Origin of the sequence: Mesorhizobium sp. B4-1-4 (genome assembly GCF_006439395.2) — a bacterium.
GTDB lineage: Bacteria > Pseudomonadota > Alphaproteobacteria > Rhizobiales > Rhizobiaceae > Mesorhizobium.
This window is the reverse complement of the sequence record NZ_CP083950.1, coordinates 1,645,985-1,703,655: the sequence shown is the minus strand read 5'-3', so window position 1 is coordinate 1,703,655 and position 57,671 is coordinate 1,645,985. Positions and strand designations below refer to the sequence as shown.

Genomic DNA, 57,671 nt, shown 5'->3' with positions numbered 1-57,671 from the left:
CCCAGGGCGTGCGCTTCATCACGTAGAACAGCACGGCGAAGACGCTGAGCGCGAAAACCAGAATCCACAGGCGGTTCCAGGTGATGGCCAGTTGTCCAACATCGAACGAGCCCGACATCCAGGAGGGGTTGCCGACCTCCTGGTTTGTCGGCCCGAAGATCGAACGCACGGCCTGCTGCAGGATAAGCGACACGCCCCACGTCGCCAGCAGCGTCTCCAGCGGTCGGCCATAGAGGAAGCGGATGACGCCGCGCTCGATGGCGAAGCCGACGAGAGCGGCGACCAAAAAGGCAAGCGGCAGCGCGATCACCAGCGACCAGTCGAACAGTCCGGGAAAGGATGTGCGGATCACTTGCTGGACGACGAAGGTGGTGTAGGCGCCGAGCATCACCATCTCGCCATGCGCCATGTTGATGACGCCCATGACGCCGAAGGTGATGGCGAGCCCGATCGCGGCGAGCAGCAACACCGAGCCCATCGAAATGCCGTACCAGATGTTCTGGGCGGCATCCCACAACGCAAGCGTCGAATTGATGTTGGCGATCGCCGCCGTCGCCGCTTGCCTGACCGCGTCCGAGGCATTTGCCTCCACCGAGGTCAGCAACGACACCGCGTCGCGGTCGCCGCGCGCGCCGATCAGCGCGATCGCCGCCAGCTTGTCGGCATCCGGGCGGTCGGAGACAAGAACCGACGCGGCGCGGGCTTGTTCGAACAGCGCCTTGACGCTGGCAACGGTCTCATTGGCGATCGCCGTGTCGAGTGGCTCGATATTGGCTGCGTCAGGCGTCTTGAACATGGTGCCGGCCGCGGCCAGGCGCACGGCCGGGTTCTTGGCGCCAAGCGTCAGCGTGCCCAAGGCGTCACGGATAACACGGCGAAGCGTGTTGTTGACCTTGATCTTGGTGATGTCGTCCTTGCCGGCCTCACCTGACGCTTCGCCGCTCAGCGGATCGAAAAGCTCGATGCTTCCGGCGGTTTCCTTGCCGGTGAACACCAGGGAGTCGGCCTTGCGGATGTAAAGATTACCGTCGGCAAGCGCGGCAAGCGGCCGTGCGACTACCGGGTCGGCGGTGGCCGCCAGTTCATGGACGACGGCGCCCGTCTCCGAAAAACCTTTGGCCGTGGCGAATTTGGCGATGGTGGCGCGCAGATCGGCTTCGTCGGCATGCGACGGCGAAAATATCGTCAGCAGCAACAACAGCGTCAGGCCAATCATGCGCATCGCGGTCATCGGAATAGGGTCAATCCCAAGGGTTGATGTTGCTCCCGGACGGACTGGAGGAATAAGTCCGCCCGGGCTGCGGTCTCGGGTCGCGGGCCACTCCGCGACCCGACAGACCGGGAGGATCAGTTCGTGCCCTTGCCGCCGCACTTGCCCGTGGCGACATTGAAGTTGCCGCAGGACAAGGGCGCGCGCCAATCGGAAATCAGGTCCTTGGAGTCAGGGAGGTAATCGGACCATTCATCGCCCATCACCAGGCCAGGTGTGCGCGACACCGTCTCGAACTGCCCGTCGGCCTGGATTTCGCCGATCAGCACCGGCTTGGTGATGTGGTGGTTCGGCATCATGGTCGAATAGCCGCCGGTCAGGTTCGGCACCGATACGCCGACCATGGCGTCGATAACCTTGTCAGGATCGGTGGTACCGGCCTTTTCGACTGCCTTCACCCACATGTTGAAGCCGATATAATGGGCTTCCATCGGGTCGTTGGTGGTGCGCTTGTCGCTCTTGATGAACTTGTGCCAGTCGGCGATGAACTTCTTGTTCTCGGGCGTGTCGACGCTCTCGAAGTAGTTCCACGCCGCGAGATGGCCGACCAGCGGCGCAGTGTCGAGACCGGCCAGTTCTTCCTCGCCGACCGAGAACGCCATGACGGGGATGTCCTCCGCCTTGATGCCCTGGTTGCCGAGCTCCTTGTAGAACGGCACGTTGGCGTCGCCGTTGACGGTCGAAACGACGGCCGTCTTCTTGCCTGCCGAACCGAACTTCTTGATCGCGGAGACCTCGGTCTGCCAATCGGAGAAGCCGAACGGCGTGTAGTTGACCATGATGTCTTCCGCCGCGACGCCCTTGGCCTTCAGATAGGCTTCGAGAATCTTGTTGGTGGTGCGCGGGTAGACATAGTCGGTGCCTTCGAGCACCCAGCGCTTCACCGAGCCGCCGTCCTCGCTCATCAGATAGTCGACGGCGGGAATGGCCTGCTGGTTCGGTGCGGCACCGGTGTAGAACACGTTGCGCTCGCTCTCCTCGCCTTCATACTGGACGGGGTAGAACAGGATGTTGTCGAGCTCGGAGAACACCGGCAGCACCGATTTGCGCGAGACCGAGGTCCAGCAGCCGAACACCGCCGACACCTTGTCCTTGGAAATCAGCTCACGCGCCTTCTCGGCGAACAGTGGCCAGTTGGAAGCCGGATCGACGACGACGGCCTCAAGTTTTTTGCCGAGCAGGCCACCCTTGGCGTTCTGCTCGTCGATGAGCATCAGCATGGCGTCCTTCAGCGTCGTCTCCGAAATCGCCATTGTCCCTGAAAGCGAATGGAGGATGCCGACCTTGATCGTGTCGTCGGCGGCCCTGGCGGGAACCGACATCAACAGGCCAGCGGCCACCACGCTCGCCGAAAACATTTTTGTTATTGTCGAGAAACTACCCCTCATGCTGAAGACTCCCAAGCTGGTTGATTGCACCGCAACAACGCGATGCAACCTACATGCCAACCGCGAATTGGATGTTCGAAAAAGCGAAATAGCCAAACGTTGTCAGCGGCTTATTACATCAGACCAAATAAAACAAAGAGAGCCGATAAAAATTTGAGTGAGGGAAATTTGCGCAGCGCACAAGGCAATTGCCTAATTTTAGCTCAAATTTATCTGATGCCTATATTTTGACCGTTGTGAACGGATCACCGCTGACAAATGTTGCGGCCCGACTGGAAAATGGGGCAAGCTCGACTTCAGACAGGCAACGTCATGGCATCCAGCATTTCACGCATATTCATCGGGATATTACTTCTGGCGGTGGGAACCGGAGCCGCGCGGGCCGACTTCAGCGACGGCAGGATGCCCGACGGCACCTATCACTGCGAAGTCTATCTGCTCGGCATGTTCCTCAACCTGGGCGTCGTCACCATCAAGGGAAATGTCTACACCGGCCCTGTCACCTTCGGCGCCGTCCAACAGGGCTATAACTACCAGATGGACGCAAACGGTGTGATCTCCTGGTTGGGACCGCTCGGCGGCTACACCACCGGTGGCAATTCCTTGTCCCTGACCCAGGCAACCCTGGATGGCCAGAACCCACCCTCCTTCGATATCATCATGAAGCAGCCCGACGGCGCCTTCACCGCCTCGACCTGCACCAGGGGCGGCAGCCAATAGCCCATCCTGGTGACGGCCGTCGCCGCGAGGCGAGCCTTTCTCTCATGTCATCTGGATGTTGCCGAAGCTGGATAGGCAGCTTTGCGCCGTCACATCCACCTCGAGAGGCAGACACATGGCCGATTCCCCGTCCTCATCCTCCCCCGTCATTCGCGATGTCATCGCCGAGCGCGTTTCGCGCCGTACCCTCCTGAAGGGCAGCCTCGCATCTGGCGCCCTGGTCGCCGGCGGCGGCTTTGTCGGTTCGTTGTTTGCCGGCGAAACACATGCCACCGCCGCCCTTTCCACCCTCGGTTTTCCCGAACTGAACCGAGTCTATGGCAAGACCCACGCCGCAGCCGACGGCTATGAAACGACGATCGTCGCACGCTGGGGCGATCCGCTTGTCGCGGGCCTGCCGGATTTCGACGGCAACACGATCGCGGCCGACGAACAGGAAAAGCGCTTCGGCTATAATTGCGACTACATCGCCTTCATGCCGCTGCCCAGGGGTTCGGTGAACTCCGACCACGGCTTGCTTTGCGTCAACAACGAATACATCTCGCCGAATGTGATGTTCCCCGGCATGACCGAGGACGGCGCCGGCAAGGCGATGAGCAAGGAACAGGTCAATCTCGGCCTGGCGGCGATGGGGCATTCGATCGTCGAGGTCATGCTCAAGGACGGCAAGTGGCAAACCATCGACGATAGCCCGCTTAACCGCCGCATCACCGCCAACACCGAAATGACCGTCTCCGGCCCCGTGGCTGGCCATGCGCTGATGAAGACCTCAGCCGATGCAACCGGCACCAAGGTGCTCGGCACCAGCTATAATTGCAGCGGCGGCGTTACCCCATGGGGGACGGTGCTGACCTGCGAGGAGGGCGTTTCCGATCTGTTCGGCGGCGATCCAAAGAAGGCCCCTGCAGCAGGCATTCTCGACCGTTACGGCTTTGACGGCGCCGACATTTACGGCCGCGGCCGCTTTCACGACCGCTTCAACATCGACAAGGAACCGAACGAAACCAACCGCTTCGACTGGGTGGTCGAGATCGACCCCTACGACCCCAAGTCCAAGCCGGTGAAGCGCACGGCCCTTGGCCGCATGTCGCATGAGGCCTCTACGGTCGTCGTCAACAAGGATGGCCGCATCGTCGTCTACATGGGTGACGACGATTATTTCGAATACATGTACCGCTATGTCTCGAACAAGGCTTATGACAAGGCGAACCCGGCTTCGAGCAACGGCCTTCTGGACGATGGCGTGCTTTCGGTCGCTCGTTACGATGCCGATGGCACCATGACATGGCTGCCGCTGATCCATGGCCAGGGCAAGCTCACCGCCGAGAACGGTTTTGCCGACCAGGCCGAGGTGCTGCTGAAAACACGGCTGGCCGCCGATGCGCTTGGCGCGACCCCGATGGATCGGCCGGAGGACATCGAGACCAATCCGGTCACCGGCCGCGTCTACGCCGTCATGACCAAGAACAAGAAACGCGACGAATCCAAGGTCAATCCAGCCAACACGCGGCCCGAAAACCTCTGGGGCCACATCGTCGAACTGATCCCGCCGGGCGGCCGCGGCGCGGATGCCGACCATACCGCCGACAAATACACCTGGGACCTGTTCGTTCTGTGCGGCAATCCCGGGGATGCCAAGGTCGGCGCCACCTTCCATTCCGACACATCGGACAATGGCTGGTTCGTGTGCCCGGACAACATCACCTTCGACCCCGCCGGCCGTCTCTGGGTAGCGACCGACGGCGCCAACGATTTCGACCTGCCCGACGGCGTCTATGGCGTCGACACGGAAGGCCCGGCGCGGGGCCTGCCGAAGCTTTTGTTCACCTGCCCGCATGGCGCGGAAGCGACCGGCCCCTGCTTCACCCCGGATGGCACAACGCTGTTCCTTTCGGTTCAGCATCCATCGGAGGACGCCGAAACGCTCGACAAGGCGCAGTCCCTATGGCCCGATTTCAAGGACGGCCAGCCGCCGCGCCCCTCGGTCATCGCCATCCGCCGCAAGGACGGCCAGCCGGTCGGGGCATAGCCTTCGCAAGCACGAAAAAAGGCGCGGAACCCTCGCGGGTCCCGCGCCAGCAGGCAGTCGGGAGGTGGGACTAGATGCTTCTTGCCGACATCTGGGCGGCGATGTAGTCGGCCTGGCGGATTGCCAGCGACACGATGGTCAGGGTCGGGTTTTCGGCGGCACCCGTGGTGAACTGGCTGCCGTCCGACACGAACAGGTTCTTGATGTCGTGCGTCTGACCATGCTTGTTGACGACGCCGTCGGCAGCTTTCTCGCTCATCCGGTTGGTACCGAGATTGTGGGTCGACGGATAGGGCGGCGTCGGGAAGGTGCGCGTGGCGCCGACCGCATCATAAAGCGCCGAGGCCTGCTTGTAGGCATGGTCGCGCATCGCCGTGTCGTTTGGATGATCGTCGAAATGCACGTCGGCAATCGGCATGCCGTGCTCGTCCTTCTCATCGGCGTGCAACGTGATGCGGTTCTCCTCGCGTGGCATGTCTTCACCGACGATCCACAGGCCCGCCATATGATCGTAATGGTCGAGTGCGGTGGTGAAAGAGCGTCCCCACCCGCCGGGGTTCAGGAAAGCCGCCATGAACGGCAGGCCGAGCGACAGCGTCTCGAATTCGTAGCCGCCGACAAAACCGCGTGACGGATCATGGCGGGCCTCGTCGCGGATGATGCCAGCCATGGTGGTGCCGCGATACATGTGCACCGGCTTGTCGAAGATGGCATACACCGAGCCGGTGGTGTGGCGCATGTAATTCTTGCCCACCTGCCCCGACGAGTTGCCAAGCCCATGCGGGAATTTGGCCGACTCGGAGTTGAGCAGCAGGCGCGGGCTCTCGATCGAATTGCCGGCAACGGCGACGATACGGGCTTTCTGCTCCTTAAGCTTGCCGTCCTTGTCGGCGTAGACGACGCCGGTCACCTTGCCCGAAGGATCGTGGTTGATCTTGATCACCATCGAGTTCGGCCGCACCTCCAGATGGCCTGTCGCCTCGCCCTTTGGGATCTCGGTGTAGAGCGTCGACCATTTGGCGCCCCATTTGCAGCCTTGGAAGCAGAAGCCTGTCTGCTGGCAGGAATTGCGGTCGTCGCGCTCGACCGAGTTGATCGCCATGTTGCCGGTGTGGCATTCCTTGTAGCCGAGCTTGTCGGCGCCGGCCTTGAGCACCTTGAAGTTGTTGTTGCCCGGCAATCTCGGCCAGCCATTGGTGCCCGTCACACCCATCTTGGCTTCGGCCTTGGCGTAATAAGGCTCCATCTCGGCCAGCGTGACCGGCCAGTCCAAGAGGTTTGCGCCTTCCAGCTTGCCGTAGGTCGACAGCGTCTTGAACTCGTGCTCCTGGAAACGCAGCGACGCGCCCGCCCAGTGCGTGGTCGAACCGCCGACCGACTTGACGATCCAGGCCGGAAGGTTCGGGAAATCCTTCGACACCCGCCAGTCACCCGACGTCGTGCGCTTGTCCTTCCAGGCGAGTTGGGCGAACGAATCCCATTCGTCGTTGACGAAATCCTCATATTCGTGACGGGCGCCCGCCTCGAGGATGACCACGTCTATGCCCTTCTGTGCCAGCTCGTTGCCGAGCGTGCCGCCGCCGGCGCCGGAGCCGATGATGACGACCACGCCATCGTTCTTCAGATCAAATGATGCTGCCATGGTTTCCTCCCATGAAATCAATTGGATGCGGTTGGGCGAAGCGGCTCAGAGCCACTCGATGTCATTGAAACCACGCGCGATATAGCCGCCCTTTGAGTAGGATTCGCCCTCGTAGCCGAAGATCGGCCAGAGCTCCTTCTGATTGTAGAGGCTGACCACGAGGCCGCCGCGAACCGCCTGGAAGAAGGGCGAGTTCTCGACGTCCCTGAGCAGCGCCACGCGCTGCTCTTCCCAGCCAAGCCCACGATAGCCGCCGCTGCCGGCCTTCCTGTCGAGATCGGCGATGCCGTTTTCGATGAGTTCCTTGTGGGCCGGATCCTTGCCGGCCATCTCGTCATGGCCCTTCACCGCGACGGCGTAATACCTGTCCGGGACCTGGTCGTGCGGATAGATGTCGCGCGCCACCTGGATCAGCGTCGCCATCGTCTCCGGCTTCAGCGCCGAGGTTTCCAGCCCCCAGGCGTGTTCCGGGCTGATGACGGCACTGCCGGAAATGATGAGCAACGCGCCCGCGCCGCCGCGTTTGAGAAGCTCGCGCCGAGACAGGCCGGGCTTCCTCTCGTAGATCGTAACCATATGTTCCTCCCTGCTTGCTGTTCGCACCCATAGGTGCCGTTGCTGGCGCCGCGCCGGTCCGCGCGGCCTGTTGTCCCTATTGGAAGCGCCCCCCACGCTGCAGCACCTCGACCTTGTAGCCGTCGGGATCCTCGATGAAGAAGAAGCGGGCGATGAGCGATCCGTCTCGCTCGAACTCGACGATCTTTTTCGGGTTGAGGCCAAGTGCACCGAGGCGATCATGTTCGCCGTCGAGATCGGCGACCGAAACCGCGAGGTGACCATAGCCGTCGCCGAGCGTGTAGGGTTCCTGCCGCCCCTTGTTGACGGTCAACTCAACTTCGAAAGGCGCATCGGCATTGCTGAGATAGATCAGCGTGAAGGTCTCGAAATCCAGCCGCTGAGCAACTTCCAACCCGAACGCCTTGTTGTAGAAATCGATGGAGCGGTCCTCTTCGAGAACCCGGATCATCGTGTGGATCGCCTTCGCCAAATCAGACTCCGTAGCTTTCGTGCCTGGAGGTTATTATGCGCTCCGGCGAAGAAAGGTGGTGGCAGCCGATTACCACGCATGGGAGTGGAAAACGGGTAGTGTCCAGCCCGTTCTAAGGACGAAAGTCTGATTGCGGTCATCGGCCGTCCGGCCGAAGATGAAACCGCAGGCAGTGTTCAAAAGGCGCCGACGGCTCAGTCAGCGCCCAAGACCAACAAAAACGGGAGATAACGATGTGCAGAGTCTTTGCCGCGCAGGATCCGGAAGGCTATCGCCAGATCAACCGGTCGATCCGTATCGACGGACATTCGACCAGCATTCAGCTCGAGGTGACGTTCTGGGCCTTGCTCGATGAAATCGCGGAAAGCCAGAACCTGACGACGCCGAAATTCATCTCGAAACTCTACGACGAAGCCATCGAGATCAACGGCGAAATCCCCAACTTTGCCTCCATGCTGCGCACCACCTGCGCGCTCTATCTGCGCGGCCACAAGCCCATGGACGAGCGGATGACGCTGAAGCGGGAAGCGGCTTAGCGCCCTTCCACAGCGATTTCGAGCGCCAGGCGGCTCATGTCGGTGAAAAGCCCCTGGCGTTCGGAATAGTCGGTCAGTTCGCCGGTCTCGATATGGTCGACCACCGTGCAGATCGACAGCGCACGGATCCCGAAATGCCCGGCAATGCGGTAAAGCGCGCTGGTTTCCATATCCACCGCCAAGATTCCGGCGGACCGCGCCTCGGCAAACCGGGCGCGGCCATCCGGATGATGGAAGATGTCGCTGCAGACCGTCGGACCGACATGGAGCGCGATGCCGAGTTCAGCAGCTTTGGCCAAAGCAAGGACAAGCAGCGCCGGATCCGGGCCGGCGGCAGCGCCGTAGAGACCAAAGACCTGACCGCTTTGGGTATTTTCGGGCCGCGCTGATTGCGAAATGACAAGGCTTCGCAGCTCAACCTCGGCAGTCAGGCCGCCGCAGGTACCGGTGCGGATCAAAGTCCGGACGCCATGATAATCCAACAGTTCATGCGCATAGATCAGGAACGACGAAACACCGATGCCCGTCGCCTGGATGCTGACACGCTTGCCTCGATAAAGCCCGGTAAAACCGAGAGCGCCCCGCCTGCGGTTGACGCAACGTGGCCCTTCCAGAAAGGTGTTCGCCATCCATTCGGCGCGCTGCGGGTCGCCCGGCAGCAAGACCGTATCGGCGTAGTCGCCCCTGTCTGCTTCGATGTGTGGCGTCAACAACTGCTCCCCGAGCTCGCCTGCCCCTTCACCCGCAATCATGGCGTTGTCGGGGCGTTGCGCAAGGCGGATTACGGGAGAACGCTATGACTCCAGCATGTCCTTGACGATCGTTGCCAGTTGCTTGAGCGAGAACGGCTTCGGCAGGAAGCCGAAATGCGCCTCCGCCGGCAGGTTCCTGGCGAACGCGTCCTCGGCGTAGCCGGACACGAAGACGAACTTGATGTCCGGCTGGCGCTTGCGCAGTTCGCCCAGCAGGGTCGGCCCGTCCATCTCCGGCATCACCACGTCCGAAACGACGATGTCGACTTTGCCGCCAAGGGCCTCGAACACTTCCAGCGCCTCGACGCCCGAGGATGCCTCATGCACGGTATAGCCGCGCGAGGTCAGCGCCCGCACGCCGCCCATGCGCACGGCGTCCTCGTCCTCGACCAGCAGCACCGTCGCCGAACCGGACAGGTCCTTGACGCTGTCGGCCGATTTGACCGGCGCCGTGGCCGGCGCTTCGCCGGGTTCGGCCACGTTTTTCGTTTCCGCGACGTGACGCGGCAGGAAGATGCGGAAGGTCGATCCCTTGCCGACCTCGGAATCGCAGAAAATGAAGCCGCCGGTCTGCTTGATGATGCCGTAGACCATGGACAGGCCAAGGCCGGTGCCCTTGCCGACCTCCTTGGTGGTGAAGAACGGCTCGAAGATCTTCTTCAGCACATCAGGCGCGATGCCGCTGCCGGTATCCTCGACTTCGACCACCACATAGTCGGCCGCGGTGAGTTCACGGTAGGGGAAGGTCCTGCACTCCTCGGCGGTCACGTTGCGGGTCCGCACCGTGAGATCGCCGCCGGCCGGCATCGCGTCGCGCGCATTGACAGCCAGGTTGACCACCACCTGCTCGAACTGGCCGATATCCACCTTGACCGGCCACAGGTCGCGGCCGTGGTCGATCTTCAGTTTGATGTCGTTGCCGACCAGACGGGCAAGCAGCATTCTGAGATCGGCGAGCACGTCGGTGAGGTTCAACACTTCCGGCCGCAGCGTCTGTTTGCGCGAGAACGCCAGCAACTGCCGCACCAGCGAGGCCGCCCGGTTGGCGTTCTGCTTGATGTTCATGATGTCGGGGAATGATGGATCCGACGGCCGGTGATTGGTCAGGAGCAGGTCCGACGCCATGATGATGGCGGTCAGCACATTGTTGAAATCGTGGGCGATGCCGCCGGCGAGCTGGCCGACCGCCTGCATCTTCTGGCTCTGCGCCATCTGCCCTTCGAGCGCCTTCTGTTCGGTCGTCTCGACGGCGTAGACGATGGCCGATTCCTCGGCCCCCTCGCCGCCGGTGCCGTCGGCGACGGCATTGACGTAGAAACGGATGTGGCGCTCTTCATTCCCGGGCAGCACAGTGTCGATCGGGTCGATGTCGGCCTGCCGCTGCCGGGCCTTTTCGAATGCAGCGGCAAAGGCCGGCCGGTCGCGCTCATGGATCACCGTATCGAGGCGCACGCGGCGATCGACGGCGTCCCGGTCGACGACCGAGGAAAACAGCAACAGGAACGGCGCATTGGTGCGCAGGATGCGCCCGTTGGCATCGACGCCCGCGATCGCCATCGGCGTGGAATTGAAGAAGCGGGTGAAGCGCACTTCCGAAGCGCGCAGATCGGCCGAGGCATCCTCGCCCTGCGTGCGGTTGAGCACGATCGTGCGCGTCGGGCCGCCGACGCCTTCCCGGCTGGCTGAAACGCGATGCATGAAGCGCACGGGCAGCGCCTCGCCCGTCATCGTCGTCAGGTCGAGATCGATGACCGCATTGCGCGTCGTGCCGGGGTCGGCCTTGACCGAGCGCACCAGCGCCATGCCGTCGCCGGCAACGATGTCAGGCAAGGTCACGGCGCCAGGCGTAAAGCTGGCGAGATCGATGCCAAGCCACTCCGCGAGCGTGGCGTTGATGTAGGTGACACGGCCGTCCTGGTCGGCGGAAAAGAAGCCGGCCGGGGCGTGGTCAAGGTGATCGATGGCCTTCTGCAGGTCGAGGAAGAAACGCTCCTGTTCTGCTCGCTCCCGCGAAATATCTGCGAGTTGCCAGGCCAGCATGGGCAGCCGCTGGCCCGGAACGCTGAAGGTGCGGGCGCGGGTCCTGTACCAGCGGGCGCCGGGTTCGGCGCCCGGCCTGATCGATTGCGCCAGCCGGAACTCACCGTCGCCCGGTTGCCCGTCGCGCAGGCCGGATGCCAGCCGGTAAATGGTCATCGAGGCTTCGGGAACATCCGAAAGCAGGCCCTCGACCGTCTTCAGATCGGCGGCCGATGAGGCTCCGGTCATTTCGGCATAGGCACGGTTGGCGTAGACGACGCGGCCCTTGGTGTCCGTCACCAGAAGGCCCTGCGACATCGAATCGACGAAAGCCTTGGACAGTTCATCGCCGGTCGAGCGTGGTGTGATCTGCACGAAGCCGATCGCGGTCGCGAACAGGAAGCCGACGCCGATCATCGCCAGCACGCCGAGCATGCCGAGCAGGAAGGGATCGCCGAGACGCTCGCGGAACAGACCGAAGACGATCGCGGCCCCTGTCAGAACGACGATGAAGATGATCAGCCGGGTCACGGCGCCCGGTCGCGTGTTCTGGTCGACGATCGGTACCGGATAGAAATCGCCGCGCGCTTCCTTGGCCATATGCCCCCTGCTCGTGAAGTCCGATGTTCCGACACCCGCCCCTAGCGGGTTGAATCACATTCTCCTAGTCCGGAAAAGGCCCGGGCGGCAAATGTCAGATAAAAATGATGCCGGCCGGGCGTGGAGCGTTTCGAGCTGTTCACGATGCGCGAAAGGCAACTTGCGGTGGCCAGCCGCAACGGTCTAGTGTCTCGTCACTTTCCAAAAACCGATCAGGGGAAACCAATGCAGTGGCTGGATAGCGTGGCGGGTCCCGGTTATGCCGCGGCACTCCTGTGGACGTTCGCGGCGCTGATCCTGCTGGTCATCGTTCTCATCATCATCAGGCTCGTCCGCAACCTGACCTTCGGCACGTTTGTCGCCGGGGGGCGGAACCGCAAGACGCGGCTCGCCGTCATGGACGCCACCGCCGTCGATAGCCATCGCCGGTTGGTTCTGGTGCGCCGCGACGACATCGAACATCTGCTTCTGATCGGCGGCCCGACCGACGTCGTCGTCGAACGTGACATCCGTCTGGCTGCACCCCGCCGTCCGGCGCTGACCGGGGATAGCGGCCTGCAGCCCGTCCCAGCCGCGGCCCCGGCGGCAAAACCGCGGCCGCCTCAGCCGGCTCCCGCACAGGCACCGGCACGGCCGGCGCCGGCTCCGCAGCCGGTGGCTGCACCGCCGCCGGCCCGCCCGCGCCCCGCCGCTCCGCCGCCGGCCTCTGCGCCCGCACCGAAGGCGGCGGCGCACCCCCACCAGTCGACCAATATCACGCCGCTACCTGCCTATGGCTCCGCCAACGCCAGCGTTGTCAAACACGCGCCGCCGCCGCGGCAGGAAAGCATCGACGACACGCTGATGAAGGAGCTTGAAGTCTCGCTGGACCAGCCTCGCGCCGGCGGCCCGGTGACCAAACCGGCTGCCAAGGCGCCGCAGTCGCTCGACGATGAAATGACCAAGCTTCTGGGCGAACTTTCAAGCCAGAAGAGATGATTGTCGGCCAAGCCGGCCGTCAGCTCGGAATTTGGACCGGGTGGGTAGACGCGCCGGTCAACAAAAATGGCCGGAAAGTCCGGCCATTTTGATAGTTGCCTCGTCGTGAGCTGCGCTTAACGCGGCCCGGAAGCGACGCATCAGTCGTCGCGATAGACCTTTTCGCGGCGCTCGTGCCTTTCCTGCGCTTCAATCGACAAGGTGGCGATCGGACGTGCGTCGAGCCGCTTCAACGCGATCGGCTCGCCTGTTTCCTCGCAATAGCCATAAGTGCCTTCGTCGATGCGCTGTAGCGCCGAATCGATCTTTGAGATGAGTTTTCGCTGACGGTCGCGGGCTCTGAGCTCAATGGCGCGGTCGGTTTCCGAAGAGGCGCGATCGGCAAGATCGGGATGGTTGGCGTTTTCTTGTTGCAGGATTTCGAGAGTTTCACGCGCTTCGCGCAATATGTCGTTTTTCCAGGTGACGAGCTTCAGGCGGAAGTAGGATTTCTGCCGCTCGTTCATGAACGGCTCGTCTTCGGAGGGTACGTAATCGGCGGTAACGATGTCGTTCATTCGACTCACCCAAACAGCCCCAAATTTGGCGCTTATATATTCGCCACCTGACGCCTGCACAAGCGCAATCGGCCACCGGGTCACGCAATTGTTAAAGTGCCCCGACGGCCTTGATCGGAGCAAGATCAAGCTGTTCCGGCGACAGGGCGCGCCCACCCTTTGCCACCTTCCCCGATCGTATTCGTCGTGCCGGAGAACACGAACCATTGTGCGCCGGGCCGTTCTTGTGGCTAATCGCGGTGCGACTTCGGCATTCAGCATCACGGGGGTTGGGTGAGCAGGCTCTATCTGTTACGGCACGCCAAGGCCGGCTGGGCACAGCCCGGCATGCGCGATTTCGATCGCCCGCTCGACGCATCCGGCCGCGCCGATGCCGACTTGATAGGCGCCGCCATGCGGTCTCGCGGCTATGTTCCGGACCTGACATTGTGCTCCAATGCCAGGCGCGCCAGGGAAACGCTCGAAGGCCTAGCCGGCCAGACCGACACCGGCAAGGTCCTGTTTTTCGACACGCTCTACAGCGAAGACGCGGCCGGTTACCTCAGCCTTATCCGGGAGCACGGCGGCCCCTGTTCATTGCTGGTCATCGGCCACAACCCGATGACTGAGGATCTTGCCATGGCGGTTTCGGGCGACGGCGACGAGACGGCACGGGCCATGCTCAATTATGGCTTCCCCACGTCGGGGCTGGCGGTCGTGCGTTTCCTGGATGATCTGACAAAGGCAGCCCAGGAAGCGGGTTATCTCGAAGCGTTTCTGACACCGGCCGATCTTTGACGTCGATCTCCGGTGCCATTCCAAAGCCGGGTTCCAGAGCCTATATCGGACGGACCGAAGCCCGAGAGACCGCATTTTGGCATCATCGCTGACCACCTTCACCGACGAGGCGAGAATTGCCCTCGATACGCTGTCGGGACGCGCCACCGGGCTCTTTTCTCCGTCGCTGCGATTGGGTGTCACGGGCCTTTCGCGCGCCGGCAAGACGGTGTTCATCTCAGCCCTCGTCCACAATCTCATCCACGGCGGGCGCCTGCCGCTGTTCGAGGCCCAGAAATCTGGGCGCATCGCGCGCGCCTTCCTCGAAGAACAGCCCGATGACGCCGTGCCGCGCTTCCAGTACGAGGACCACATCGCCGCGTTGGTCAGCGACCGCGTCTGGCCTGATTCGACGCGCGCCATTTCGGAACTGCGGCTGACGATCGAATATGAATCGGCCTCCGGCTGGAGCCGCATGTTCTCATCAGGCAAACTGTCGATCGACATCGTCGACTATCCCGGCGAATGGCTGCTCGATCTGCCATTACTCGGCAAATCCTTCGCTGATTTTTCGCGCGAAGCTTTTGAAATGGCCACGCTGCCCGTGCGCGAGGATTTGTCGCGGGCCTGGCGGGCGATCGCCGCCGAGATCGACCCGAACGCCGACGCCGACGAGATGACGGCACGCCACCAGGCCGAAAGCTTCGCCGCCTATCTCAAGGCTTGCAAGCTTGACGAGCGGGCGCTTTCGACGTTGCCGCCCGGCCGCTTCCTGATGCCTGGCGATCTCGAAGGCTCACCGGCGCTGACCTTCGCGCCGCTGGCCGGCCTCGACGACAGGCGCCCGCGTCCAGGGTCGCTGCACGCCATGATGGAGAGGCGCTACGAAGCCTACAAGACGCATGTCGTCAAACCTTTCTTCCGCGAGCACATCACGCGTCTCGACGGCCAGATCGTGCTGATAGACGCCATGCAGGCGCTGAACGCCGGCCCCGGCGCGATGGCCGACCTGGAGCGGGCGGTGACCGAGATCCTGGCCTGTTTCCGCCCCGGCCGGGGCAGCTTCCTCACCGACCTCTTTTCACGGCGCATCGATCGCATTCTGGTCGCCGCGACCAAGGCCGATCATCTGCACCATGAAAGCCATGACCGGCTGCAGGCGATCGTGCGGCGGCTGGCCGATCGCGCCGTGGCGCGGGCGAATTTTACCGGCGCCGACGTCGACGTGGTCGCCATGGCGGCGGTGCGCGCGACGCGCGAAGGCTCGGTCAAGCAGGGCCGTGAGACGTTGCCTGTTATCATCGGCACGCCGATAGCCGGCGAGAAGATCAACGGCGAAACATTCGATGGAAAGACGGAAACAGCCATATTTCCCGGTGACTTACCGGAGAAAATTGATGAGGTGTTTGATCTTTCGAGGCCCGACCAAAGGCAGGATTCCGCCGACCCGGCAATCCGCTTCGTCCGGTTCCGCCCGCCAAAGCTCGAATGCACGGCCGAGGGCGTCACGCTGTCCTTGCCGCATATCAGGCTCGACCGTGCCCTGCAGTTCCTGATCGGAGACCATCTGGCATGACCGCGCCCCGCAAGCCGGCGGCATTCCGCATCGAGCCGGAAGCCGAGACGAGACAACAGAGACAAGAGGCGCCAGGCGCGCGCCAGGCGGAACCGCCGCGCAAACCTCGAGCCATGAAAGCCGATGTTGCGCTGGTCATACCGGCGGAGATCGATGTTTTCGGCGAACCCGACATGATTACCGCAGAACCGCCGCCGGCGATCGGCTCCAGAAAACGCTCGCTGCTTGGCAGCATCTTCTTCGGCGCCATGGGCGTGCTGGTTTCGCTGGCGGTCGGCCTGTGGACCGACCAGCTGATCCGCGATCTCTTCGCCCGCGCCGAATGGCTGGGCTGGCTGGCCGCCGGCATGGCTGCTACCGCCGTGCTGGCGCTCGCGGTGATCCTGATCCGAGAATTCCTGGCGATCGCTCGCCTCGTCGAAGTCGAAAAACTGCAAAAGCGGGCGCTCGATGCCATCGCGCGCGACGATCCCAAGGCGGCACGATCGGTGGTCGACGAGCTTTCGGCTTTCGTCGCGGCCAAGCCCGAGACCGCTGCCGGCAGGCGCGCACTGGCCGAGTTGCGCGGCGAAATTATCGACGGCGGCAATCTGGTGCGTCTGGCCGAAGCGGAAATTCTGGGCCCCCTCGATGCCAGGGCGAAGGTGATGATTCTCGAGGCCGCCAAACGCGTCTCTCTGGTGACGGCGGTGAGCCCCCGTGCGCTCGTCGACGTCGCCTACGTCGTGTTCGAGGCCGGACGCCTCATTCGCCGCCTGTCGGAACTCTATGGCGGGCGGCCGGGAACGCTGGGTTTCTTTCGCCTGGCGCGCAGCGTGCTGGCGCATCTGGCGGTCACCGGCTCGATCGCCGTCGGCGACAGTTTTGTCCAGCAGATCGTCGGCCACGGGTTGGCGGCGCGTCTCTCGGCCAAGCTTGGTGAGGGTGTCGTCAACGGCATGATGACGGCGCGCATCGGCATCGCGGCGATGGAGACGGCACGCCCCCTGCCCTTCAGTGCCGCGAAGCGTCCGGGGCTGGGCGATTTCCTGTCGGCATTGACATCATTCGCCGCCAGGAAAGACACCGAAACGACCGGCGCCGGCAAATAGTGTGCCGCTCATCGGGGATGGTAAGCGGATTGCCGTTTCGAAGGCTTGCAGTGACGAAGCATTAACCAATATTCTTCATGGTCGGACTGGTTTCAAACAGCCTCGTTGTTGCCGGGTATCGTCGATGAAAAGCGTAATTCTGTCCAGCGTCCTGCCCCTGGCGGCCGCGATCACAGCAGTCGTCGGCATTGCCTCGGCGGCTTCCGCCGCGGAACCGGACAAGCAGTTCTTCCAGTCGGCAGAAGGCAAGTGGGTCGGCCCGGGCGAGATCGTCGCCGGCAAGTACAAGGGCACCAAATTCAACTGCAGCTTCACCGGTTCCACGCCCGACGGCAAGATGGGCATGACACTCGATGGCGGTTGCCGGGTCGGCATGTTCACACAGCCGATGTCAGCCAAGATCGAGCGCAAGGGCCGCGATTACAAGGGCTCCTTCATGGGCGGTTCTGCCGGTGCTGGCCTCGACATCATCGGCGGTAATGTCGTCGATTCCCGCAAGGTGGTCTTCACCATCAACCGCAACCAGCTTCGCGGCGTGATGCAGGCCCGCATTCCCGACGATAATTCGATGACCGTGACGGTTGCGGTCCGCGTCCAGGACCAGTTGGTGCCGGTCATCGGCATGAGCCTGAAGCGCGTCGACGCCGTCGAAGTCGGCTCAATCGCGCCGAACTGAGCGCTTATCGCGCCTTACTCAATAGCCAAAACAAGGAGGCGGCAGCCCATCACTACCGCCTTTCACAACAGTCGAACCGGGCGTCAGCCCTTGATCGCTGCAGTCACCTCGTCATAGGCCTTGCAGGCGTCGACCTCCGATTGCGGCAAGATGCAACGCGGCGTCCGCCTCAACTTGTGGAACGCGGCTGCAACCTCGCCAGCCCTCCGGATTCGGGCTGTTCGATCCCCGCCGAAGCCCCTATTCTTTGCCCTGGCGACCAGCCTTGGCGCCTTGGTCCCGACCGCACGTGTTGCGGTCCCAACGAACGGAACGACAGGTATGGCGGCAGAGGCATCGGGCGGCGATCTGGTTCAGGTGGTGGCGCTGCTCGCCGCGGGTGTCGTCGCCGTTCCCATCTTCAAGCGCATGGGCCTCGGTTCCATTCTCGGCTATCTCGCAGCCGGTGTGGTGATCGGCCCGTTCGGCCTGCGTATCTTTTCCGAGTCCGGTGCCATTCTCCATGTCGCGGAACTCGGCGTCGTCATGTTCCTGTTCATCATCGGACTGGAAATGCAGCCGTCGCGCCTGTGGGGCCTGCGCCGCGAGATTTTCGGCCTCGGTGCGCTTCAGGTCGGGGTCTGCGCCGTCTTGTTGACCAGCGTGGGAATGGCTGGTGGTTTTCCAGTCTCGCAATCCTTCGTCGCCGGCGCCGGTTTCGTGCTGACCTCGACGGCGATCGTCATGCAGCTTCTCGAGGAGCGCGGCGAAATCGCCTCGCCGAAAGGCCAGCGTATTGTCTCCATCCTGCTTCTGGAAGATCTGACCATCGTGCCACTGCTGGCCCTGATCGCCTTCCTGGCGCCCGGCGGTGCCGACACCAGCCTGTCGGAGCGGCTGACCGAGGTCGGCATCGGCCTTGCGGCGATTGTCGGGCTTGTGCTGGCCGGACGCTATCTGCTCAACCCTTTCTTCCGCATCCTGGCGGATGCCCGTGCCCGTGAGGTGATGACGGCCGCGGCACTTCTGGTCGTGCTCGGATCGGCACTTGCCATGCAGCTCAGCGGCCTATCGATGGCGATGGGCGCGTTCCTGGCTGGCGTTCTTCTGTCCGAATCGACCTTCCGCCATCAGCTCGAAGCCGACATCGAGCCGTTCCGCGGCATCCTGCTCGGCCTTTTCTTCCTTGCGGTCGGCATGTCGCTGGACCTGCATGTGGTGGCGGCGAACTGGAAGCTCATCGCCGTCTATGTCGTCGCCTACATGGTGATGAAGGCTCTCGGCATCTACATCGTCGCCCGCATCCTCAGAACAGGCCATCGTGAAGCGCTCGAACGCGCGGTCTTTATGGCGCAGGGCGGCGAATTCGCCTTCGTCCTCTATTCCGCCGCCGCTGCCGTCGGCATCATCGACAGCCAGGCCAACGCTACCCTGACGGCGATCGTCATTATCTCCATGGTACTTACACCCCTGGCGATCATCGCATTGCGGTACGTCACCCCGCGCGACGAGCAGTCACTCGACGGAGTCGATGTCGCCGACGGCCTGACCGGCAGCGTGCTGGTCATCGGCTTTGGCCGTTTCGGCCAGATCGCCAGCCAGCCGCTGCTGCTGCGCGGTATCGACGTATCGATCATCGACAATGACGTGGAGATGATCCAGGCGGCAGCCGATTTCGGCTTCAAGGTCTATTATGGCGACGGCACCCGGCTGGACATCCTGCATGCCGCCGGTGCCGGCCGGGCACGTGCCGTGCTCATCTGCGTAGACAAACCCGATGCCGCTGTCCGCATCGCGGAACTCGTCAAGGCCGAGTTTCCTTTGCTGACCGTCCTAGCCCGAGCCTTCGATCGGGGCACCGCGCTGCAGCTCATCCGCGTCGGCGTCGACTACCAGCTGCGCGAGACTTTCGAATCGGCACTGGTTTTCGGCGGCTCGGCCCTGGAGTCGCTTGGTGTCGATCCCGAAGAGGTCGCGGATACGATCGAAGACGTCAGGCGCCGCGACGCCGCCCGTTTCGAAACCCAGCTCGCCGAAGGCATTCGCGCCGGACAACGTTTCCTGAGAGGCAATATCGGCACGCCCATTCCCACCCCCCTCACCCAGCCGCGCCGCACCGGCCAGGCCCTCAATGAAGAGACGGCGGGCGTTCTGCACAAATCCGAAACCGCCGATTGAACAGGGAAACAAGCATGGAATTGGATGGCAGAGCCCTGTCGGTCACCAAATTCTGGCGTGATGCCGGCGAGGATGCCTGGTTCGAGAAGAGCGACGCCTTCGACACCGCGTTTCGCGACCAGTTTCTCGACCTGCACTATGCAGCCGCCCGGCGGGAGTGCGATAACTGGTCAAATCACGCCGAAGGCTCGCTGGCCCTGATGATCCTGCTCGACCAGTTTCCGCGCAATTGCTTTCGCGGCACCGGCCACATGTACGCCACCGACCCGCTGGCAAGGCATTTCGCTGAAAAAGCTGTCATTGCCGGCCAGGATCGGCTGCTCGAACCGGAGTTCCGCGTGTTCCTCTACCTGCCGTTCGAACATTCGGAACTGCTCGCCGATCAGAAGAGGTCGGTGGAACTCACCCGGGCCAATGCGCCGGACAATCTCAAATACGCCGAAGAGCACCGCGACATCATCCAGCGCTTCGGCCGCTTTCCGCACCGCAACAGGATACTTGGCCGCGAAACCACGGCAGAGGAAAAGGCATTCCTGGACAAAGGCGGTTTCTCAGGCTGACGCCTGCTACCGCAGCCACCAGTCACGGCCGGATGGCAACCGCTCGATGCCGGCCGCGTCGACGGCGTCCAGGCGCTCCGACACACCTCGCCCACCCACGGCAAGATCCGGCGCGATCTCGACCAGCGGCGCCAGCACGAAGGCGCGCTCCAGCATGCGCGGATGCGGCACTTCCAGCCCGGTTTCGTGGATGACGCGGTCGCCGAACACCAGAATGTCGATATCGATCAGCCGGGGCCCCCAGCGCTCTTCGCGCACGCGCTTCAGTCTGCGCTCGGCATCGAGACAGAGATCCAGCAACGCCCGCGGCGAGAGCCGCGTCGACAGTTCGGCGGCCGCGTTGAGAAAATCCGGCTGGTCGAGCTTGCCCCAGGGCGGCGTGCGGTAGAGCGAGGAGACGGCGGTGACGCGCGTCTCCGCATCGGCGTCGAGAATACGCAGCGCCGCGGCCATCGAGGCCGCCGGGTCCCCCAGATTGCCGCCAAGGCTGAGGTAGACGGTGTTACTCGGGCCAGACAACGGTCACCTCGACGTAATCGAGCACGCCGGGCACCGGCGCGTTTGGCTTGCGCACGGTGATTTCGGCCTTCCTGATCTGGGGAAACCGCTCGGTCAGCGCCTTTGCCACCTCCATTGCCAGGGCCTCGATCAGAAAACGCCGCTCACCGGTGATGATCTTCTCGATCACCGCGAAGGCGATGCCGTAATTGACCGTTTCGCCGATGGCGTCGTCGACAAGCGCGCGCCCGGGTTCGACCGAGAGCACCGCGTCGACATAGAAACGCTGGCCGAGCGTCTCTTCCTCGTCCAGCACGCCATGCCGGGCAAAGAAAGCGCAGTTCTTCAGGCGGATGACATACATGGCTCAGCGTCCTGGTCTGTTAGGGCGAGGTGCGTCCACCTGGAGGCACAAGTACGCTCTAACACTTTTGAATCTACGCATCGTGCTTGCCGCAAATCTATTCCGATTTTCGGGCCGATGCGGCGGTGTCACGCGCCAGCATAGCATCCGCCACCGCCAGCGCGTCCACGTTGATTGCGACATCATGGACGCGAAACAGATGCGCGCCCTTGAGCCTGAGAATGACGCTGGTCGCCGCCGTCCCGACAGCGCGGTCGGCTGCATCGCGGCCGGTGACGGTGCCGATGAAGCGTTTTCGCGAGGTGCCGACCATCAACGGCAAGCCGAGCGCGTGGAGTTCGGAGAACCGCGCCATCAGGTCGAGGTTTTCCTCGGCCGTCTCCTTGGCGAAGCCAAAGCCGGGATCGAGCACGATATGGTCGTCGGCCACACCGTCCTCGCGGGCGATCTCCAGTGATTTTTCCAGGAATACAAACTGGTCGGCGATCACGTCGGGCAGCTTCTCGCGATCCCGCCCGGTATGCATGATAATCAGCCCGGCGCCGGTTTCGGCCGCGACACGCGCAATGTCGGGCTCGCGCTGCAGACCCCAGACATCGTTGACGATATGCGCGCCGGCGACCACCGCAAGCCGCGCGGTTTCTGCACGATAGGTGTCGACCGAAATCAGCACCTCGCCGGAGAGCGCCAAAGCCTCGATCACGGGCAGGATACGCGCCTGTTCCTCGCTGGCCGATATCGCGGCGAAACCGGGGCGCGTCGATTCTCCGCCGACATCGATGATCCCGGCCCCTTCCCCGACCATGCGACGGGCCTGGCCCAGCGCCGTTTCGGGTGTATCAAACAGGCCACCGTCGGAAAAACTGTCGGGGGTGACGTTGAGGATACCGACGACCACGGCCTTGCGGCCAAGATCGAGATGGCGTCCATGGGCCAGTTGCCATCGCCTCGCCGTCATTGCTCGTCAACCATGGGCCTATCAAGGATGTGCGATCCGCATCGGGTCAATTCCGTTGCGCCGGCAACGGCCGTAAAGCAAGGTGACCGAAGAGGCAACATGATGAAACGATCCCTGCTCTGCGCATTGCTGCTTGCCGTGACCGCCATTCCGGCGGGCGCGGCCAATCTGGTGAAGACATACAGCTATTTTTCCGTTGGCGGCAGCACCCTCGACGATGTCGAGGCGCAGCTTTCCAAACATGGGCCGCAGGTCAAAAGCACGGGCTTGCGCCATCCTGGTGCGACCCGGATGGCCTTCACCACTCGCATCAGCTACGCCACGCGTGCCGGCTCCTGCCGGATCGCGGACGCGGTGGTGACCATCAAGGTCAAGGTGATCCTCCCCGAATGGCGCCGCCCACGCAAGGCCGATGCCGATGTGCGGTTGTTCTGGGATACGCTGGCCGCGGACATCAAGCGCCATGAGGAGCGCCATGTCGAGATCGCCAAGAACCATGCCCGCGAACTGGAAGACGCGCTGAAGGCGACCTATCCGCAGAAGGATTGCGATACGGCGAAGGCCAAGGCCGCCGAAATCACCGCCGCCATTCTCATCAAGCACGACCGCGCCCAGGTGCAGTTCGATCGCGTCGAAAGCGTCAATTTCGAAAGCCGCATCCTGCGGCTCCTGCATTATCGCGTCGAGCGCATCAAGAACGGCCAGCTGCCGCCACCGGCGTGAATTCCTCTGCACGCCGGTGCAAGCCAACCGAGCCGAAGCGTAGTGCCAGCTTCGAAAAATTTTCGAGTGGCCGTCGAAATCGGCCTATAGGGAACGACATATCACGGGTTGACAGGGCACAACCCTCGAAGCACGAGCACCAGGACCGATCGCGCGGCGGATGCATCAGGCAAGCCCAAGCGGTGATCCCAACAGCGCGCATGGACAAAGGACTATGGATCAGGCTGTCGACAAGCAGACCATGGCGGCTGCAGCCACACCGCTGACCGAAAGCGAGAAGAACGCCATCATCGGCGGCGTTCTCCTGTCGATGCTGCTGGCAGCGCTCGACCAGACCATCGTCGCGCCGGCAATGCCGACCATCGGGCGCTCTCTCGGACATGCCGAATACCTGCCATGGGTCGTCACCGGCTACCTCTTGACCGCAACCGCCGTGGCGCCGCTCTACGGCAAGATTTCCGACGTCTATGGGCGCCGGCCGACCGTCTATGCGGCGATCCTCATCTTTCTTGCCGGATCGCTGGTCAGTGCACTGGCTCCCAACATGTTCGTGCTGGTCCTGGGACGCGCGGTCCAGGGTGCCGGCGGCGGCGGCCTTTTCGCGCTGACGCAGACCGTGGTCGGAGACCTTGTCCCGCCGCGCGAGCGGGCGCGCTATGCGGCGTGGTTCTCAGGCACCTGGGCCGTCGCCAGCGTCGCCGGGCCGCTGCTGGGCGGCACCTTCGCGGAACATCTGCACTGGTCGCTCATCTTCTGGATCAATATCCCGCTTGGTATTTTGGCGATGGCGATCATCAACAAGCCGCTCAGGAAGCTGCCGATCGCCGCCAAGAATCACAGCATCGATGGTCTTGGCGCATTGCTTCTCATCGTGGCCACGGCACTGCTGCTGCTGGCGCTTAACTGGGGCGGCAGCGCCTATCCCTGGATATCGCCTGAGGTCATTGGCGTTCTGGGCTGCTCCGCTGTTTTCTGGGTAGCCTTTGCCCTGCGGCTGATGCGGGCGGCCGAACCACTCATCTCGCTCGAGGTGCTGGGCAACCCTATCGTCCTTGCCGGCACTCTGTCGATGTTCCTGCTGCAGGCCTCCAGCGTCGGCCTTGCCGTCTATCTGCCCGTCTATCTGCAATCGATGCTTGGCCTGACGGCCAGCGAATCGGGCATTGCGATGCTTGGCCTTCTGCTTGGAACCGTGGGCGGCGCAGCCTCCAGCGGTCGCCTGATACCACGCTTTGTCCATTACAAGCGCATCGCGATGGTCGGCGTCTTCTTCGCCATTCTGTGCCTTGGCTTGCTCGCCCTTGTCGCCGGCCATGCATCGCTGCTTGTTGTCGAAATCCTGACCATCTGCGGGATTGGGAACCGGGACGACTTTTCCGGTGACCACGGTCTCCGTGCAGAACGGCGTCGACCACATGCATCTTGGCGTCGCGACGGGCGTGCTGACCTTCCTGCGTTCGCTGGGCAGTGCATTGGGTGTCGCAATGCTCGGCGCCGTCGCTCTGGGCTTTGGGCTGCCGCTGGCCGGCGAAGGCGTGCAGATGGCCGGACATGCCGCATCGGTCCAGCCCTTCGTGATGATCTTTCTTGTCGCGGCCGCCACGTTGGTGCTGGGGCTCATCACACTGGCGCTGATGCCCGAGAAAGAGCTTCGCGGTCATGTCGACACTCCGGCGCCGATCCTGGCGGAGTAGAGTGGCAGAAAAGGGCTTGGTGGTTTTTCGCCGTAAAGCAATTCCCAGGAACGTGTGACGCGGTTTTCCGTCCGGAATTGCATCAATGCTCTAGCCGGAAACGCCGAGCTTCTTCTGCAGGCTGGTGGACGAGGTCGTGTACTGGAACACGATCCGCTCCCCCGGGTTGACGATGCGTTTGGCCGCCTGCGCCATCAGCGCAACCTCGTGGAATCCCGACAAGATCAGCTTCAGCTTGCCCGGATACCAGTTGATGTCACCGACGGCGAAGATCCCGGGCACCGAGGTCTGGAACTTCTCGGTATCGACCGGGATCAGATTCTCGTGGAGGTTGAGCCCCCATTCAGCGATCGGCCCGAGCTTCATCGTCAGGCCGAAGAAAGGCAGCATGCGCGTGCAAGGCACCTCGATGTCGCCGTCTGGACCACCTTTGATTGTCGCCGATGACAGCTGGCCGTCGGCGCCGGCGAGCCCGGTCACCTGGCCGACCCTGAATTCCAGCTGCTTCATCTCCTGCATCGCATACATCTTGTTGACGCTGTCGGGCGCCGCGCGGAACTCGGGCCTGCGATGCACCAACGTCACGCTTTTGGCCACCGGCTGAAGGTTGAGCGTCCAGTCGAGTGCCGAATCGCCACCGCCAACAATGACAAGGTCGTGGCCGCGAAAATCCTCCATCCGTCGCACCGAATAGAAGACGCTTTTCCCTTCATACGCTTCGACGCCGGGAATCGGCGGGCGTTTGGGCTGAAACGAGCCGCCGCCGGCGGCGATCACCACCACCTTGGCCTCGAACACCTCGTTCTCGTCGGTGGTGACGCGAAAGCCGCCGTCTTCCAGCGTCTCGAGGCTGGAAACCATGCGGTTGTAGGTGAAGTCAGGCTTGAACGGTTGGATCTGCTCGAGGAGTTTCTCGACCAGCCCCTGTGCCGAGATCGAAGGCCAGCCGGGAATGTCGTAGATCGGCTTCTCCGGATAGAGTTCCGCGCACTGGCCGCCGGGCTTGTCGAGAATGTCGATCAGGTGGCACTTCAGGTCCAACAGGCCGAGTTCGAACACGGCAAACAGGCCGACCGGCCCTGCCCCGACAATGAGGACGTCTGTCTTGATGATGCCGGTCATGCGGTGTGCCTCGCTGCTGGATTGGCGCGAGACTGCATGACCGCCGGCCTGCTGCCAAGCGGCAGCAGGAAAAATCGGCTGTTCAGCCCTGTCGCTCCGGTACCCGCACCACCAGGCCGTCGAGTGCGTCGCGCACCTTGATCTGGCAGGACAGCCGCGAGTTCGGCTGGACGTCATAGGCAAAGTCCAGCATGTCCTCTTCCATCGCTTCCGGCTCGCCGACTTCCGCCGTCCATGCCTCATCGACATAGACATGGCAGGTTGCGCAGGCACAGGCGCCGCCGCACTCCGCCTCGATCCCCGGCACGGCGTTGCGGATGGCGTTTTCCATGACCGTCGAGCCGTTTTCGGCGTCCACGTCGAACTGTGTGCCGTCATGGGCGATGAAGGTCAGCTTGGTCATTTGTCACCTGAAGGGAGTTTCCGCCGAGATAATCACTCTGGCAGACAAGTCAACTGCCGCGCGAAAGCGCCGCTCGGTGACGTTTTTCCGCAAACTGGATCAGCGACTGATGGCGGCGATGAAATCGCGCACTTCGTCGATCAGCGTGCCAAGCCGCTTCAGTGTCTGGCCGTCATCAGGCCGACGCTCGATCTCGGTGGCGCAATCGGCGATGGCGAAGGCGCCGACACCGCGAGCCGACCCTTTCAATCCGTGAGCCAGCAGAAGCCGGTCCTTGAGGTCGGCATCGACTATTTTGTCGCGCACCGACTGCGCCTGCTGTACAAACAGCGCCAGCACTTCCTGCTCCAGGCTGCGGTCACCCATCGTCTGCCGGGCAAGGTGTGCCAAATCGACCGGCCTGGACCGCCCCGTTCCCGATACGTCGCCCCCGGGCATTGAGAAGGCAATGCCGCTTTCGCTACGCATGAACTCGAACTCCGTTTTCTTCGGCCGCCTGAAAAACTAGGCGAATCCAATGGATAACGGGTTAACGAATGGCCCGGAAAAATGTTGCGAAAGCGGCGCCCAAATCACGGTTCCGTTAACCTTATATTTAAAGTTTTACGTATCCCGCCGAATGCATGTTTTCTTTACCCCCCTGTGTCATTACGATACGAGGGTCCATTTTCAGCCTCCTGCGCGGGGGTACCACAAATAGAATTATAAGCCCGCGGCAGCTAGTACAGGGTAGCGAAGGCATGGCGAAGAAACCAACGACAACGACCAGAACTCTCGACAGCGATGTGGCCAGGGAGCTCGAAGAGGCACTCGATTTCGACCTCAGCGGTGATCTTGGCAGCGGCGACCTCGATATCGCGGCTTCGATGGAAGATCTGGAAGCGCAGATATCCCAAGCCGCCGACGAGCTGGCCCGCGAGGGGCGCAACCAGAAGCCGGCTCCCGCCGCCAATCAGGCCGAGGCCGCTCAGCCCCCGTCCAAAACCCAGCCCACGCCCAAGCCTACCGAACTGCGCCCTGTGGAAACACGCAACGGCGGCCAGCCCGCGGCGGGCTTCGCGCCTGCCAATGACGATCGCCAGAAGGACTACAAGACGCTCCTGCACAGCCTGAACAGGCGTGCCTCCAACACCGTCTATTGGGTCATTGCCTTTGTTTCGCTCGCCTGGATCGCGGGCGCCGCCGGGCTGGCCAACCTGCTTTTCGGACCGGGCATCTGGCATATCCGCACGCTTGACCAGTTCTTTGCCCGTCCCGAGCTGATTGGTCTTGCGGTCGCGGCGATCGTGCCGGTCATCCTGTTCTGGGCCTTCGCGGCGATGATTCGCCGTGCCCAGGACATGCGCATCGCCGCCCAGTCGATGACGGAAGTGGCCTTCCGCCTGACCGAGCCGGAAAACATGGCGCAGGATCGCGTCATGATGATCGGCCAGGCCGTTCGCCGCGAGGTGGCGGCCATGGGCGAAGGCATCGAACGCACGCTTGCCCGCGCGGTGGAGCTGGAGACCCTGGTCCACAGCGAAGTCAACCAGATCGAACGCTCCTATACGGAAAACGAGAACCGGATCCGTTCGCTCGTCGACGGGCTCGGCAGCGAGCGCGAGGCGGTCGTCACCCATGCCGAGCGCGTCCGCGCCTCGATCGCCGGCGCGCATGAGACGCTCAAAGACGAAATCGGTGCCGCCAGCGACATCATTCGCGACAGCATCCTCAACGCGTCGACCAAGCTGTCGATGACGATCACCAATTCCGGCGACACGCTGATCGACCGCATCAATGAAAGCTCGCTGTCGATCTTCGATTCGGTGGAAGGCCGGCTTGATACCATCACCGACCGGCTGTCGACCTCCGGCGAGGCTTTCGCCAGCCTGCTCGACACGCGCATTGCCAAGCTGACGGATACGACGGACGGCCTGACCCGGTCGTTGACCGATCTGCTCGACGATCGCACCACCGGCATGGTGTCGCTGCTCGGCGGCGCCGCGCGTACCCTCAATTCGGAATTCGAGGCCAGCCTCAACAGCATCGAGCGCACGCTCGCCGAACGCGGCCAGGCATTGATCAGCGAATTCCAGACCCGCGCCGAGGCGCTGGACACCGGCACGCAGAAACTCAACGCGGCGCTCGAGGCCCGCGCGCGCCAGATCAACGAGACGCTGGTCGAACGCGCCCGTGAAATTGCCCACACCTTCGCCGAGAGCAAGGACGCGCTGGCCGCGATGATCGATCAGGGCAAGACCCAGATCGGCGCCGACATGGCCGACATCGTCACCTCGACATCGAGCATGCTGGAGGCCCGCGCCAGCGATTTCGCCGGGCGCATGGAAGCCGCGCGTCACGTCGTCTCGCGTTCCTTCGACGCCGATATCCAGCGGCTCGCCGATGCCCGCGCCGGCATCGAGGAAGCCGTCGAAAACCACAGCCGCAAACTGTCCGAAAGCCGCGAGCGCATGGCGGCCGCGATGGAGGCGGATCTGGCGAAATTCGCCGAAGGCCGCGAAGGCATCGATGCGGCGGTGACCAACCAGGTGCAGAAGCTGGCCGAAGGCCGCAACCTGATCGCGCGTGCCCTCGAAGAGGACCTGCGCAAGGTCAACGAATCGCGTGCTGCCATCGATGCCTCGCTCGGCAGTCATCTCGAAAGGCTGGAAGAAGGCCGCAACCGGCTCTCGCTGGCTCTCAACGAAGACTCCGGGAAGCTTGTGCAAGCTCGTACGATCATTGACGAAATGGTCGCCGGACATGTCGGCAAGCTGGCCGAGGGCCGCAACATCCTGGCGCGCGCCCTGGAAGCAGATCTCGGCAAACTATCCGAAAGCCGCGCCAGCATCGACGGACTGGTTGCCGGCCAGGTCGAGAAGATCGCCGAGGGCCGCGCCGTGCTCGCCAAGGCGCTCGAAAACGACATTGTCGGCATCAAGAGCCTGATCGAGACCCACTCGGCAATGCTGGCGGAAGACCGCAGCCAGCTTGGCCGTTCGCTCGAGAACGACCTCTCGGGCATCAGGACCCTGATCGATGATCATTCGGGAAGGCTCGCCAGCGACCGCAGCCTGCTGTCGCAGACGCTCGAAGCCGACCTTGCCAAACTGGCCGAAAGCCGCTCCAGCATCGACGGCCTCGTCGCCGGTCAGGTCGAGAAGCTGGCCGAGGGCCGCGACATTCTCAAGCGCGCGCTGGAATCGGACCTCAACACCATTCAGGGCGTCATATCCAGCCAGTCGGAAAAACTGGCGGAGGATCGCGGGCAGCTTTCGCGGATCCTGGAAGCCGACCTGCAGAATGTGAACAGCGTCATCGCCGACCACATGAACAGGCTGGTTCAGGATCGTTCGACCCTGTCGAAGGCTCTCGAGGACGACCTCGCCAAACTGGCCGAGAGCCGTTCCAGCATCGACGGGCTGGTCGCCGGCCAGGTCGAGAAGCTGGCCGAAGGCCGCGACATCCTGCGGCGGGCGCTGGAAGCCGACCTCAACACGATCAAGAACACCGTTGCCGACCAGTCGCAGAGGCTGGTCGATGACCGCGCCCAGTTCGCCCGGGCCCTCGAGGCTGATCTCGAAGGCGTCAACAGCCTTGTCCAGGGCCATGCCGAAAGGCTTGCACAGGACCGATCGACACTTTCCAGGGCATTGGAAGACGATCTCGCCAAACTGGCCGAGAGCCGCTCGAGTATTGATGGGCTGGTTTCGGGCCAGGTTGAGAAGCTGGCCGAAGGCCGCAACATCCTCAAGCGTGCGCTTGAGGCCGATCTCGAGACGATCAGGGGCACCGTTGCCGATCAGTCGCAGAAACTGGTGGATGACCGCGCACAGTTCGCCCGGGCTCTCGAAGCCGACCTTGAAAGCGTCAGCGGCTTGGTAAACAGCCACGCGGACAGGCTCGTCCAGGATCGTTCGACCCTGTCGAGGGCGCTCGAGGACGATCTTGCCAAGCTGGCTGAAAGCCGTTCGAGTATCGACGGTCTGGTCGCCGGCCAGGTGGAGAAGCTGGCCGAAGGCCGCGACATTCTCACGCGCGCCCTCGAAGCCGATCTGGCCAAACTGGCCGAAAGCCGCTCCAGCATCGACGGCCTGGTCGCAGGTCAGGTGGAGAAGCTGGCCGAAGGTCGCGACATTCTCAAACGCGCGCTCGAAGCCGATCTGCAGAAGCTGACCGAAAGCCGCAGCGACATCGATGACATCATCTCCGGCCATGTCGGCAAGCTGGCTGAAGGCCGCAACATGCTGAGCCGCGCTCTGGAAGACGATCTCGGCAAGCTCGCCGAGACCCGCAAGGATGTCGATCGCTCCCTGTCCGGCCATATCGACCAGATCGCTGCCAGGAGCACCGACATTTCGGCCGCTATCGCAGCCGATGTGGACAAGATCGAGCAGGCGTTCAGCCGCCAGACCGGTATCATCGAGGAACGCGCCGGGACCATGGAGCGCGCGCTCTCGACCGGTGTCGACAATGTTCGCGGCGTGCTCGAGAGGAGCGCGGTCTTCGTTGCCGGCGCATTGCGTGAAAAGGTCCTGGAAGTCACTAGCGCGCTGCATGAGCAGGCCGGCGCGGCCTTCAGCGACGCGGACCGCAAGATCGCCGAGCGCGCCGAACAGACGTCCGCGGCCCTGTTGGCGCGGGCCGAAGACATTGCCCGTACCTTCGAGGAGGCCGATCGCCGCCTCCACGCCCGTGCGGAAGATACGTCGAACGCCTTGCTTGCCCGTGCCGACGATACCTCCAGCTCACTGCTGGCCCGTGCCTACGAAACCGCCGATCAGCTGGCTGCCCGTGCCAGCGAAATCGCCGGCACCTTCGACAGGGCGGACCAGAGGCTCGCCGCGCGCACCCAGCAAACCGCCGATCAGCTAAACGCCCGTGTAAGCGAAATCGCCGGCACCTTCGACGCGGCGGACCAGAAGCTCGCCGCGCGCGCCCGGGAAACCGCGGATCAGCTTGCTGCCCGGGCCCAGGAAACCGCCGATCATCTGTCTGCCCGCGCGGGCGAGATCGCCGGTACGTTTGACGACGCCGACCAGAAGCTGGTTGCCCGTGCCGTCGAGACGGCACAGTCGCTGGCCGCCCGCGCCGGCGACATCCTGCGCAACTTCGAAAGCGCCGACCAGAGGCTCGGCATGCGTATCGGCGAATCGGCCGAGGCGCTCGCCGCCCGAGCATCCGATCTCGGCCGTATTTTTGACGCCGCCGACCAGCAATTGGTCGCGCGCATCGCGGAAGGATCGGACGCGCTGTCCAACCGTGCGTCGGAAATCGGCCGTATCTTCGACGAGGCCGACCAGCGTCTGGTTTCGCGCATCGCCGACAGCTCTTCGACGATCGGCGAGCATGCGCAGACCATCGTCGGTGCTTTCGCCAGCACCGAGCAGAGAGTCGCCGACCGTGCGCGCCAGACCGGCCAGGAACTGGCCGTGCATGCCCGCGAGATCGAGCAGGCGCTTGCCGGCGCAGACGAGCGTCTGGCATCGAGCGCGGCGGCCGCGGCCGCTCGTGTCGAGGAGCAGATCGCCGGGGTCGAGAACCGGCTCGCCAACACCACGGAAACGATCGGCCAAAAGCTCAATGAGCAGGTTTCGACCGCCGAGGCACAGCTTGTTTCGCGCGCCAATGTGATCGCGGAGACCTTTACCGCGGTAGGCCAGCATATCGGCCAAAGCACCAACGACGCCGCCAAGACGATCGGCGCCAATACCCGCGAGCTCAACTCTATGCTCGCGGCGCGGTCGGCCGAAATGTCGAAGATCCTCGATGAGACCGCACGGCCGTTGGTCGAGCGCTTCGCCCAGGGCGGCTCCGAACTGCAAAAGAGCATGGAAGAGGTCACCGAACGCGCCGCCGAGAAGCTGCGCAGCGAGAATGCAGCTCTTGTCAACGCGCTCGCCAGCCGCACCGCCGAGACCTTGTCGGCGGTCGAAGGCGCCCGCTCGTCGCTGTCCGACAGCGTCGCCGACCTCATCGGCCGCATGACAAAGTCCAGTTCGCAGCTCGGTCAGTTGATCGAGCAGGCCGCGGTCAACCTCAGCCAGGTCGACGAACGCCTGACCGGCAGCACGCAAAGCTTCGCGGCCACCACCGAAAAGGCGGCTCAGACCTTTGCCAGCTCGGCGCGCCTGGTTGATTCCAACACCACGAGACTGACAGAGCTGTCGTCGTCGACCTTGCGCGAAGTGGCATCGATCGCCACCAAGTTCGACGAGCACAGCCGCCTGCTGGTCAGCGCCTCGGACCTCCTGAGCTCGGCCCAGAGCAACCTCGAGCACACGCTGGAAAGGCAGTCGTCGCTCGAAGAGCTCGCCGTCGGCCTGGTCAAGAAGTCGGAGGACCTCGAAAGGGTCATGCGCTCCTTCGAAAACCTCGTCGGTCAGACGTTGCAGAACGCCGAGGGCAAGACGCTGGAGTCCGCAGACAAGATCCGCAACGCCATCACCGATGTCGTCGATTCGGCCACCAAGCGCTTCGCCGATGCGACCGAGGAGATGCGTCGCACCGCCGGCTCGATCAAGAGCGAACTCGACCTCACCCGCGCCGAACTCAAGAAGGGCGTCATCGAGATGCCGGAAGAGGCAAAGGAATCGACCTCTGCCATCCGCCGCGCCGTCTCGGAGCAGATCAACGCCTTGAAGGAGCTTTCGGACATCGTTGCGAAGTCCGGTCGCGGTGGCGACGCCTCGGAGCCGCGCGGCCTGCGCCCGGTGCCGCAAGCGCCGGCGCCACGCGCCGCCGAACCGCCGCGTCGTGCCCCTGCACCGCAGCCGGAACTTCGTGCGCCGCAGGCGCCGCTGGATGGCACGGCGCTGCGCGGCACGCTCGATCTCGATCGTCCGGCCGAAGCGCCACCGCGCCCGCGCTCCGACGCCAGTGCCCGGACGCCGCAGGGCGGCTGGGTGCGCGATCTTCTGACCGCGGCATCGAACGACGCAGACCTCAGGCCCACGGCACCGGCGGCGCCCGCGGAAGCACCGCGTGCAGCCCCTGCCCAGCGCTCGCCGCTGCACGTCGTGGAATCGCTGAACTCGCTCTCCGTCGACATCGCGCGAGCCATCGACCACGATGCCTCGATCGAGTTGTGGAACCGCTATCGGCGCGGCGAGCGTGACGTCTTCACCCGCCGGCTCTACACGCTGAAGGGTCAGCAGACATTCGACGAGATTCGCCGCAAATATCAGGCCGAGGCCGAATTCCGCGCCGCCGTCGACCGCTACTGCGACGACTTCGAGAAGCTGCTCAAGGATGTCTCGCGCAACGATCGCGACAACATCATGGCGCAGACCTATCTGACCTCGGACACCGGTAAGGTCTACACCATGCTGGCCCACGCCAGCGGTCGCTTGCATTAAACCGGGACGCTTGCATTTAACCGGGAATTGAACAGGCGGGGCCTTGGCCTCGCCTGATCGCGGCTGGGATGCCGATCGGGGATTTGGCTTGGCCAGGACGCCGAGCAAAAAAGCTTGCGGATTATTGTGGCGTCGACCACCCGCCGCTCGACGATGCGCTGTCCCCGACCTATACCCCCTGCAGCACCTGATGAAGGCTGGAAAGCTGCGGCCTGATGTCTTCGAGCGCAGGCAGCCAGAAAGCGTCGCCGCCCCTGGCGCTCAGATCACCGAATCGGTCCAGCGAACGATTTGCCTGGCGGCATCGCCGAACGCGCTGTCGAGCGCACTGACATAGGCGGGATTGCCGCGCCCCGAAACGGGTGCGGTCGCGGTGAAGCTCTTGGAAGCGCGCACCTCGCCATTGCGGTCGTTGAGGATGCGCACGAACAGGTCAACCTCGGCATGTTCGCCGCCCTCGACGCGAACTTCGAAGGATCGGATCTCGACAATCACCTGGTAATCGATCGCCAGCCCCTCGCCCGGCTTGCCGACGCCGGCAAAACTGCCCGAGCGCTGAAACGTCTCGGCCAACCGCGCCTGCACGATCAGGGGCAGGCGGTCAGCCCATTGCGCGCCCTTCAGATACTGGATCGAGCGGTCGGAGGGCTTGATGACGATGTTCTGGCTGTCCAGCGCCTTGAGCGCCGAAGGCTGGGCGATCAGGATCTGGCGACGGCTGTGGCCATGTGCCTCGACCGAAGGTGCCGACAGCTCAAACGTGTCGAGTGGCGCGGGTCCGCCGCCCGGCAGAGCCGCGCAGCTGGCGAGGGCCAAGGCAAGCAATGCCACGCCCGATCTGGACACAATCGACTTCACGCACGCCCCCTGCCATCCCCGTTATTTATCGACCTCAAAAATAACCTACATCCGCAATGATTGTTTCTGAGGCGAGCAGACGCCGAAGTCAACGCCGCGCCCTGCCGTCGAACTGCCGAACCTCACCTTCGCCACCCGAGAGAATGCGCTGCGGATTGCGGCTGAGATCTGTCACCGCCTCCTCGATGCGGCCGATCGAACGGCGGCTGTCCTGCACCAGCGCCTCGACATTCGAAAGTCCCTGGCCCGAGAAGCGCGCCAGATTGTCGGTGATGGTCCCAAGCCGCGCATTCAGCGTATCGGCAACCTGCTTGAATGATTTCAGCGTCGCCCTGGCATCGGCCATCACGCCATCGGCCTGGCCCGATCCGAGCAAGGTGTCGACCCTGGCGAGGATGCCGTCGACGCGCACCGAAGCATCGTTGAGCCGTTGCGCAAGCTGCTTGGCGTCCTTGATGGTCTGGTTGATATCGTCGGCGCGGTTGGCGAACTTGTTGGTCACGACGGCGATATCGGCGGCGGCCTTGTTGGCGCTTTCGCTGGCCTTCTGGATGTTGGCCAGAGCCGTACGCACCTGCGCCGGGTCGATGCCGTCGAGCACCCCGTCGACCTTGGCCAGCGTGCCTTGCGTCTGCTTGGCGAAATCATTGACCGACCCGACCGCGGTATCGACATTCCTGATGACGCCGTCGAGCTGCCGTGACGTTTCCTTGAGGTTCGCGGTCACGGTATCGACATTGGCCACGATGCTCTTGATCTTGTCCTTGTCGACGGCATTGAGCAGTCCTTCCGCCGCCTTCAACGTGCCGTCGAGTTTGCCGGACACACCCTTCAACTCGTCGGAGAGCGCGCTGACGCTGGACAGGAACTTGTCGATGCCGTCGGAATTCCTGGCCAGCGCATCGGAGAAGGTCTGCACGTTGTGCACGGTCTGCGTCAGCGGTCCACGGACATCCTTGGTGAAGCCCTCGAGTTCGCTCAGCACCTTGTCGGCGCGGTTGAAGATGTTCTGCGCGGTCTGCAGCAGATTGGTCACGGCCGACGGGTTGGCGATGATCTCGGCGACCTTGCCTTCCTTTTCCGCCTGGTCGAGCAGCTTCACTTCCTTGGGATCGGCGCCCTTGAGTTCGATATTGGCCTGCCCGGTAAGACCGGCAAGGCCGATATCGGCCTGCGTCGACTTGGTGATCGGCGTCAGCCGATCGATCTCGGTGTCGGCAATGGCGACAGTCGGATTGTCGACGTCGATATAGACACGCTTGACGTCACCGACCTTGACGCCGTTGAACAGCACGAAGCTGCCGCGGCCGAGGCCGGAAGCCGAGCCCGGGATGCGCACGCGCAGCAGGGCCGTCTCGCCCCTGTCGCCGATCGCGGCTGTCCAATAGACGAAGCCGAACGCCGCCAGGATCGCAACCAGCGTGAAAATGCCGACAATGACGTAGTTGGCTCTGGTTTCCATTGCTTCACTTATGGCTATGCACGCGTGGCAAGATCAAGTTGCCGGGCGCGTTTTCCGCGGAAATAGGATTTTACCCACGGCTCCTCGCTCTTCAGCATGTCGTCGATTGTGCCCTCGACCAGCACCTTTTTCTTGCCGAGTACCGCCACGTGATCGCAAGCGGTGAACAGGGTGTCCAAGTCGTGCGTGACCATATAGACGGTCAGATCCATGGTGTCGCGCAGCTTGACGACGAGTTCGTCGAACTCGGCCGCGCTGATCGGGTCGAGGCCGGACGTCGGCTCGTCGAGAAAGACGATGTCCGGATCGAGCGCCAGGGCGCGCGCAAGCGCGGCGCGTTTGATCATGCCGCCGGAGAGTTCGGAGGGGAATTTCTGCGCCGCATCCGGCGGCAGTCCAACCAACTCGATCTTGAGCAGCGCCAGCTCGTCCATCAGCTTCTTCGGCAGATCGAGATATTCGCGCATCGGCACCTGCACGTTCTCCAGCACGGTCAGCGCCGAAAACAGGGCGCCATGCTGGAACAGCACGCCAAGGCGCATGTCGATGCGCAGCCGCTCGATGTCGCTTGCCTTGTCGACATCGACCCCGAACAGCCGGATCGTTCCAGACTGCTTGGGCATCAACCCGAGAATGGTTCGCAACAGAACGGATTTGCCGGCGCCCGACGCACCGACAAAACCCAGGATCTCGCCGCGTCTGATGTCGAGCGACAGCTTGTCGAGGATCAGCTTGTCCTCGATGGCAACGGTGACGTCGCGCACCGAGAGCACGATTTCGCTCTCGTCCTGCTCCTGCGTCGTCACCCCATTGCCCTTCGCCATCTTAGAACTCGATCGCTGCGTAGAACATGGCGAAAAGCCCGTCGAGGATGATGACTACGAAGATCGACTTCACCACCGAGGCGGTCACGTGCTGGCCGAGCGACTCGGCGCTGCCGCCGACCTTCATACCTTCGACGGAAGCGATGGTGCCGATGATCATCGCCATGAACGGGGCCTTGATCAGCCCGGCAAAGATGGTGCTGAGATCGATGGCGACGCGCAGCCTGTCGAGGAAAGCGGCCGGCGGAATGTCGGAATAGAGCCAGGCCGCGACGATGCCGCCGCCGAGTGCGGCGAAATTGGCGATGATCGTCAGGCACGGCAAGGCGATCACCAGCGCAACCAGGCGCGGAAAGACCAGGACGCCGATCGGATTGAGACCGATGACCTTCAGCGCGTCGACCTCCTCGCGCATCTTCATCGAGCCGATCTCGGCGGTGATCGCGCTGCCGGAGCGGCCGGCTATCATGATTGCCGTCATCAGCACGCCGAGTTCGCGCAGGATCAGCACGCCGACGAGGTCGACGACGAAGATATCGGCGCCGAAATAGCGGAGCTGATAGGCGCCTTGCTGGGCAACGATGGCACCGACGATCGCCGACATCAGCACCACCACCGGAATGGCGCCGACGCCCATGCGATCGATCTGGTTGAAGATCGCCGCCGGGTTGACGGCATGGCCGCGGCCGAGCTTCATCTGCGCGCCGCGGATGGTGGCGCCCAATATGTTCATCGAGGCGAGGAAATCGTCGCGCATCTCATAGACGCGCCGGCCAACCGCCTCCAGGGCACGAATGATGACGTTCGGCGGCCGCGCCGGCCCCGATTCGGGCTCGCGGCGCACGGCTTCGCCCACCGCGTCGAGCAGGATCGAAGCGATCTCGCTTTGGCCCTGCATCCGGACCTCGACGTTCTTCTTCTCGAAGACGCTGACCAGCCGGTCGATCAACCAGGCGCCGGCGGTATCGATCTTCTCGATTTTCGAAAGATCAAGGGCCAATATCTTGAAACCGCTTCGCTTCTCGATCTTGCGCATGTCGGCGTCGATCAGCGCAACGGTCCGCGTCGTCCAGGTTCCGGAGAACGCGCAACCGAGAACGTCGCCCTCCTCGCCGACCGCCACGCGTGGGTCGTGGTGAGCCTCCGAGGCGGTCGTACCGCTTGCGTCGCGCTTGCCGATCGTCAACATGGCGTCCTGTTTAGCCTGATGGGTCCGACCTTGTCGATTTGCCGACAACCCTTCTCGCACAGCCGGAGCAGAAAAATATGGCGCGTGTCATTTCGGTCGAGGCGGAACGTTTCCCGATCGACGGAATCTTCACCATTTCGCGCGGCTCCAAGACCGAGGCCGAGGTCATCACCTGCACGATCCGCGAAGACGGACATGTCGGGCGCGGCGAATGCGTTCCCTACAGGCGCTATGGCGAGACCATCGACAGCGTGCGCGACGCGATAGAGGCGATGCGCGAACGGATTGCCGGCGGCATGGATCGGACCGCCCTGCTCTCCGCCATGGCGGGCGGCGCCGCCCGCAACGCTGTAGACTGCGCTCTTTGGGATCTCGAGGCAAAGATCAGCGGAATACCGGTTGCCGACGCCATGCATGCCGTTCCGCTGTCGAGCCTCGAGACAGCCTATACCCTGTCGCTCGCCGAACCGGAGGCGATGGCAGCGCAGGCACGTGCCAATGCCATGCGGCCCCTGCTCAAGGTCAAGATCGGGGGCGGCAACGACATGGCCAGGATTCGCGCTGTTACGGAAGCTGCGCCGCAAAGCCGTATCATCCTCGATGCCAATGAGGGGTGGACCGACGAGAACATCGAGGCCAATCTCGCCTTTGCCGCACAACATGGCATCGCGCTTGTCGAACAGCCCCTGCCTGCCGGACACGACGAGGTCCTGCGCCGGATTGCGCATACGGTGCCGATCTGTGCCGACGAAAGCGTGCATGAGACAAAGGACCTCGGTTCGCTGGTCGGCCTCTACGACGCGGTCAACATCAAGCTCGACAAGACGGGCGGCCTGACGGAGGCGCTCGTGCTTCGCGACCGGGCTCGGGATCTGGGGTTCGGTATCATGGTCGGATGCATGGTCGGCACATCGCTGGCGATGGCGCCGGCGGTGCTGCTTGCGCAGGGAGCCGATTACGTCGACCTCGATGGCCCGCTGCTGCTTGCGCGCGACCGCGAGCCGGGTCTGGTCTACCAGGGTTCGCTCGTATTACCCCCGGACCGGGCGCTGTGGGGCTGAGCGCGCGGCAAGCCCGATCAGCACCAGGCCGATGATGGCGATCGGAATCATCGCCAGGAAACCGTCGACCCCGAGACGGTCATAGAGCGGACCGGAGGCGAGCGTGACGGCGGCCATGAAGAAGCCGTTGAAGAAATAGGCGATGCCTTGCGCGGCGCCCGTGCGCTCTTCCGAGACGGTCTCGCCGATCATTTTCTGCAGGCCGATCAGCACCATCGCGACGGACACCGAATGCAGCGACTGCACGGCGAAGAAGCCGGCGATGCCAAGGCCGAGCGGCCAAACCAGTGGAAAGATGATCCAGCGTACGATCGACCCGATGCCGGCGATGACCATCACCCTGACGACGGGCACGGAGGCAAAAATGCGGTTGAAAAACAGAAACATGCAGACTTCGGACACCACGCCCCAAGCCCACAGCAGGCCGACGACCGAATCGCTGAGGCCTATCGATTTCCAGTAGATGGAAACGAAGCCATAGAGGAATGCGTGGCTGGCGGTGATGATGCCGACGCCAAGGGTGAAGTAGAGGAAATAGGCGTTGAACAGGCTCGGCGCCGCGTGCTGGATTTCCACCGCCGACAGCGGCGAGGCCTTGCGCGGCCGCCCCATGCGCGGCGCCAGCAGCCCTGCAGCAAGTGCCGCGCCGAGGGCCAGGAATATGATGACCGGAACGGCTTGAGGATCGCTGGCCGCCAGGATGAAGCCGCCCGCGACATTGGCGCAGAGATAGCAGATCGACCCCCATTTGCGCATGCTGGCGTAGTTCGAGCCGAAGCGGCGCACGCCCGAAAGCGCCAGCGAATCGGCGATCGGCGAATGCGGCGTCCAGACGATGGTCAGCGCCAGCGACACAGCCAGCACCGTCGAGTAGGTCGGCGTGAGAAAATACCCGGCCGACAAAAGCAGCGCGGCCGCCACCAGCGCGACATAGACATCGGCGCGGTCCCTCGCCCGATCGGCGAGTGTGGTCAGCAACGGCGTCGTCACCACGCGCATGAACATGGGCGCCGCCAGGATGACGGCGATCTGCTCGGCGTGAAACCCCTTGGCCTGCAGCCAGAGCGGGAAATAGGGCAGATGCGTGCCAAGCGACAGGAACAACGAGCCGAAGATAAGGCTCATGCGCAGTTCGAAATGGGGTGGCTTGACGAGTCGTTCTGGCGAAAGCGGCGGCAGGGACATGAATCGATCCAATTGCGCCGCGTTCCGTCGGCCGGTCAGCAACGTGGGTCGACCCATAACATAGCGGAAAACCGGGCGAAACCGGTTGGACTAATCGATTAATGCCGAACCTCGTGGGAATTCGGCTCAGGCCGCCTGCCCTACCCGATCTTCGATGAGCAACGGAATGAAGGGCTCGTCCGGCGCCTCTGGCAGGACATGCGCCCAGGTCAGGATTTCCATCCGGCCGTCGAAATGTTCGACCACGGCCGTGCAGCTCTCCACCCAGTCGCCGGTGTTGATGTAGCGCACGTCCTCGAAATTCTCGATCGCCGCATGGTGGATGTGGCCGCAGATGACGCCGTCTACATGCGAGCGGCGCGCCTCCTCGGTGAGCACGGTCTGGAACGAGCCGATGAAGTTGACCGCCTTCTTGACCTTGACCTTTGCCCAGGACGAGAACGACCAGTAGGGCAGGCCGAGCAATTGGCGGAGCCGCGTCACCACGCGGTTGACGATCATCGCGGCGTCATAGGCATGATCGCCGAGATAGGCGAGCCAGCGCTGATTGTGGACGACGGTGTCGAACTGGTCGCCATGGATGACGAGCAGGCGCTTGCCATCGGCGGTTTCGTGGATCGCACGGTCGGCGACGACGATGCCGCCGAAATGCACGCCCTGGAACTGGCGGGCGAACTCGTCGTGGTTGCCGGCGATATAGGTGATGCTGGCGCCCTTGCGCGCCTTGCGCAGCAGTTTCTGCACCACGTCGTTGTGGCTTTGCGGCCAGTGCCAGCTGCGCCGCAGCCGCCAGCCGTCGACGATATCACCGACCAGATAGATGATGTCGGCGTCATGATAGCGCAGGAAATCGATCAGGAACTCGGCCTTCGCCGCCTTCGAGCCCAGATGGACGTCGGAAATGAACATGCTGCGGAAAGTGCGGGGCTCTTGGCCTGACATCGCGATTTCACCCTTGCTTTCGAGCAGCCTATGCGCCGATTCATGCAACAACCGTATGACGGTTGCGATTGGTCCAGCGCTAGCGCTAGCCTGCCGGGCAAATCACAGGAGAAATTGTCATGGATCTCGGTATCGCCGGAAAGAAGGCCATCGTCTGCGCTTCGAGCAAGGGACTTGGAAAAGGCTGTGCCATGGCGCTGGCCGAAGCGGGTTGCGATATCGTCGTCAACGGGCGCAACGCGGAGCTGGTGGCGAAAACCGCCGCCGAGCTGCGCCAGCGCTATGGCGTGACGGTGACGGAAGTCGTCGGCGACGTTTCGAAACCGGAGGTGCAGAAGGCGCTGCTTGCCGCCTGCCCGGAACCCGATATCCTCGTCAACAACAATGGCGGTCCGCCGCTTCGCGATTTCCGCGAGCTCGATCGCGCCAAGATCCTCGAAGGCGTCACTCAGAACATGGTGACGCCGATCGAGCTGGTGCAGGCCGTCCTCGACGGCATGGCGGCGCGCGGCTTCGGTCGCATCGTCAACATCACCTCGCTGTCGGTCTATGTCCCCATCCCAGGCCTTGACCTGTCTTCCGGCGCGCGCGCCGGCCTGACCTCGTTCCTTGCAGGCGTGGCGCGAACGGTGATCGATCGCAACGTCACCATCAACTCTCTCCTGCCCGGCAAGCTCGACACCGACCGCCTGCGCGGCCCGCACGAGGCCGGTACCGTCGAGGATCCCGCGGCGGCCGCGGCGCGCAAGACCCGCATCAGCGCCGATGTGCCTGCCAAGCGGCTCGGCACGCCGGAAGAATTCGGCCAGATCTGCGCCTTCCTGTGCTCGGTCCATGCCGGCTATCTGACCGGACAGAACATACCGGTCGACGGCGGTCTCTACGTCAGCGCCTTCTGATCGAAAGGTCGACGAAGCGGCTGGACTCATCTGGCACGCAATCACCGTAAGTATTTGACGGATCATGACGTTCGACGTGCCGACTCCTGAAGGTGTGGGCGCGTAGTTTAGCGTCGCGACAAACCTCGGACGCATGCTAAAAGAATTCTCGAAGCAGGTTTCGAGGGAGCGGCCGCATGGAAGGCGAGAACAAGAAGACGGCACGTTCGGATCTCGACGAAGCCGCCCTCTACTTCCACAAGCATCCGACGCCGGGAAAGCTTGAGATCCAGGCGACCAAGCCGCTCGGCAACCAGCGCGACCTGGCGCTCGCCTATTCGCCCGGCGTGGCGGCCCCTTGCCTCGAGATTCGCGACAATCCGGCGACCGCCGCCGACTACACGGCCCGTGCCAATCTGGTGGGTGTCGTCTCCAACGGCTCGGCCGTCCTCGGCCTCGGCAATATCGGCCCGCTGGCCTCGAAGCCGGTCATGGAAGGCAAGGCGGTCCTGTTCAAGAAGTTCGCCGGTATCGATGTCTTCGACATCGAGATCGACGCCCCGGAGATCGAGCGCATGGTCGAGACCGTCGCCGCTCTCGAGCCCACTTTCGGCGGTATCAACCTCGAGGACATTAAGGCGCCGGAGTGTTTTGAAGTCGAGGAACGGCTGAAGGCCCGCATGGGCATTCCGGTGTTCCACGACGACCAGCACGGCACCGCCATCATTGTCGCCGCCGCCGTGCTCAACGGGCTGGAATTCGCCGGCAAGACCATATCGGACATCAAGATCGTCACCTCCGGCGCGGGTGCTGCCGCGCTCGCCTGCCTGAACCTTCTGGTCTCGCTTGGCGCCAAGGTCGAAAACATCTGGGTCACCGACCGCTTCGGCGTCGCCTACAAAGGCCGGGCCGACGAGATGGATCGCTGGAAAGACCCCTATGTGAAGGACACCGAGGCGCGCACGCTTGCCGATGTCCTCCCAGGCGCCGACGTTTTCCTCGGCCTTTCGGCGGCGGGCGTGCTGAAGCCGGAACTGCTCGAGCATATGGCGCCGAAGCCCTTGATCCTGGCTCTGGCCAACCCCAATCCGGAGATCATGCCGGAAGTGGCGCGCGCGGCGCGTCCCGACGCCATGATCTGCACTGGCCGGTCCGATTTTCCCAATCAGGTCAATAATGTCCTGTGTTTTCCTTACATGTTCCGAGGCGCGTTGGATTGCGGTGCCAGCGCCATCAACGAGGAGATGAAGATGGCCGCGGTGCGGGCCATCGCCGCCCTTGCCCGCGAGGAGCCATCGGACGTCGCCGCACGCGCCTATTCCGGCGAGACGCCGATCTTCGGACCCGAATTCCTGATCCCCTCGCCCTTCGATCCGCGTCTCATCCTGCGTATCGCGCCGGCGGTTGCCAAGGCGGCATGCGACACCGGTGTCGCCACACGGCCGATCACCGACTTCGCCGCCTATGTCGACAAGCTCAATCGCTTCGTCTTCCGCTCGGGCCTGGTGATGAAGCCGGTGTTCTCGTCCGCCAAGGCTTCGAGCGCCAAGCGCGTCATCTATGCCGACGGCGAGGATGAGCGCGTGCTACGCGCCGCCCAGGTGGTGCTTGAGGAAGGCATCGCCGAGCCGATCCTGATCGGCCGTCCGCATGTCGTCGAGGTCAGGCTGAAACGCTACGGCCTGCGCATCAAGCCGGGCGTCGATTTCGGCCTGATCAACCCCGAGGACGATCCGCGCTATCGCCACTATGTCGACCTCCTGATCGAACTCGCGGGCCGGCGCGGCGTGACGACGGAGGCCGCGCGCACGATGGTGCGCACCGACAATACGGTGATCGCGGCCCTGGCGCTGAAGCGCGGCGATGCGGACGCCATGGTCTGTGGCCTCGAAGGGCGCTTCGAGCGGCATCTGCGCAACGTCACGCTGATCATCGGGCCGCGCGCCGGCATCAGGGACTATGACCTGTCGACGCTGTCGATGCTGATCTCGCAGCGCGGCATTATCTTTCTCACCGACACCCACGTCTCCGTCGACCCGACGGCCGAGGAGATCGCCGAGATGACCGTGCTGGCGGCGGAGGAAATCCAGCGCTTCGGCATCGAGCCGAAGGCAGCATTGCTCTCGCATTCGGACTTCGGCTCGCGCGATTCGCCGAGCGCGCTCAAGATGCGGCAGGCGGCGGCGATCCTGGCGCGGATCGCGCCGGAACTGCAGTGCGACGGCGAAATGCATGCCGATTCCGCTTTGTCGGAGCATCTGCGCCAGCGCGTCTATCCGCATTCGCGCCTGAAGGGCGAAGCCAATCTGCTGGTGTTCCCGAATCTCGATTCGGCCAACATCACGCTGACGGCGCTGCGCGCCATGATGGATGCCCTGCATGTCGGGCCGATCCTGCTCGGCACCGACAAGCCGGCGCACATTCTGACGCCGTCGGTCACGTCACGCGGTGTGGTCAACATGACGGCGCTGGCCGTGGTCGAGGCCGCGCACAAGGCACAGGCGATCGCCAACCTGGGCTGAGCCACGATTTCGCGGTAAACTGCGATTAACCGCGAACACGGTAGCCTTGCGGACGATGGCGGAGTTGGGCGGATGACAGGCGGAGGGTGGAAGCAGGCGCATGCTGCCGTGCTGCTCGGCCTCTTCCTGTCCGGTGCCGCGATCACCAAGCCGCAGGCCGCCTCGCGGGTCTGCCGCCAGTTGGAGGCCGATCTTGCCGCGGCTTCGCGCGGCGGGGGCGGAGGTCCGGCAATGATCCGGAAATACGATGCCGCGATCGATAGGCAGCGCCAACAGATATCGAGGGCACGCGATCAGGCGAGCAGCGTCGGGTGCGGATTTTCGCTGTTTTCCCGCAACATCAATCAATGCGCCGGTCTCAACGCCACCATCGACCGCATGAACGCCAATCTCGACAGCCTGCAGGCCAAGCGTGCACAGCTCGCCGGCGGCGGCTCACGCCGCGATCGTGGCCGCATCCTGGCGGCGCTCGACGCCAATGGCTGCCGCGACGATGCTGCCTCCCAACACCGCGCTCCGCTGCAGGACGCCGAGCGTGGGGAAGACGACAACACGAACCTGTTCGACCAGCTTTTCGGCGGCGACAGCCGACAGGTCGATACATTGGACCAGCCCGATGATTCCGGCGAGGAGCGCAACGTCCGCCGCGTCCTGAACCTGCCCGGCACTCCGGACTTTGCAGGCACAGGCGGCGAGTTCCACACCACCTGCGTGCGTACTTGCGACGGCTATTTCTTTCCCATGTCGAACGCCGCCTCGGCCGGCGATTTCGAACGCGACCAGAAAAATTGCGAATCGAGCTGCCCCGGCACCGAGATGCAGGTCTTCTATTCGCGCGGCATGGATGACGATTCGGCCTCGATGACGTCATCGGTCACCGGCAGGTCCTACAGTGAATTGCCGACCGCTTATCTCTACAATCAGTCCAACATGTCGCGGCCACCGGCCTGCGGCTGCAACGCCGCGCAGAATTTCCAGATCATTGGCGGCAATCCGTCGAATCCGACACAACCGCAGCCCGAAGCGGCCGCGCCTTTCGTTCCCATTCCGGCCTCAAAGCCAGATCCGGGTGCCGACCCGGAAACGCTGGCCAATAGAGAAGGCGGCCTCGACCGCGAAGCCATCAAGCGGCTTTCCGCGAAGCCGGTGACGTCGCCCGTCTCGGCCCTGCCGCCGGAGCAGCGCAGGGTCAGGGTCGTCGGGCCAACGTTCCTTCCCGACCCATCAGCGGCAATAAATCTGCAAGCTCCGGCCCCGAAGGCAGTCCAGTAAGGGCAAGTCTGAGCGGCATGAACAGCCCCTTGCCTTTGCGCCCGGTCGCTTCCCTGATCTTGCCCGTCCAGTCCTTCCAGACCGTCCCGTTCCAGGGCTCCTCCGGCAGGATGTCAAAGGCCTGATGCAGAAAATCGCGGTCGTCGGCGGAGAATTCGGACCGCTCCTGCGGCCCCTCGCGCAGGATGCGCCACCAGCCCACGGCGTCGGCGAGCCGGTCAAGGTTGCCGCGCACGGCCAGCCAGAAGGGCTCGGCCTGTTCGCCGGAGATACCGAGCACCATCAGCCTGTCTCGTGCCTCGTCGAACGGCATATGGTGCAGCAGGGCTCGGTTGAGCACGAAAAGCTCGTCCGGATCGAACTTGGCCGACGATTTTGACGTCGCGGCCGGGTCGAAATGACTGCCGAGTTCCGTCAGGTCGTGCGCGGCCGCGACGTTTTCCGAAGTCCCGACCAGCACGGCCAGCGAAGCGACGGCCATCGGCTCGATGCCATCCTCGCGCAGGCTTTCGATGGACAGTGCCCCGGTGCGCTTCGACAGTCCCTCGCCCGACACGGTGGTCAAGAGATTGTGGTGGCCGAAGACCGGCGGCTCGGCGCCCAGCGCCTTGAACAGAGCGATCTGCACGCCGGTGTTGGTGACATGGTCGTCGCCGCGGATGACATGGCTGACTCCCATATCGATGTCGTCGACGACGGATGGCAGTGTGTAAAGGTACGTGCCGTCCTCCCGCACCAGGACCGGGTCGGACAGAGAGGCCAGATCGACCGTTTCCTCGCCACGCACCAGATCGTTCCAGTGGATCTCGGTGCGCTCCGGCTGCTGCGGATCGCTGGTGAAATTGGGCAGCAGGAAGCGCCAGTGCGGCTTGCGCCCGTCGGCCTGATATTCGGCAATCTGATCGTGGGTCAGCGCCAAGGCCTCGCGGCCGTAGACCGGCGGCAGGCCGCGCGTGCGGCGCACTTTGCGCCTGAGATCCAGTTCCTCCGGCGTTTCGTAGCAGGCGTACAGAACCCCCGCTGCCTTCAGCCGCTCGACCGCCGCGTCATAGACCTCGAAACGCCGCGACTGATATTCCGTGGCGTCCGGGAAAATGCCCAGCCAATGCAGGTCGTAGAGGATGGCGTCGGAGAATTCCTGCTTCGAGCGGGCGATGTCGGTGTCGTCGAAGCGCTGGATGAAGCGGCCCTTGTTCTTCACGGCAAACAGCCAGTTGAACAAAGCGGTGCGCGCATTGCCGATATGGATGCGGCCGGTCGGTGACGGAGCGAAACGAACGGTAACTGTCATGAGCGGGGCGTACCGGATGCCTTTGTGATTGACAAGATGCGCCCCCGCACCATGCCGCAGACATAGAACATGGCGCGCGTCTTGAAAAGACCGGGGCCATGCGTCACGCATGGCCCCGGTTCGGTCAGACCACCAGACCCTTGGTCAGTGATCAGCGAAAGCCGCCAGGGCTGGCGCCGCCAATGGAGAAAAGTGAAGCCAAGAACACTGCGAAACGCGCTCGCGCGCAAATCGATCTTAGAACAAGCCATGATGTCATTCGGGCGCAAGGCGCATATATCGGCCATCGGTGGACGGCTTGAAACCCAGCTTCTCGTACATGCCGTGCGCATCGCTGGTCGACAGGCTCCAGTGCGAAACGGTGCTTAGCTCCGGATGGTCGATGAGTGCCCGCACCAGCCGCAACCCGATGCCTCGCCCGCGATGCTGCGGCCAGACGATGATGTCGGCGAGATAGGCGAACACCGTGCGGTCGGTGATGGCCCGACCGAAGCCGACCTGTTTGCCGTCGATATAGGCGGCGGCGCAGAACGAATGGGCAAAGGCGCGGCGGTGCGTTTCATCGCTGCGTCCGTCGCCCCAGTAGCTCGCCATCAACAGATCCGACGTCGCCCGGAAATCGATCCGCGACAGGTCGAAGCTGATTTCACACTCAGGCATGGCTCTGTCCTCGCCACAGTGCGGCGAAATTTTCGGTCAGCAGGCGAAACGCGCCTACCCGCGATCCCTGAAACGGTTGGTGATGGGATAGCGGCGGTCGCGGCCGAAATTCTTCCTGGTGATCTTCACGCCCGGTGCCGCCTGCCGGCGTTTGTATTCCGCGATGTAGAGCAGATGCTCTATACGCGTCACCGTCGCCCGGTCGTGGCCGCGCGCCACGATGTCATCGACGCCCATCTCGTTCTCGATCAGGCATTCCAGGATGTCGTCCAACACCGGATAGGGCGGCAGCGAATCCTGGTCGGTCTGGTTCTCGCGCAATTCCGCCGACGGCGCCTTGTCGATGATGTTCTTCGGGATGACCTCGCCGGAAGGCCCGAGCGCGCCCGGCGGCACATGGCTGTTGCGCCAGCGCGACAGCGCGTAGACCTGCATCTTGTAGAGGTCCTTGATCGGGTTGAAGCCGCCGTTCATGTCGCCATAGAGAGTGGCGTAGCCGACGGACATCTCGCTCTTGTTGCCCGTGGTGACGACCATCGAGCCGAACTTGTTGGAGATCGCCATCAGGATGGTGCCGCGCGCACGGCTCTGCAGGTTCTCTTCGGTGATGCCTTCCTTGGTGCCCTCGAAAAGCTGCGTCAGCGCATGCATGAAGCCTTCGACCGGCTCGAAGATCGGCACGATGTCATAGCGGCAGCCGAGCGCGCGGGCGCAGTCCTCGGCGTCCTTCAGCGAATCCTTCGACGTGTAGCGGTAAGGCATCATCACCGCGCGCAGCCGTTCCTCGCCAAGTGCGTCGACGGCAAGGGCCGCGCAGATCGCCGAATCGATGCCGCCCGACAGGCCGAGCACGACATTCTTGAAGCCGTTCTTGTTGACATAGTCGCGCAGACCCAGCATGCAGGCCCGGTAGTCGGCTTCCTCCCACTCGGGGATTTTCGACATCGGCCCCTCAGAGCAGGCCCAATGATCGTCCTGTCTTTTCCAGGTGGTGACGTCAACCGCTTCCTCGAACTGGCTCATCTGGAAGGCAAGCCGTCTGTCGGCGCCGATAGCAAACGACGCGCCGTCGAAGATCAGCTCGTCCTGGCCGCCGAGCTGGTTGGCATAGATGATCGGCAGGCCGCACTCGATGACCTGCTTGATGACGACCTGTTGGCGGACATCGATCTTGGCGCGGTAATAGGGCGAGCCGTTCGGCACCAGCAGGATTTCCGCCCCGCTTTCGGCAAGCGTCTCGCAGATGCCGATCTCGCCCCAGATGTCCTCGCAGATCGGAATCCCGATGCGCACGCCGCGGAAATTGACCGGCCCCTGGATCTCGGGCCCGGCCTGGAAGACGCGCTTCTCGTCGAATTCGCCGTAGTTGGGAAGATCGAGCTTGTAGCGTTCGGCGATGATCTTGCCGCCGTCGGCGAAGACGATCGAATTGTGCGTGCCGCTCTTGCGCTTCAGCGGCGTGCCGATGATGACACCGGGGCCGCCATCGGCGGTGTCGGCGGCGAAGTCTTGCGCCGCCCGCTCGCAGGCTTTCAGGAAGGCCGGCTTCAGCACCAGATCCTCCGGCGGATAGCCGGCGAGGAAAAGCTCCGTATAGAGCACGAGATCGGCCCCCTGGCGGGCGGCATCCGCCCTCGCCTCGCGGGCTTTGGCGAGGTTGCCGGCGACATCGCCGACAGTCGGGTTGAGCTGAGCGATTGCGATGCGCAGGATGTCAGGCTTCTTGGTCATGCCTGCTGACTTAGCGCGGCAAAATCCGCCTCGCAATGGCGTTCGCTTGGACCACTCGGACCAAGTGACATACGTCAGTCGTGTCAGGCCGAATGACCTGGGTGAACAGTGTCCAGACCGATGATCAGTCCTCGCCCATATACTCGCGCAGCGCTTGCGGAGAATGGTTGTCGCCGATCGACATCGCCAGGATGCGCGAAATGTGCCGCCGCGGCAAACCTGTCTCGGCAGCCCACCGGTTGATCTGCGCCTGGACTTTGTCGAGATCCTTTTTCGAGGTCGGGCTTTCGGCGATGTCGAGCCCGGCGTCGCGAAGTGCCGCCGCCATATCGGTCGAAATGACGAAGGCATCCCAGCCCAGCCAGCGCAGGAAATACTGGCCGGTGTTGCCGCCGAGCCGGCTGCCATGCTTGCCGAGATAGGCCATCAGTCCGACCTGGTCGTCGGCCGGCCATTCAGCAAGGAAATGACCGAAGCCGCCATGCTCTCTGGACACACGCTCGACGAAGGCGGCATTGTCGCGAACGGACCTGATCTTCTGCGGATTGCGCACGATGCGCTGATCGGAAGCCAGATCGTGCCAGAAATCGTCAGGCTGGAACAACAGCCGCTTCGGCTCGAAACGCAGAAACGCCTCCTCGAAGCCTGGCCATTTCTGCTCGATGACGCGCCAGACGAAACCGGCGGCGAAAATCCGCTCGGCCATCGTCGAGAGAATGCGGTCGTCCGCGATCGCGGCGACGGCGGTGTTGTCGGGTACCGGGCCCAGCAGCGTCGAAAGCTCCGCTTCGCCGCCCTTGCGTTTTGCCGCGCGCAGGCGAATTTTCTGAAAATCAGCCATCGGTCCCTCGCTGTCCGCCGCAATGTATCACTTCCCCTGGGAGCCGGCAGCCTCTACCTCTATCGCCAGCCCAGACTTGGAGACAGCCATGTACAAGACGATCGATGAACTGGCGAATCGTTGGTTCAAGCGACGGCCGGACGGCCTCACCCAGTTGGAGAGCCGTGTGCTGCAGTCAACGTTCGAGCGCACCACCATCACCAGGGACACCAACAAGGCTGTCGCCTTCCACCAGACCTTTGGCGACCGGCTTGCCGACGCCATCGCCCGCATCGGCGGTTCCTGGTCCTTCATCCTCGCCTTTCTGGCTTTCCTGGTCCTTTGGACCGCTGGCAATGTCTGGCTCCTGTCACGCGATGCCTTCGACCCCTACCCGTTCATCTTCCTCAACCTCATCCTGTCGATGCTTGCCGCCATTCAGGCGCCGGTGATCATGATGGCGCAGAACCGGCAGACCGAGCGCGACCGCATCGATGCCGCCCATGATTACGAGGTCAATTTGAAGGCAGAGATCGAAATCATGGCGCTGCATGAAAAGCTCGACGAACTGCGCCATAGCCAGATCCTCGGCATGCGCGACGAGATCGTGCGGCTGGCCGAACAGGTACAACGGATCGATGAAAGGCTGTCGCAGCAGCAGCCGGCTTCATGACCGACACGATCCATCATTTCATCGAACAATACGGGCTGCTTGCGGTCTTTCTCGGCTGCGTTGCCGAAGGAGAAAGTGCGGCCATCCTCGGCGGCTTCTTCGCCCACCAGCATATCTTCGTACTGTGGCATGCCTTCGTCGCGGCAGCACTCGGCGCCTTCGCCGGCGATACGGGCTTCTTCATCCTTGGGCGAAGCTTTGCCGATCATCGCTATGTCGTGAGATTGCGCCGGCGCCCCGGTTTCCGCCGCGCCTACCATCTGCTCAACACCCATCCCAACATTTTCGTACTGTCGAACCGTTACGTCTACGGCATGCGCCTCGTCGGCGGCATAGCGGCCGGACTGTCGCGCATCTCGATGCTGCGTTTCGTCGTCCTCAACGCCGTCTCGTCGACGGTTTGGGCAATCCTGTTCGGCACGATCGGCTACGTCTTCGGGCTGGGAGCCGAGCAGCTTATCGGCAAGGCATTGGCCCGCCACGAGCGGCTGTTGATCGGTCTGGGGATCGGTCTGGCGGTGGCCATCATTGCCTGGCTTGTGGCGCGCCATGTCGCCAGCAAGGAGCGAGCCAGGGAAAGCTGAGCTGATCGTCAGTCTATATCAAGCGCCCGATCGCCTCGGTCGAGGATCAGCGGGATGATCAGATCCTCCTCGTCGGCGAGATGCCGGGTCAGCATCGCGATCAGCCGGCTGTTCTCGTCGGCATAGGCATCGGCAGCGAAGCGCTGCTTGTCCTCGCCTTCCTGAAGCGTGCGGATAAAGGCTTTCGCCGCCTCGGCGTTACGTTCCAGTCCTTCATGGATCGTGTGGTGGTCGGCGTCGAGGATTTCAAAGCCGCGCTTGAGCCGCGCCTCCGCCTTGGCAAAGACCGGGAAATAATGATGGTCCTCGACATTGTGGTGGCCATCAAGATTTCCGAGAAAATGATTGAGACGCGGTGCGAACCAGCGCGCGAAATCGGGTGCCGTCAGCCTGCCTTCGCGATAATCGCCAATGCCGTTGGTGAGCATGCCGCCGAGCTCGCGGAACATGTCGTGCCGCTGCAGCCACATATTGGCGATGCCGTGAATGTTGGCGTGGCCCTGCCAGGTTTCGCGCGGATATTTCTCGGTCAGCCAGCGTAGGTCATCCGGCAAGCCTTTGCGTTCGAGAAGCAGGGATTTTGTAAATTCGGACATGACGGTTTCCTTAGCCATGATCCCGAAACGTAAAATCGGTCTTCGGAAAAGATCATGGCCAACATAAACCAGAGCGTCCCGATTTCATCGGGATCAGGCTCTGGTGACCATCATGTAGGGATCAGAGTCTCAGATCGGAACCCCGGTTACGCGCTCGATGAGAGCGATGCCCCAGACGCCACCAGCAATCACGACCGAAATCAGCACCGCCAGCGAGCCGCAATCCTTGGCGAGCTGGATGTCGATGTGGAATTCACGAGAAATTGCGTCACAGGCCGCCTCGATGCCGGTGTTCAGCACCTCGACCATGATCAGGAGCAGCACTGCGCCGATCAGCAGCGCGTAGCTGCGCCACGACACCGAAATGAACCAGCCCGCGGGCAAAGCCAGCACCAGCAGCATCAGTTCCTGCTGGAAAGCCTTTTCACTAACGGCGAGCTTGCGAAATGCCCGCACCGAATTGATAAAAGCATCGATCAGCCGCTGCATGCTAGACCCCTTTGCGAACCACCGGCACGGGATAAAGCAACGGCCCGATCAATGGAATAAGGCGTCTTGTCCAAAATTCATTCAGCGACCAATATCGACGGCGTCGACTTTTCAAACTGCGGCAGCCCGTCGTGGATCGAATAATAGTCGCCCTTGTCGCCGACGAAGATATGGCATTCGCCCTTGAGATCTGTCGGCTTGTCGAACGATCCTGCCAGGACCGAAATGTAGTCTCGATCCGTTGGGTTCCAGAAAAGCAGTGACCCGCATACTTTGCAGAAGCCGCGCCTGGCGAAGTCGGACGCCTCGTACCAGGTGATGTTTTCCGCGCCTTCGATCACGATGTCGGCGTCGGCGACATTGGTCGCGGCATAGAAGTGCCCGCTTTGTTTACGGCACTGCGAACAATGACAGTAGACGACGCCCCGCAGCGCGCCGCGCGTCCTGAAGCGGACCGCTTTGCACAGGCACGATCCCTGGTGACTGTCACTCATTTCGGCACTCCTTGAAGAACCTCGTCCATCATCGTCATCAGGATTCCAGCTTTGCGTTGGTTACGCGCAAGCAAATACGACTCCGACTGGCGTGACGATTTCGAAATTCAATTTCATTTTCAGCAGCGCGCCGCGAGGTTTCGAATTCAAAGCCGCCAAACTGCGTGTTGTCTCCCGATTGGTGGTGCGGAAATTCATGTCTCTACAGCCATAGGTAGAGAAAAACCCGTGGAAGTCGTGCGAATTAAGGAAACTTTAGCGCTGACGCAATTATGGTCTCTCAAGCAAAGGTCGTGGGTGGGGACGCGTCTCTTCGCAAGATGTTCTGGAATGTCGGCAGGCCACTCCCCCAGTTCGGCGATCAGTGGACCCGCATATTCTGCGTCGGAATCCAAGGGAAGAGTGTATCATACATGCAGCCGGCAGCAGCACCAACCGAACAGAACACTGACATCGCATCCGCTGTTGTCGCGACGATGCGCCAGTTGGGCGTGCTCGGCCTGCCGCGCAATTACGAGATCTTCTATGAAGCACTGAGTGGCACCAATCGCGAGCTCAGCCTTGCGGTGCTTTCGCTGAACAGCCGGCCCACACAGGACGAGTTGGACAAGATCGGCCGTTCTTTCTTTGCCCAGAACCATGGCCCAGGCATCGTGGAGCATGCGCGGGACGTCATCGCCAGGGAACTCGAGGAAGTCGCATCGCTGTTGCGCAGCGAGCGCAGCCACATCGAGAAATACGGCAGGATTCTCGATGAGACATCGAACGGCCTGAACAGCCGCAGCCTGCTCTCCCAGGATCTTCTGCAAAAAATCGCCAACGCCATGTCGATCGCTACCAATTCGACGATCGACCACGGCCGACAGGTCGCCTCGACGCTCAATGACAAGACGGCGGAGCTCGAGAGCGTCAAGTCGAAGCTCGAGGAATACAAGCGGCTGGCCAACACCGATCCGCTGACCCAGATCTGGAACCGTCGCGCCTTCGACAGGGAAATCACCCGAATCTACAACAGCAACAAGGGCATCCTGTTCAATGCCTTGATCCTTGCCGACATCGATCGGTTCAAGGACATCAATGACCGGTATGGCCATCCGGTCGGCGACAAGATCATCCAGATCATCGCCGAGATTTTCCAGACCAGCATTCGCGGCGATATGTTCGTCGCGCGCACCGGCGGCGAGGAGTTCGCGCTGATCATCGAGGGTGCCAGCGAGGACGCCACCTACGAGATCGCGGAGCGCATTCGCGCGCTGATCGAACAGACGCCATTCACCAGCAGCCAGACCGGCATGAAATACGGTACCGTGACGGTCTCGATGGGCATCTGCATGGCATCCGAGGCCGACGGTCCCGAGGACCTTTACACCAAGGCCGACCGAGCGCTGTACCGCTCCAAGGTCAGCGGCCGCAACCGCGTCACCAGGCATTCGACGATGGCCGGCCGCTCCGGCAAGAGCTGGCTTCTCTACAAGAAGGACTGATGCCTCCTGTTCGTCGATCGCGCCGGCATCGGCGGAGGCACCAGCCATGAGCTGAAAAAGCAAAGGCGCCGGTTTCCCAGGCGCCTTTGTTTATCGGCCCATTTGGCCGAATCAGCCGTTGACGGCGTGCTTCTGCTGGACCGGATGGCTCTTCTTCAGCAGATCCGACACCAGGAAGGCCAGTTCGATCGCCTGGTCGGCATTGAGGCGCGGATCGCAATGCGTGTGGTAGCGGTCCTGCAATTCCTCGGCCGTGATGGCGCGCGCGCCGCCCGTGCATTCGGTGACGTTCTTGCCGGTCATCTCGACGTGGATGCCGCCGGGATGCGTGCCTTCGGCGCGGTGCACCTCGAAGAAGGTCTGCACTTCCTTCAGGATACGGTCGAACGGCCGCGTCTTGTAGCCCGCGGCCTCGATCGTGTTGCCATGCATCGGGTCGGATGACCAGACCACGCTGCGGCCTTCCTTCTGCACCGCGCGCACCAGCTTCGGCAGATGATCGGCGACCTTGTCCGAACCGAAGCGAGCGATCAGCGTCAGCCGGCCGGGCTCGTTCTCGGGATTGAGCAGGTCGATCAGTTCCAGCAAGCCGTCAGGCGTCAGCGAGGGGCCGCATTTCAAGCCGAGCGGATTCTTGATGCCACGGCAATATTCGACATGCGCGTGGTCGGGCTGGCGCGTGCGATCGCCGATCCAGATCATGTGGCCAGAGGTGGCGTACCAGTCGCCCGAGGTAGAATCGACGCGGGTCAGCGCTTCCTCGTAGCCGAGCAGCAGCGCCTCGTGGCTGGTGTAGAAATCGGTCTCGCGCAGCGCGTAGTTGGTTTCCGAGGTGATACCGACGGCCTTCATGAAGTCCATCGTCTCGGTGATGCGGTTGGCCAGCGACTCGTATTTTTCGCCCTGCGGGCTGTCTGACACGAAGCCGAGCATCCAGCGATGCACGTTCTCCAGGCTGGCATAGCCGCCCTGCGCGAAGGCGCGCAAAAGGTTGAGCGTCGCCGCCGACTGGCGGTACGCCATTTCCTGGCGGGCGGGATCGGGAATACGCGACTTGGCGTCGAACTCGATGCCGTTGATGATGTCGCCGCGATAGCTCGGCAGCGTCACATCGCCCTTGGTCTCGTTGTCGGAGGAGCGAGGCTTGGCGAACTGGCCGGCAACGCGGCCCACCTTCACCACCGGCTGCGCGCCGGCGAAGGTCAGCACGACCGACATCTGCAGGAAGACCCGGAAGAAATCGCGGATGTTGTCAGCGCCATGCTCGGCGAAACTCTCGGCGCAGTCACCGCCCTGAAGCAGGAAGGCTTCACCGGCGGCGACCGCCGCCAACTGCTTCTTCAACTTGCGTGCCTCACCGGCAAAGACCAGCGGCGGAAAGGTGGCGAGCTGGGCTTCCGTGTTCTTCAGAGCTGCAAGATCCGGATAGGCGGGAACCTGCTTGATCGGTTTTGCTCTCCAAGAATTCGGCGACCATTTCGTCATCGCTGCACCAACGCTCTTTCCGAGCAATTCCAGGAAAGTATGAAACGGTTTTCCGTCCGGAATTGCGTCAAACCAACGAATGGGCGACCTCGCCCACACTATCTGCCCCGATATGGGGTGGCGGCTCCATACACGAAGCCGATTTCCTATTCTAGACCGGAATTTCAGCGCTGGCGAATGGGTTGCCGCACGCAAGACGGCCTGAAACCTCAGATCAGGCCGCCTTCTCCGCCAACTTCGCCAATTGCGTCATCACAACCGCGGAGCCCGCCAGGCGTTTTTCGGCATTCGGCCAGTCGCGCACGAAGACGACACTGTGGTCTGGCCTGATCTTGGCCAGCGAGCCCTGCTCGCCGATGAATTTGACCAGCCCGACCGGATTGGGGAATTCGCGCTTGCGGAAATGGATGACGACGCCCTTCGGCCCGGCATCGAGCTTCTCGACATTGGCCTTGCGGCAGAGCGCCTTGATGAAGACGATCTTCAAGAGATGCTTCACCTCCTCCGGCAGCGGGCCGAAACGGTCGATCAGCTCGGCGCCGAAGCCATCGATCTCCTCGGTGCTTTCGAGATCGCCGAGACGGCGGTAGAGCGCCAGCCTGAGTTGCAGGTCGGGCACATAGCTTTCCGGGATCATCACCGCCGTGCCGACGGCGATCTGCGGCGACCAGCCGCCGTCCTGAACCTCGCCGGAATCCTTCACCTCGGCGACGGCCTCCTCCAGCATCTGCTGGTAGAGTTCGAAACCCACCTCCTTGATGTGGCCGGACTGCTCTTCGCCCAGAAGATTGCCCGCGCCACGGATATCGAGATCATGGCTGGCAAGCTGGAAGCCGGCGCCCAGCGTGTCGAGCGATTGCAGCACCTTCAACCTGCGCTCGGCCGTGTCGGTGAGCTTGCGGTTGGCCGGCAGCGTGAAGAGCGCGTAGGCGCGCACCTTCGAGCGGCCGACACGACCGCGCAGCTGGTAGAGCTGCGACAGGCCGAACATGTCAGCGCGGTGGATGATCAGCGTGTTGGCGGTCGGGATGTCGAGGCCGGATTCGACGATGGTCGTCGACAGAAGCACATCGTACTGGCCGTCATAGAAGGCGTTCATGATGTCGTCCAGTTCACCAGGCGGCATCTGGCCATGAGCCACCGCCACCTTCAGTTCGGGGACGGATTCTTTCAAGAAATCATGAATTTCCGAGAGATCGCTGATGCGCGGAACCACATAGAAGGAATGCCCGCCGCGATAGCGCTCGCGAAGCAGCGTTTCGCGGATGACCAGCGGATCGAACGGCGAGATGAAGGTGCGCACCGCCATGCGGTCGACCGGCGGCGTGGCGATCAGCGACAGTTCACGCACGCCCGTCAGCGCCAGTTGCAGCGTGCGCGGGATCGGCGTCGCCGACAGCGTCAGCACATGCACATCGGTCTTCAGGTCCTTCAGCCGTTCCTTGTGCTTGACGCCAAAATGCTGCTCCTCGTCGATGATCAGCAGGCCGAGATTCTTGAACGAGATCGAGGATCCGAGCAGCGCATGGGTGCCGACGACGATGTCGACCTGACCTTCGGCCAAAGCCTTCTTCGTTTCCGCGAGCTCCTTGGCGCCGACCAGCCGGGAGGCTTGGGCGACGCGGATGGGAAGCCCTGAAAAACGCTGGGAGAACGTCTTGAAATGCTGGCGTGACAACAGTGTCGTCGGCACCACGACGGCGACCTGAAATCCTTC

48 protein-coding genes and 1 pseudogene (2 of these 49 running past the window's edge) are annotated in these 57,671 nt (G+C 63.0%); 20 read left to right on the top strand and 29 right to left on the bottom strand.

Annotation, left to right across the window (positions count from 1 at the left end):
• Together urtB and urtA are read right to left on the bottom strand one after the other, a co-directional pair.
• Nucleotides 1–1,231, bottom strand: the 5' portion of a protein-coding gene (gene urtB, locus FJW03_RS08150) for an urea ABC transporter permease subunit UrtB (protein WP_140760041.1). The gene continues 386 nt to the left of window position 1, outside the view; the window shows 1,231 of its 1,617 coding nt (coding positions 1–1,231); the start codon lies at nt 1,229–1,231; its stop codon lies off the left edge, out of view.
• A gap of 116 nt (nt 1,232–1,347) precedes the next feature.
• The gene (gene urtA / locus FJW03_RS08145) at nt 1,348–2,658 is read right to left on the bottom strand and encodes an urea ABC transporter substrate-binding protein (protein WP_140760039.1); all 1,311 of its coding nucleotides are present in this window, start codon (nt 2,656–2,658) and stop codon (nt 1,348–1,350) included.
• Between the two features lie 312 nt (nt 2,659–2,970).
• Between urtA and FJW03_RS08140 the strand changes: the two genes are divergently transcribed.
• Both FJW03_RS08140 and FJW03_RS08135 read left to right on the top strand, forming a co-directional pair.
• Nucleotides 2,971–3,378: a hypothetical protein gene (locus tag FJW03_RS08140; protein WP_140760037.1), complete on the top strand. Its 408-nt coding sequence runs from the start codon at nt 2,971–2,973 to the stop codon at nt 3,376–3,378.
• A 115-nt stretch (nt 3,379–3,493) separates the two neighbouring features.
• Nucleotides 3,494–5,407 (top strand): PhoX family protein, encoded by a 1,914-nt coding sequence (locus FJW03_RS08135; protein ID WP_140760035.1) that lies wholly within the window; start codon nt 3,494–3,496, stop codon nt 5,405–5,407.
• A gap of 70 nt (nt 5,408–5,477) precedes the next feature.
• Here the strand turns inward: FJW03_RS08135 and FJW03_RS08130 are convergent, their stop codons facing one another.
• From FJW03_RS08130 to FJW03_RS08120, 3 genes are all read right to left on the bottom strand, one after another.
• Nucleotides 5,478–7,049 (bottom strand): GMC family oxidoreductase, encoded by a 1,572-nt coding sequence (locus FJW03_RS08130; RefSeq protein ID WP_140760033.1) that lies wholly within the window; start codon nt 7,047–7,049, stop codon nt 5,478–5,480.
• A 45-nt stretch (nt 7,050–7,094) separates the two neighbouring features.
• Nucleotides 7,095–7,625 carry a gluconate 2-dehydrogenase subunit 3 family protein gene (locus FJW03_RS08125; protein WP_140760031.1) on the bottom strand — a complete coding sequence of 177 codons (531 nt, stop codon included), beginning with the start codon at nt 7,623–7,625 and terminating at the stop codon, nt 7,095–7,097.
• 76 nt (nt 7,626–7,701) lie between these two features.
• Nucleotides 7,702–8,097, bottom strand: coding sequence for a VOC family protein (locus FJW03_RS08120; RefSeq protein ID WP_140607072.1), 396 nt, complete (start codon nt 8,095–8,097; stop codon nt 7,702–7,704).
• Between the two features lie 233 nt (nt 8,098–8,330).
• Here FJW03_RS08120 and FJW03_RS08115 point away from each other — a divergent pair, with 233 nt between their 5' ends.
• Nucleotides 8,331–8,633 carry a ribbon-helix-helix domain-containing protein gene (locus tag FJW03_RS08115; protein ID WP_140607073.1) on the top strand — a complete coding sequence of 101 codons (303 nt, stop codon included), beginning with the start codon at nt 8,331–8,333 and terminating at the stop codon, nt 8,631–8,633.
• Here the strand turns inward: FJW03_RS08115 and FJW03_RS08110 are convergent.
• Both FJW03_RS08110 and cckA read right to left on the bottom strand, forming a co-directional pair.
• The gene (locus tag FJW03_RS08110) at nt 8,630–9,343 is read right to left on the bottom strand and encodes a DeoD-type purine-nucleoside phosphorylase (RefSeq protein WP_140760028.1); all 714 of its coding nucleotides are present in this window, start codon (nt 9,341–9,343) and stop codon (nt 8,630–8,632) included. The two genes, FJW03_RS08115 and FJW03_RS08110, sit on opposite strands and share 4 nt — an antisense overlap.
• Before the next feature lie 84 nt (nt 9,344–9,427).
• Complete coding sequence (cckA, locus tag FJW03_RS08105) at nt 9,428–12,004, bottom strand: cell cycle histidine kinase CckA (protein WP_140760026.1); 2,577 nt, start codon at nt 12,002–12,004, stop codon at nt 9,428–9,430.
• A 225-nt stretch (nt 12,005–12,229) separates the two neighbouring features.
• Here cckA and FJW03_RS08100 point away from each other — a divergent pair, with 225 nt between their 5' ends.
• Nucleotides 12,230–12,982: a flagellar biosynthetic protein FliO gene (locus FJW03_RS08100; protein ID WP_140693004.1), complete on the top strand. Its 753-nt coding sequence runs from the start codon at nt 12,230–12,232 to the stop codon at nt 12,980–12,982.
• A 140-nt stretch (nt 12,983–13,122) separates the two neighbouring features.
• Here the strand turns inward: FJW03_RS08100 and dksA are convergent, their stop codons facing one another.
• The gene (dksA, locus tag FJW03_RS08095) at nt 13,123–13,539 is read right to left on the bottom strand and encodes an RNA polymerase-binding protein DksA (protein WP_006202025.1); all 417 of its coding nucleotides are present in this window, start codon (nt 13,537–13,539) and stop codon (nt 13,123–13,125) included.
• Between the two features lie 273 nt (nt 13,540–13,812).
• Here dksA and FJW03_RS08090 point away from each other — a divergent pair, with 273 nt between their 5' ends.
• From FJW03_RS08090 to FJW03_RS08065, 6 genes are all read left to right on the top strand, one after another.
• Nucleotides 13,813–14,316, top strand: a complete 504-nt coding sequence (locus FJW03_RS08090) for a SixA phosphatase family protein (protein ID WP_140760024.1) — start codon at nt 13,813–13,815, stop codon at nt 14,314–14,316.
• Nucleotides 14,317–14,392: 76 nt separating this feature from the next.
• Entirely contained in the window at nt 14,393–15,871 is a 1,479-nt protein-coding gene (locus FJW03_RS08085) for a YcjX family protein (protein ID WP_140760022.1), read from the top strand.
• A complete protein-coding gene (locus FJW03_RS08080; RefSeq protein ID WP_140760020.1) occupies nt 15,868–16,962 on the top strand; it encodes a YcjF family protein in 1,095 nt (364 codons plus the stop codon). Before FJW03_RS08085 ends, FJW03_RS08080 begins: the two co-directional genes overlap by 4 nt.
• 124 nt (nt 16,963–17,086) lie before the next feature.
• The gene (locus FJW03_RS08075; protein ID WP_140760018.1) at nt 17,087–17,638 is read left to right on the top strand and encodes a hypothetical protein; all 552 of its coding nucleotides are present in this window, start codon (nt 17,087–17,089) and stop codon (nt 17,636–17,638) included.
• Between the two features lie 321 nt (nt 17,639–17,959).
• Entirely contained in the window at nt 17,960–19,795 is a 1,836-nt protein-coding gene (locus FJW03_RS08070) for a monovalent cation:proton antiporter-2 (CPA2) family protein (RefSeq protein ID WP_140760016.1), read from the top strand.
• Between the two features lie 14 nt (nt 19,796–19,809).
• The gene (locus FJW03_RS08065; protein ID WP_140760014.1) at nt 19,810–20,355 is read left to right on the top strand and encodes a DUF924 family protein; all 546 of its coding nucleotides are present in this window, start codon (nt 19,810–19,812) and stop codon (nt 20,353–20,355) included.
• Nucleotides 20,356–20,361: 6 nt separating this feature from the next.
• Here the strand turns inward: FJW03_RS08065 and folK are convergent, their stop codons facing one another.
• The 3 genes from folK to folP form a co-directional block, all read right to left on the bottom strand.
• Nucleotides 20,362–20,874, bottom strand: a complete 513-nt coding sequence (gene folK, locus FJW03_RS08060; RefSeq protein WP_140760012.1) for a 2-amino-4-hydroxy-6-hydroxymethyldihydropteridine diphosphokinase — start codon at nt 20,872–20,874, stop codon at nt 20,362–20,364.
• Nucleotides 20,858–21,217 (bottom strand): dihydroneopterin aldolase, encoded by a 360-nt coding sequence (folB, locus tag FJW03_RS08055; protein ID WP_140612433.1) that lies wholly within the window; start codon nt 21,215–21,217, stop codon nt 20,858–20,860. Before folB ends, folK begins: the two co-directional genes overlap by 17 nt.
• Before the next feature lie 97 nt (nt 21,218–21,314).
• The gene (folP, locus tag FJW03_RS08050) at nt 21,315–22,175 is read right to left on the bottom strand and encodes a dihydropteroate synthase (protein WP_140760009.1); all 861 of its coding nucleotides are present in this window, start codon (nt 22,173–22,175) and stop codon (nt 21,315–21,317) included.
• Nucleotides 22,176–22,274: 99 nt separating this feature from the next.
• Here folP and FJW03_RS08045 point away from each other — a divergent pair, with 99 nt between their 5' ends.
• Nucleotides 22,275–22,898: a DUF922 domain-containing Zn-dependent protease gene (locus FJW03_RS08045; protein WP_181173110.1), complete on the top strand. Its 624-nt coding sequence runs from the start codon at nt 22,275–22,277 to the stop codon at nt 22,896–22,898.
• 289 nt (nt 22,899–23,187) lie between these two features.
• Nucleotides 23,188–24,592 (top strand): annotated as a pseudogene (locus FJW03_RS08040) (MDR family MFS transporter).
• A 90-nt stretch (nt 24,593–24,682) separates the two neighbouring features.
• Here the strand turns inward: FJW03_RS08040 and FJW03_RS08035 are convergent.
• From FJW03_RS08035 to FJW03_RS08025, 3 genes are all read right to left on the bottom strand, one after another.
• On the bottom strand, nt 24,683–25,714 hold the full coding sequence (locus tag FJW03_RS08035) for an NAD(P)/FAD-dependent oxidoreductase (protein WP_140760006.1): 1,032 nt from the start codon (nt 25,712–25,714) through the stop codon (nt 24,683–24,685).
• Between the two features lie 82 nt (nt 25,715–25,796).
• Nucleotides 25,797–26,117 carry a 2Fe-2S iron-sulfur cluster-binding protein gene (locus FJW03_RS08030; protein ID WP_010909663.1) on the bottom strand — a complete coding sequence of 107 codons (321 nt, stop codon included), beginning with the start codon at nt 26,115–26,117 and terminating at the stop codon, nt 25,797–25,799.
• Between the two features lie 99 nt (nt 26,118–26,216).
• Nucleotides 26,217–26,585 carry an Hpt domain-containing protein gene (locus FJW03_RS08025; protein WP_140760004.1) on the bottom strand — a complete coding sequence of 123 codons (369 nt, stop codon included), beginning with the start codon at nt 26,583–26,585 and terminating at the stop codon, nt 26,217–26,219.
• Between the two features lie 272 nt (nt 26,586–26,857).
• Between FJW03_RS08025 and FJW03_RS08020 the strand changes: the two genes are divergently transcribed.
• The gene (locus FJW03_RS08020) at nt 26,858–33,454 is read left to right on the top strand and encodes a kinesin (protein WP_140760001.1); all 6,597 of its coding nucleotides are present in this window, start codon (nt 26,858–26,860) and stop codon (nt 33,452–33,454) included.
• A gap of 261 nt (nt 33,455–33,715) precedes the next feature.
• Here FJW03_RS08020 and FJW03_RS08010 read toward each other — a convergent pair whose 3' ends face one another.
• The 4 genes from FJW03_RS08010 to FJW03_RS07995 all read right to left on the bottom strand — a co-directional run bounded on the left by FJW03_RS08010 (nt 33,716) and on the right by FJW03_RS07995 (nt 37,787).
• Complete coding sequence (locus FJW03_RS08010; protein ID WP_140612419.1) at nt 33,716–34,312, bottom strand: ABC-type transport auxiliary lipoprotein family protein; 597 nt, start codon at nt 34,310–34,312, stop codon at nt 33,716–33,718.
• An 88-nt stretch (nt 34,313–34,400) separates the two neighbouring features.
• Nucleotides 34,401–35,774, bottom strand: a complete 1,374-nt coding sequence (locus FJW03_RS08005) for an MCE family protein (protein WP_140612417.1) — start codon at nt 35,772–35,774, stop codon at nt 34,401–34,403.
• Between the two features lie 14 nt (nt 35,775–35,788).
• A complete protein-coding gene (locus FJW03_RS08000) occupies nt 35,789–36,598 on the bottom strand; it encodes an ABC transporter ATP-binding protein (protein ID WP_140759999.1) in 810 nt (269 codons plus the stop codon).
• Nucleotide 36,599: 1 nt separating this feature from the next.
• On the bottom strand, nt 36,600–37,787 hold the full coding sequence (locus FJW03_RS07995) for an MlaE family ABC transporter permease (protein WP_140759997.1): 1,188 nt from the start codon (nt 37,785–37,787) through the stop codon (nt 36,600–36,602).
• Between the two features lie 77 nt (nt 37,788–37,864).
• Here FJW03_RS07995 and dgcA point away from each other — a divergent pair, with 77 nt between their 5' ends.
• Complete coding sequence (gene dgcA / locus FJW03_RS07990) at nt 37,865–38,848, top strand: N-acetyl-D-Glu racemase DgcA (protein ID WP_140759994.1); 984 nt, start codon at nt 37,865–37,867, stop codon at nt 38,846–38,848.
• Here dgcA and FJW03_RS07985 read toward each other — a convergent pair.
• Both FJW03_RS07985 and FJW03_RS07980 read right to left on the bottom strand, forming a co-directional pair.
• Nucleotides 38,819–40,033, bottom strand: a complete 1,215-nt coding sequence (locus FJW03_RS07985; RefSeq protein ID WP_140759992.1) for an MFS transporter — start codon at nt 40,031–40,033, stop codon at nt 38,819–38,821. The two genes, dgcA and FJW03_RS07985, sit on opposite strands and share 30 nt — an antisense overlap.
• 126 nt (nt 40,034–40,159) lie before the next feature.
• Nucleotides 40,160–40,975: a UDP-2,3-diacylglucosamine diphosphatase gene (locus FJW03_RS07980; protein ID WP_140612408.1), complete on the bottom strand. Its 816-nt coding sequence runs from the start codon at nt 40,973–40,975 to the stop codon at nt 40,160–40,162.
• A 119-nt stretch (nt 40,976–41,094) separates the two neighbouring features.
• Here FJW03_RS07980 and FJW03_RS07975 point away from each other — a divergent pair, with 119 nt between their 5' ends.
• The 3 genes from FJW03_RS07975 (at nt 41,095) to FJW03_RS07965 (ending at nt 45,647) form a co-directional block, all read left to right on the top strand.
• The gene (locus tag FJW03_RS07975; RefSeq protein WP_140759990.1) at nt 41,095–41,874 is read left to right on the top strand and encodes an SDR family oxidoreductase; all 780 of its coding nucleotides are present in this window, start codon (nt 41,095–41,097) and stop codon (nt 41,872–41,874) included.
• 176 nt (nt 41,875–42,050) lie between these two features.
• Nucleotides 42,051–44,375: an NADP-dependent malic enzyme gene (locus FJW03_RS07970; protein ID WP_140759987.1), complete on the top strand. Its 2,325-nt coding sequence runs from the start codon at nt 42,051–42,053 to the stop codon at nt 44,373–44,375.
• A gap of 72 nt (nt 44,376–44,447) precedes the next feature.
• Nucleotides 44,448–45,647 (top strand): DUF2865 domain-containing protein, encoded by a 1,200-nt coding sequence (locus FJW03_RS07965; RefSeq protein WP_140759985.1) that lies wholly within the window; start codon nt 44,448–44,450, stop codon nt 45,645–45,647.
• Here FJW03_RS07965 and gltX read toward each other — a convergent pair.
• The 4 genes from gltX to FJW03_RS07945 form a co-directional block, all read right to left on the bottom strand.
• Complete coding sequence (gene gltX, locus FJW03_RS07960) at nt 45,565–46,938, bottom strand: glutamate--tRNA ligase (RefSeq protein ID WP_140759982.1); 1,374 nt, start codon at nt 46,936–46,938, stop codon at nt 45,565–45,567. The two genes, FJW03_RS07965 and gltX, sit on opposite strands and share 83 nt — an antisense overlap.
• 255 nt (nt 46,939–47,193) lie before the next feature.
• A complete protein-coding gene (locus FJW03_RS07955) occupies nt 47,194–47,598 on the bottom strand; it encodes a GNAT family N-acetyltransferase (RefSeq protein ID WP_140693026.1) in 405 nt (134 codons plus the stop codon).
• A 54-nt stretch (nt 47,599–47,652) separates the two neighbouring features.
• Entirely contained in the window at nt 47,653–49,329 is a 1,677-nt protein-coding gene (locus FJW03_RS07950) for an NAD+ synthase (protein ID WP_140759980.1), read from the bottom strand.
• A 124-nt stretch (nt 49,330–49,453) separates the two neighbouring features.
• Nucleotides 49,454–50,170, bottom strand: a complete 717-nt coding sequence (locus FJW03_RS07945) for a DNA-3-methyladenine glycosylase I (RefSeq protein ID WP_140759976.1) — start codon at nt 50,168–50,170, stop codon at nt 49,454–49,456.
• An 88-nt stretch (nt 50,171–50,258) separates the two neighbouring features.
• Here FJW03_RS07945 and FJW03_RS07940 point away from each other — a divergent pair, with 88 nt between their 5' ends.
• Both FJW03_RS07940 and FJW03_RS07935 read left to right on the top strand, forming a co-directional pair.
• Nucleotides 50,259–50,822, top strand: a complete 564-nt coding sequence (locus FJW03_RS07940) for a DUF1003 domain-containing protein (protein ID WP_140759974.1) — start codon at nt 50,259–50,261, stop codon at nt 50,820–50,822.
• On the top strand, nt 50,819–51,406 hold the full coding sequence (locus FJW03_RS07935) for a DedA family protein (RefSeq protein WP_140759971.1): 588 nt from the start codon (nt 50,819–50,821) through the stop codon (nt 51,404–51,406). Before FJW03_RS07940 ends, FJW03_RS07935 begins: the two co-directional genes overlap by 4 nt.
• A gap of 8 nt (nt 51,407–51,414) precedes the next feature.
• Here the strand turns inward: FJW03_RS07935 and FJW03_RS07930 are convergent, their stop codons facing one another.
• From FJW03_RS07930 to FJW03_RS07920, 3 genes are all read right to left on the bottom strand, one after another.
• Nucleotides 51,415–52,002 carry a hemerythrin domain-containing protein gene (locus FJW03_RS07930; protein ID WP_140759969.1) on the bottom strand — a complete coding sequence of 196 codons (588 nt, stop codon included), beginning with the start codon at nt 52,000–52,002 and terminating at the stop codon, nt 51,415–51,417.
• A gap of 129 nt (nt 52,003–52,131) precedes the next feature.
• On the bottom strand, nt 52,132–52,491 hold the full coding sequence (locus FJW03_RS07925; protein ID WP_140612388.1) for a diacylglycerol kinase: 360 nt from the start codon (nt 52,489–52,491) through the stop codon (nt 52,132–52,134).
• Between the two features lie 77 nt (nt 52,492–52,568).
• On the bottom strand, nt 52,569–52,985 hold the full coding sequence (locus tag FJW03_RS07920; protein WP_140759966.1) for a GFA family protein: 417 nt from the start codon (nt 52,983–52,985) through the stop codon (nt 52,569–52,571).
• A gap of 413 nt (nt 52,986–53,398) precedes the next feature.
• Between FJW03_RS07920 and FJW03_RS07915 the strand changes: the two genes are divergently transcribed.
• Entirely contained in the window at nt 53,399–54,469 is a 1,071-nt protein-coding gene (locus FJW03_RS07915; RefSeq protein ID WP_140612384.1) for a diguanylate cyclase, read from the top strand.
• A gap of 111 nt (nt 54,470–54,580) precedes the next feature.
• Here FJW03_RS07915 and FJW03_RS07910 read toward each other — a convergent pair whose 3' ends face one another.
• Both FJW03_RS07910 and mfd read right to left on the bottom strand, forming a co-directional pair.
• Nucleotides 54,581–55,954, bottom strand: a complete 1,374-nt coding sequence (locus FJW03_RS07910) for a class II 3-deoxy-7-phosphoheptulonate synthase (protein ID WP_140612382.1) — start codon at nt 55,952–55,954, stop codon at nt 54,581–54,583.
• A gap of 214 nt (nt 55,955–56,168) precedes the next feature.
• Nucleotides 56,169–57,671 carry the 3' end of a transcription-repair coupling factor gene (mfd, locus tag FJW03_RS07905; protein ID WP_140759964.1) on the bottom strand. Its footprint extends 1,995 nt past the window's final position, so the window shows 1,503 of its 3,498 coding nt (coding positions 1,996–3,498); its start codon lies beyond the right edge, outside the window; the stop codon is at nt 56,169–56,171.

Excerpts from the sequence above, each read along its gene's own strand:
- folB (WP_140612433.1), bottom strand. The coding sequence starts at position 21,217 with ATGTATGTCATCCGCCTGAAGAACTGCGCTTTCTTTGCCCGGCATGGC.
- FJW03_RS08000 (WP_140759999.1), bottom strand. The coding sequence starts at position 36,598 with ATGGCGAAGGGCAATGGGGTGACGACGCAGGAGCAGGACGAGAGCGAA.
- urtA (WP_140760039.1), bottom strand. The coding sequence starts at position 2,658 with ATGAGGGGTAGTTTCTCGACAATAACAAAAATGTTTTCGGCGAGCGTG.
- FJW03_RS08100 (WP_140693004.1), top strand. The coding sequence starts at position 12,230 with ATGCAGTGGCTGGATAGCGTGGCGGGTCCCGGTTATGCCGCGGCACTC.
- FJW03_RS08140 (WP_140760037.1), top strand. The coding sequence starts at position 2,971 with ATGGCATCCAGCATTTCACGCATATTCATCGGGATATTACTTCTGGCG.
- FJW03_RS08045 (WP_181173110.1), top strand. The coding sequence starts at position 22,275 with ATGATGAAACGATCCCTGCTCTGCGCATTGCTGCTTGCCGTGACCGCC.
- FJW03_RS07910 (WP_140612382.1), bottom strand. The coding sequence starts at position 55,954 with ATGACGAAATGGTCGCCGAATTCTTGGAGAGCAAAACCGATCAAGCAG.
- dgcA (WP_140759994.1), top strand. The coding sequence starts at position 37,865 with ATGGCGCGTGTCATTTCGGTCGAGGCGGAACGTTTCCCGATCGACGGA.
- FJW03_RS07995 (WP_140759997.1), bottom strand. The coding sequence starts at position 37,787 with ATGTTGACGATCGGCAAGCGCGACGCAAGCGGTACGACCGCCTCGGAG.
- gltX (WP_140759982.1), bottom strand. The coding sequence starts at position 46,938 with ATGACAGTTACCGTTCGTTTCGCTCCGTCACCGACCGGCCGCATCCAT.
- FJW03_RS07970 (WP_140759987.1), top strand. The coding sequence starts at position 42,051 with ATGGAAGGCGAGAACAAGAAGACGGCACGTTCGGATCTCGACGAAGCC.
- FJW03_RS07945 (WP_140759976.1), bottom strand. The coding sequence starts at position 50,170 with ATGGCTGATTTTCAGAAAATTCGCCTGCGCGCGGCAAAACGCAAGGGC.
- FJW03_RS08075 (WP_140760018.1), top strand. The coding sequence starts at position 17,087 with ATGAAAAGCGTAATTCTGTCCAGCGTCCTGCCCCTGGCGGCCGCGATC.
- FJW03_RS08080 (WP_140760020.1), top strand. The coding sequence starts at position 15,868 with ATGACCGCGCCCCGCAAGCCGGCGGCATTCCGCATCGAGCCGGAAGCC.
- FJW03_RS08065 (WP_140760014.1), top strand. The coding sequence starts at position 19,810 with ATGGAATTGGATGGCAGAGCCCTGTCGGTCACCAAATTCTGGCGTGAT.
- FJW03_RS08030 (WP_010909663.1), bottom strand. The coding sequence starts at position 26,117 with ATGACCAAGCTGACCTTCATCGCCCATGACGGCACACAGTTCGACGTG.
- dksA (WP_006202025.1), bottom strand. The coding sequence starts at position 13,539 with ATGAACGACATCGTTACCGCCGATTACGTACCCTCCGAAGACGAGCCG.
- FJW03_RS07965 (WP_140759985.1), top strand. The coding sequence starts at position 44,448 with ATGACAGGCGGAGGGTGGAAGCAGGCGCATGCTGCCGTGCTGCTCGGC.
- FJW03_RS08020 (WP_140760001.1), top strand. The coding sequence starts at position 26,858 with ATGGCGAAGAAACCAACGACAACGACCAGAACTCTCGACAGCGATGTG.
- FJW03_RS07920 (WP_140759966.1), bottom strand. The coding sequence starts at position 52,985 with ATGAGTGACAGTCACCAGGGATCGTGCCTGTGCAAAGCGGTCCGCTTC.
- FJW03_RS08130 (WP_140760033.1), bottom strand. The coding sequence starts at position 7,049 with ATGGCAGCATCATTTGATCTGAAGAACGATGGCGTGGTCGTCATCATC.
- FJW03_RS08070 (WP_140760016.1), top strand. The coding sequence starts at position 17,960 with ATGGCGGCAGAGGCATCGGGCGGCGATCTGGTTCAGGTGGTGGCGCTG.
- FJW03_RS08125 (WP_140760031.1), bottom strand. The coding sequence starts at position 7,625 with ATGGTTACGATCTACGAGAGGAAGCCCGGCCTGTCTCGGCGCGAGCTT.
- FJW03_RS07980 (WP_140612408.1), bottom strand. The coding sequence starts at position 40,975 with ATGTCAGGCCAAGAGCCCCGCACTTTCCGCAGCATGTTCATTTCCGAC.
- FJW03_RS07940 (WP_140759974.1), top strand. The coding sequence starts at position 50,259 with ATGTACAAGACGATCGATGAACTGGCGAATCGTTGGTTCAAGCGACGG.
- FJW03_RS08115 (WP_140607073.1), top strand. The coding sequence starts at position 8,331 with ATGTGCAGAGTCTTTGCCGCGCAGGATCCGGAAGGCTATCGCCAGATC.
- FJW03_RS08035 (WP_140760006.1), bottom strand. The coding sequence starts at position 25,714 with ATGACCGGCATCATCAAGACAGACGTCCTCATTGTCGGGGCAGGGCCG.
- folP (WP_140760009.1), bottom strand. The coding sequence starts at position 22,175 with ATGACGGCGAGGCGATGGCAACTGGCCCATGGACGCCATCTCGATCTT.
- FJW03_RS07985 (WP_140759992.1), bottom strand. The coding sequence starts at position 40,033 with ATGTCCCTGCCGCCGCTTTCGCCAGAACGACTCGTCAAGCCACCCCAT.
- FJW03_RS07935 (WP_140759971.1), top strand. The coding sequence starts at position 50,819 with ATGACCGACACGATCCATCATTTCATCGAACAATACGGGCTGCTTGCG.
- FJW03_RS08005 (WP_140612417.1), bottom strand. The coding sequence starts at position 35,774 with ATGGAAACCAGAGCCAACTACGTCATTGTCGGCATTTTCACGCTGGTT.
- FJW03_RS08025 (WP_140760004.1), bottom strand. The coding sequence starts at position 26,585 with ATGCGTAGCGAAAGCGGCATTGCCTTCTCAATGCCCGGGGGCGACGTA.
- FJW03_RS07950 (WP_140759980.1), bottom strand. The coding sequence starts at position 49,329 with ATGACCAAGAAGCCTGACATCCTGCGCATCGCAATCGCTCAGCTCAAC.
- cckA (WP_140760026.1), bottom strand. The coding sequence starts at position 12,004 with ATGGCCAAGGAAGCGCGCGGCGATTTCTATCCGGTACCGATCGTCGAC.
- FJW03_RS07915 (WP_140612384.1), top strand. The coding sequence starts at position 53,399 with ATGCAGCCGGCAGCAGCACCAACCGAACAGAACACTGACATCGCATCC.
- FJW03_RS07930 (WP_140759969.1), bottom strand. The coding sequence starts at position 52,002 with ATGTCCGAATTTACAAAATCCCTGCTTCTCGAACGCAAAGGCTTGCCG.
- FJW03_RS07955 (WP_140693026.1), bottom strand. The coding sequence starts at position 47,598 with ATGCCTGAGTGTGAAATCAGCTTCGACCTGTCGCGGATCGATTTCCGG.
- FJW03_RS07975 (WP_140759990.1), top strand. The coding sequence starts at position 41,095 with ATGGATCTCGGTATCGCCGGAAAGAAGGCCATCGTCTGCGCTTCGAGC.
- FJW03_RS07925 (WP_140612388.1), bottom strand. The coding sequence starts at position 52,491 with ATGCAGCGGCTGATCGATGCTTTTATCAATTCGGTGCGGGCATTTCGC.
- FJW03_RS08135 (WP_140760035.1), top strand. The coding sequence starts at position 3,494 with ATGGCCGATTCCCCGTCCTCATCCTCCCCCGTCATTCGCGATGTCATC.